Genomic DNA, 57,671 nt, shown 5'->3' on the forward strand with positions numbered 1-57,671 from the left:
AGTAGGCAAATGTATAAAGTTGAAGGGTACGATTTTGAGTCAAAAGAGACTGCGGATAAAGCAAAGCTGGAAGCAGATGGAGTAAAATATATCAAAGAAAATACAAGAATGGACAATCCGGACATGATCTATAAACTTTATGATCAGATCATTCGGGAAGAGATGTTCGAGACACCGGTTGGATTATCGTTTCTGGCGGAACTTCAGGAGTATCTTTATGCCAATCCGGAAATCGAAAATGAAGTCATCCGTCCGATTCCGGTGCATGCACCGGAGATCAGGAAGATCAAAGCGGCTGAAAAGAAGATCGGAAAATACCGCAAAAAATTCCGCATAACGTTATTTTTTGCAATTGTACTGGGCGCTGTTGTGATCGGAATGTTTGGCATTACTTATTACAGTGGCAGCAGTGTTACGATTTTAAATTATGAGAATGCACTGATCGATAAATATGAAGACTGGGAAAAAGACCTGGATGAGAGAGAGCAGAAACTGAAAGAACGGGAAGCGGACCTGACAGAAAATACAGAAGATCTTCCAGAAACAGAATCCAGGTAAATAATTCACATTTTTTTCATAAGTGGCATGTATAGTAAGACACAACAAAACAGAACAGGGGCAGATGAATTATGGATAAATTAAAGATTCTTGTAGTAGATGATGAAAGCCGTATGAGAAAACTGGTACGTGATTTTTTGGTACGGCAGAATTATGAAGTGCTGGAAGCCGGAGACGGCGAGGAGGCACTGGATATTTTTTATGAAGATAAGGACATTGCTCTGATCATACTGGATGTTATGATGCCGAAAATGAACGGATGGGAAGTCTGCAAGGAAATTCGTGAGACTTCGAAAGTGCCGATCATTATGCTGACAGCCAAGAGTGATGAAAGTGATGAACTGATGGGATTTGATCTTGGAGTGGATGAGTACATTTCAAAACCTTTTTCACCGAAGATTCTTGTAGCAAGAGTGGAAGCAATCCTGCGAAGAGCCAATAAGATCGGAGCAGCTGCGGAGAATATTTCAATCGGTGGAATCGTTCTGGACAAGGCAGCACACATGGTGACGATTGATGGAGAACGGATAGAACTCAGCTTTAAGGAGTTTGAACTTTTGAGTTATTTTATGGAAAATGCAGGAATTGCACTTTCGCGTGAAAAGATACTGAATCATGTGTGGAATTATGATTATTTTGGAGATGCGCGCACAATTGATACGCATGTAAAGAAGCTTCGCAGCAAGATGGGCGCAAAAGGTGATTACATTAAAACCATCTGGGGCATGGGATACAAATTTGAAGTGGAGCAATAAAGATGCATAAGAGAAAGTCGTTATCTGTTCAATTAATTATAACTATGATCGGACTTGTGTTTGGAACCATTGCGTTATGCTGGTTTTTAAATAATACATTTCTGGAACGCTATTATATGCTGAATAAGCAGAAGGAACTCTCTGACGGGTATAAGACGATCAATGAGGCAGCAGATAATGGAGACCTTGAATCGGAAAAATTTGATGTGCCATTTGAAAAAATCTGTGCAAATGGAAATATTATCATTATTGTAATTGGGCAGGACAGGACGGTAATCCGGTCCTCTACGAACAATGCCCAGCTGTTTCAGATGCAGTTGAATGATATGATGTATGGTGTTGAACAGAGAAAGAGTGAGACATTAGAATCCAATGATGATTATGTAATTGAACGTCAGACAGATAACCGAATGGAATCGGAATACCTTGCGCTCTGGGGAAAACTCGATGATGGCAGTGTGATTTATATGAAAACGGCACTTGAGAGCATTCGTGAAAGTGCCCAGATTACAAATACATTTTTCAAATACATCGGACTCATCGCAGTTGCAATCAGTATTGCAGTAATTATTGTGGTATCCAAGAGTATTTCAAAACCAATCCTTGAGCTTTCCACACTTTCAAGAAAAATGTCGGATCTTGATTTTGAAGCAAAATATTATCCAGACAGACATACAACACGGGAGATTGATGCACTTGGTAGCAGTATGAATGAACTGTCGACCACGCTGGAGCAGACCATCTCAGAATTAAAGAGTGCCAACAATGAACTGCAGCAGGATATCGAGAAAAAAGAACAGATTGATGAAATGCGGAAAGAATTTTTGTCAAATGTTTCACATGAGCTGAAGACACCGCTTGCTCTGATTCAGGGATATGCAGAGGGACTTCAGGAATGCATCAATGACGATCCGGAAAGCAGAAATTTCTATTGCGATGTGATTATGGACGAAACGGACAAGATGAACAAGATGGTTAAAAAACTTCTCACCTTAAATCAGCTTGAGTTCGGCAATGAGGCGGTGGAGATGGATCGCTTTGATATTACCGAACTGATCCAGGGTGTGATGAATGCATCCTCTATACTTGCAGCACAGCAGGGGATCAGCATTAATTTTTATCAGGATGGACCGGTTTATGTGTGGGGAGACGAATTTAAAGTAGAAGAAGTGATTACCAACTATCTGAGCAACGCAATCAATCATGCAGAAGGAGAAAAGCGTATCGATATCCGTTATACCCGGTTGGAACAAAAGGTGCGTGTAAGCGTATTTAATACCGGAAAGCCAATTCCGGAAGAAGATATTGATAAAATCTGGATTAAATTTTACAAGGTGGATAAGGCAAGAACGCGTGAATATGGCGGCAGCGGCATAGGCCTTTCCATTGTAAAAGCGATTATGGATTCATTCCATCAGCAGTGTGGAGTAATTAATCATGAAGATGGAGTGGAATTTTGGATGGAACTGGAAAGTAATCATTAGGAATCGTAAATGAAGAAGTTGCGGTCAAAGGTAAAATGTGGTAACATATTAGGCAAGAAGTAACAGAAGAATAGTATCGAGGAACTTATATGAAAAGATGGAAAATGATACTGCTGACAGCAGCTGTTTCATCCACGTTTCTCCTGGGTGGCTGCGGTACAGCAATGTACGACTTGACGGATGATGAGCAGAATATTATTGCTCATTATGCAGCTCATGCACTTGCGAAGTATAATGTATATCAGAAAGATGGAATGACAGATGCTTCGCTGGACGATCCGAAAAAGGGCAAACGGACAGATGATTCGGAAAAAACAGAAGAGACGAAGAACGAGCAGACAACAGAAACACAGACAACAGAGCAGAATACTGACGGTCAGGGTGAAGCACAGAATTCCGGTGATACACAGGAACATGCAATTAGTCTGGCAGATGCAATCGGGCATGGCAATGATCTGAGTGTGACGTATGAGGGAGCTTCGATAGAACAGACTTACAAGAACGATGAGATTTCTTCTGTTGCAGCACCGAACGGGTCAGCATATGTGGTTATGAAGTTTCAGGTTACGAATAACGGACAGAATGATGTTTCCGTGGATACGCTCAGTTACGGACCTGCTTTTACAGCACAGATTGGAGATTCCAGTGTCAAGGCTGAATTGACGATTCTGACAAATGATTTTTCTACTTATCAGGGAACAATCGCCGCCGGACAGACCGTTGAAAATGTTCTTTTATTTAAGGTGCCGGACAGCATTACGCAGGTTCCGGATAATGTGACACTTTCTGTTGATGTGAATGGAAGCATATCCAAAGTCGGATTATAAATAAGTTTTATGATAGTATACAATAGGAAAAGCTATGGGAGGAGATAGTAATGGATACAAATATTCTTTTAGAGTCAGGTACAAATGAACTGGAAATACTGGAATTCACATTAGGGGATAACCATTATGGAATTAATGTTGCGAAGATCCGGGAGATTTTACAATATCAGCCGGTAACACCAGTGCCGAATGCAAATCCAAGCGTAGAAGGAATTTTTATGCCAAGGGATGTGATGATTACGGTTATTAATCTTAAGAAATGTCTGGGATTACCGGATACAGATGAAAAGGGACTTTTCATCATCACGAATTTTAATAAACTGAATGTTGCATTTCATGTGGATCAGGTAATCGGAATCCACAGAGTATCATGGGAAGCAATTATTAAGCCGGATTCGACAATCAATGGAGAGGATGACAGTGTGTCCACCGGTGTTATCAAAATGGATGATAAACTGGTGCTTATCCTTGACTTTGAATCAATTGTTGCTGGAATCAGTCCGGAGACAGGACTTCGGGTAAACGACATTGATGCTATGCAGGAACGGGCAAGATGTGATTCTCCAATTCTGATTGCAGAGGACTCACCGCTTTTGAGCAAACTTTTAACGGATTGCCTGAAGAAAGCAGGTTACACGAATCTGATTGTGACTACCAATGGTAAAGAGGCATGGGACAAGCTTTGTGAGCTGAAAAAAGAAGGAAATGTGACAGAAAGTGTGGATTGTATCATTACAGATATCGAGATGCCACAGATGGATGGACATCGTCTGACGAAACTGGTGAAGTCCGATGACGCTATGAAGAGCATTCCGCTTATTATTTTCTCATCTCTTGTCAATGAAGAAATGAAACGAAAAGGAGAACAGCTTGGGGCAGATGCACAGCTTACCAAACCAGAACTTGGACAGCTTGTAGAAGCAATCGATAAACTGATCCATCAGAACAGTAATAAATAGATACTGATGTAATGGATGAGGGATGTGATGGTGAGTTTCATCACATCCCTTTTGAAGATTAAATGATCATTTCATAATCCTATAAGGGAAGACGTTTTAGAAAAGCAGAATGGAGAATGACCATGAAAAACAAGGAAGAAGATTATCTTGACACATTGTTGAATATTGTGTCAGATGAGAAAGAGGAAGACAGTTCCAATGGAAAAAGTTCAGAGCGCCAGAGAACTCCGGAAAATGAATTTTTAAAAGAGTTTGAAGAAGAACTGAATTCGGATGAGGATTCTGATTATCTGCATGAATTTGAGATGGAACTTCAGGCGGATGAGAGAAGAAAGGCAAAACCGCGTTACACGGAGCCTGAACCGGAAGAAGAGCCAGAACAGCCGGAACCAGAGTCCGAAGTGGAAGAAGAAGCTCCTGCAGCATTGGAATCCGATACGGATGCACCGGACGCAGATACGCAGAATCTGATCGATGGTTTAAAAGCCAGAATGGAAAAAATTCCGGATACAAAGAACAGCGGCGAAGAACCGGATCTGGCCGGAAATGGAAGCGCGGATATTCTGGATATTCTTGCAGGGGATGGAAAGCTTTCGGATATTAAAGATATGTTGTCGGATGATGGAACCGGCAGTGCAGATTCCGGCAGCAGTGCAATTGATGATTTTGCCCAAAAAGAGATGGCAGCGTCTCCGGTGAATGAGGAGAAGCAGGAAGACACGGAGCCGGATGAGAAGAAGGATAAAAAGGGAAAGAGACCAAAGGGAGAGAAAAAAGAAGGCGGACTGTTTGCGAAGCTTGCACATATTTTATTCCACGAAGCAGATGAAGACGTGGAAAGTGTAACAATCAAAGAGCCGGAGCAGGTGGATGTCAAAGAACTTTCAGCTGAGAACCAGCAGATTCTGAGAGAATTAGAAGAATCGGAAAAGGCTTCTTCTAAGAAAAAGAAAGAGAAAAAAGAAAAGAAGCCAAAACAAAAGAAGGAAAAGAAACCAAAACCAAAGAAAGAGAAGAAACCAAAGCCGAAAAAAGAAAAGAAGCCGAAGGAGCCGGATCTTACTCCACCACTTCCGAAAGTTCCGGTAATTTTAATCTGGGTTATGGCCATTTCCCTCATGGTACTCGTTCTGGCGGGAACAAACCTTACTTCGTATCAGAATCATATATCAGAAGCAAAGCAACTCTATTTGGAAGGCAATTATGCACAGGCATATGCGCAGATGGATGGTTTGTCTCTGCATTCTGCAGACAAAGAGTTATATGCCCAGTTGGAAATACTTTCCACAGTTTCAAGCAAATATGATGCATATCAGTCGTTCCAGCAATATGAGAAATATGATATGGCACTGGATTCTTTGATTTGCGCTGAAGGAAGATATCATGTAAACTATAGTAAGGCAGAAGACGCTAACTGTGCAGAAGAGATGAATCAGATGGAATCACTGATCCAGACTGCTTTGCAGGAAAAATACCAGATGAGCACAGACGAAGCAGTACAGTTATATTCGCTCAGAGACAGGGATGAGTATACAAGAGAGGTACAATCAAAGATTAAAGCACTTGGCTTGGAGTAGGAGACAAAATATGATCGCAATTATTGACTACAACGCTGGAAATTTAAAGAGCGTGGAGAAGGCACTTGTGTCTATGGGACAGGAGTGCATGGTTACCAGAAATTTTAAAGAAATCCTTGCAGCAGACAAGGTCATTCTTCCGGGAGTTGGAGCATTCGGAGATGCCATGGAGCAGCTGAAGAAATATGAACTTGACAAAGTTATCCATGAGGTGACAGACAAAAAGACACCTTTTTTGGGAATTTGTCTTGGATTACAGCTGTTGTTTGAGGGCAGCGATGAGAGCAGTGGTGTGGAGGGACTTCACATTCTGGATGGCAAAATTCTTCGCATTCCGGATAAAGAAGGCCTTAAGATTCCTCATATCGGATGGAATTCGTTAACTCTGCAGAATAATGGAAGACTTTTTCATGGAATCCCAGATCAGTCATATGTGTATTTTGTACATTCTTATTATTTGAAAGCTACAGATGAAAGTATTGTGAAAGCGGTCACACAATACAGTACAACTATTCATGCATCGGTTGAGAAGGACAATGTGTTTGCCTGCCAGTTTCATCCGGAAAAGAGCAGTACAGTAGGACTTCAGATACTTAAGAACTTCACAGAAATCACGGGAGGTGCGAGATAATGTTTACAAAAAGAATCATCCCATGCTTGGATGTGAATGATGGCAGAGTAGTAAAGGGTGTGAACTTTGTGAATCTGCAGGATGCAGGTGATCCGGTGGAGATTGCTGCCGCATATGATAAGGCGGGAGCAGATGAAGTGGTTTTTCTGGATATTACTGCTTCTTCGGATAATCGTGGAACAGTCGTTGATATGGTACGCAAAGTTGCAGAAAATGTTTTCATCCCATTTACAGTTGGTGGAGGAATCCGGACGGTAGAAGATTTTAAAGTGCTTTTAAGAGAGGGCGCAGATAAAATTTCAATTAATTCATCGGCAATCAATACGCCACGTCTGATCAGTGATGCAGCTGACAAATTTGGAAGCCAGTGTGTGGTTGTCGCAATTGATGCGAGAAGAAGACCGGATGGAAGCGGCTGGAATGTTTTTAAAAACGGAGGAAGAATCGACACTGGTCTGGATGCGGTTGAATGGGCAATGAAGGCTAATCAGCTGGGGGCAGGAGAGATCCTTCTTACCAGTATGGATTGTGATGGAACCAAGGCTGGATATGATATCGCGCTTACACGTCAGATTGCGGAGAATGTATCGGTTCCGGTTATTGCGTCAGGCGGTGCTGGAACCAGGGAGCATTTTTATGATGCATTAACGGAAGGAAAAGCAGATGCAGCGCTTGCAGCATCTTTATTCCATTATAAAGAACTTGAAATTATGGATCTGAAAAACTACCTCGCAGACAGAGGTGTATCGGTCAGAAGATAGGAGTGGCAGTAAAATAATGGGAATGATCAATAATGACTGGCTTCCGGCAGTACAGGAAGAATTTAAAAAACCGTATTACAGACAGTTGTATCAGTTTGTAAATCAGGAGTACCAGACACATGTGATCTATCCGCCGGCTGATGATATATTCAATGCATTTCACTTTACTCCGCTTAGCAAAGTAAAAGTGCTGCTTCTGGGGCAGGATCCGTATCATAATGAACATCAGGCACATGGGCTGAGCTTTTCAGTGCTTCCGGAGCAGAAAGAGATTCCTCCTTCGCTTCAGAATATTTACAAGGAATTACATGATGATCTTGGGTGTTATATTCCGAATAATGGTTATCTGAAGAAATGGGCAGATCAGGGAGTGCTTTTATTGAACACAGTCCTTACAGTCCGGGCACATCAGGCAAATTCTCATCAGGGACATGGATGGGAACAGTTCACAGATGCGATCATACATGCTGTAAATGCACAGGATCGTCCGATTGTTTATCTGTTATGGGGCAGACCTGCACAGAGCAAGATCCCGATGCTTACGAATCCGAAACATCTGATCTTAAAGGCCCCGCATCCGAGTCCGTTGTCTGCATACAGGGGATTTTTTGGATGCAGACATTTCAGCAAAGCGAATGAGTTCCTTGTGGAACATGGTGAAACACCGATTGACTGGCAGATAGAAAATATCTGATACAGTTTCATCCTAAAGAATTACAGAAATATGTCGATACTATATGTAATAGAACCGTAAACATGGAAAGTTAAGAGAAGTCAAAGGAGTGACAGATATGGCAATTATTTCAGGATATGATTCTTCATCGATCAGCACTTTGTTTTCCAGTTTAAATACAGGAAATAAGACAACAGGAGCTGGAAGTTCAGATCTGCTTGGAATCAGCTATACAGATTATGCGTGCATTCGAAGTGGATCTTATTTCCAGCTGATGAAGGCATATTATGCAGATCCACAAAATAATACAGCTGGTATTGCAAATACTAAGACTACAACAGCAACATCGAAGGATTCAGCGAAGAAGCTTGCAGCGATTGAAAGCAGCACGGAGAGCCTGAATAAATCTGCGGAAGCGTTATATAAGAATTCGAGTCTGTTTCAGGAGAAAACAATCACCGACAAAGATGGAAATAAAACAAAAGGATATGATACAGAAGCTATTTATAAGGCTGTCAGCCAGTTTGTATCTGATTATAATTCCGTAGTTGAAACAGCTGGAAGTTCTGAATCATCAAAGATTACCAATGCAGCGTCTGCTATGGTGAATACGACAACGGAGAACAGAAAGCTTTTAAGCGCGATTGGTATTACGTTTGACAGCAGTAAATACACGATGAAGATTGACAAGGATGCGTTTGAAAAAGCAGATATGAATAAGATTAAGACCTTGTTTCAGGGAACAGGATCTTATGCATATTCGATTGAAGCGAAATCTTCTATGGTGAATATGTATGCAAAAAGTGAAGCATCCAAATCCAATACCTACGGAGCATCGGGGGGATATACCTACAATTATTCAACCGGTGAATTGTATAACACGACAACTTAAGATTTTAATTAAAAAGGGCGTGTGAAAAAACTTTCGTTTTTTCACACGCCCTTTTTGTGTAGTGCGCCGTAAGGCGAACATTTTTGTTCACAGTTTATCGAATAATCTGTGATATTAATTCTCGTCATCATCTGACATTGCATATACCTGGCGTTTTCTTGCCATTTCATCATTCTCAAGATATTCATCATAAGTAGAAATCTTATCGATCATAGATCCATCCGGAAGGAATTCGATAATGCGGTTTGCGGTAGTCTGTACAACCTGGTGGTCACGGCAGGCAAAAAGAATAACTCCGGAGAATTTCATCATACCGTTATTTAATGCTGTGATGGACTCCATATCCAGGTGGTCAGTAGGCTCGTCAAACATCAGAACGTTTGCACCCATGATCATCATGCGGGAGAGGAGAACGCGGACTTTTTCGCCTCCGGAAAGAACGCGCATTTTCTTGACACCATCTTCACCGGCAAAAAGCATACGGCCGAGGAAACCACGCACATAAGTTGCATCTTTGATTTCTGAGAACTGTGTGAGCCAGTCAACGATCAGTTCATCAGAATCGAAAATCTGTGTGTTATCCTTTGGAAAATATGCCTGACTGGTGGTTACCCCCCATTTGAAAGAGCCTTCATCCGGTTCCAGTTCACCGGCAAGGATTTTAAATAAAGTGGTTTTTGCAAGTTCGTTACCGCCGACAAATGCAATTTTGTCTTCACGGCCAACAATGAAGGAAATGTTGTCTAAAACTTTAACCCCGTCGATTGTTTTGGAGATTCCTTCTACCGTAAGAACTTCGTTACCGATCTCGCGGTTTGGACGGAAATCGATGTACGGATATTTACGACTGGAAGGACGGATCTCATCCAGCTGAATTTTTTCCAGAGCACGTTTACGGGAGGTTGCCTGTTTGGATTTGGAAGCGTTCGCAGAGAAACGTGAGATAAAGTCCTGTAATTCTTTGATCTTTTCCTCTTTCTTTTTGTTGGCTTCTTTCATCTGACGGATGATCAGCTGGCTGGATTCATACCAGAAATCATAGTTTCCGGCATAGAGCTGGATCTTACCATAGTCCATATCGGCAATATGAGTACATACTTTGTTCAGGAAGTAACGGTCATGGGATACAACGATGACTGTATTTTCAAAATTGATCAGGAATTCTTCCAGCCATGCAATTGCATCCAGATCCAGGTGGTTGGTCGGCTCATCGAGAAGAAGAATATCTGGATTGCCAAACAGAGCCTGTGCAAGGAGAACCTTGACTTTCAGTGCACCAGGAAGATCAGCCATCAGAGTGTAGTGATCTTCACTTGGAATTCCAAGTCCGTTTAACAGGGTAGCAGCATCGGATTCTGCATTCCATCCGTCCATTTCAGCGAATTCACCTTCCAGTTCACTGGCACGGATACCATCTTCATCTGAGAAATCCTCTTTCATATAAATGGCATCTTTCTCTTTCATGATCTCATAGAGACGTTTGTTACCCATGATAACAGTATCAAGTACGGTATATTCATCATACTTGAAATGATCCTGCTGCAGGAAGGATAAACGCTGTCCAGGTGTGATGACAATATCACCGCTTGTTGGTTCGAGCTGACCGGAGAGAATCTTTAAAAATGTGGATTTTCCGGCGCCGTTTGCACCAATCAGTCCATAACAGTTTCCTTCGGTAAATTTGATGTTGACCTCTTCGAAAAGAGCTTTTTTCCCGAGGCGGAGTGTAATATTATTTGCACTAATCATAACAATTACCTTTCTATATTATATTTATGTTCGTATCAATATGGAATCGCTTACTATTGTACCGTAAAATCTGTAATTTGCAAGAAAAAAATAAATATCATACAGGAAACCTTGTACTAAATTTTAAACAGAAATTCAGAGACTGGTCGCTTTACAGAAGAGTTGGAAAATGATAAAATAATGTCAATAAGCAAAATATGCTTAGGCGTATTGTGTTATTTATTTAAGGAGGAAAAATCATGGCAAGAAAAAAACAATCCATGGATGGTAATACCGCTGCCGCTCATGTAGCCTATGCCTACACAGAAGTTGCTGGTATTTATCCAATCACACCATCAAGCCCGATGGCTGACTCTGTAGATCAGTGGGCAGCTGCTGGACAGAAGAACATCTTTGGTAACACAGTCAGAGTTGTTGAGATGGAATCAGAAGCAGGTGCAGCAGGAACTGTTCACGGTTCTTTAGCAGCAGGTGCGCTGACAACAACATTTACAGCTTCTCAGGGATTACTTCTTATGATCCCTAATATGTATAAAATCGCAGGTGAGCAGTTACCTTGCGTATTTGACGTTTCAGCACGTACAGTTGCTACACAGTCATTAAATATCTTTGGTGACCACAGTGACGTATATGCTTGTCGTCAGACAGGTTTCGCTATGTTATGCGAGACAAACCCACAGGAAGTTATGGACTTAAGCCCGGTTGCTCATTTAGCAGCTCTTGAAGGAAAAGTTCCATTCATCAACTTCTTCGATGGATTCCGTACATCTCACGAGATTCAGAAGATCGAGAAATGGGATTATGAAGATCTGAAAGAGATGTGCCCAATGGATGCAGTAGAAGCATTCCGTGCACACGCACTGAATCCAGAGCATCCAGCAGCTCGTGGTTCTCATGAGAACGGTGATGTATTCTTCCAGCATCGTGAAGCATGTAACACAGCTTACAATGCTTTGCCAGCAGTTGTTGAGAAATACATGAAGAAAGTAAATGAGAAGTTAGGCACAAATTACGATCTGTTCAACTATTATGGAGCACCAGACGCTGATCGTGTAATCATCGCTATGGGTTCTATCAATGACGTTGCAGAAGAAGTAATTGATTACTTAACAGCTAAGGGTGAGAAAGTCGGATTAGTTAAAGTTCGTCTGTATCGTCCATGGTCTCCAGAAGCATTACTCAAAGTTATTCCTAAGACAGCTAAGAAGATCGCTGTATTAGACAGAACAAAAGAGCCAGGTGCTTTAGGTGAGCCATTATACCTTGACGTTGCTACAACACTTCGTGAAGCAGGAATGAACGATGTTGTTTTAGTTGGTGGACGTTATGGATTAGGTTCTAAAGATACTCCACCTTCATCTGTATTCGCTGTATATACAGAACTGGAGAAAGATGAGCCTAAGAAGAGATTTACACTTGGTATCACAGATGATGTAACATACTTAAGCTTACCAGAAGTTAAACCAGCTCCTATCACATCTGCACCTGGAACAAAAGAGTGCAAATTCTGGGGACTTGGTGGAGATGGTACTGTAGGTGCTAATAAGAACTCTACAAAGATCATCGGTGACCATACAGATAAATACATCCAGGCATATTTCCAGTATGACTCTAAGAAAACAGGTGGTGTTACAATTTCCCACTTACGTTTCGGTGATAACCCAATCAGAAGTCCATACTACATCAACCAGGCAGACTTCGTAGCTTGCCACAACCCTGCATATGTTATCCAGGGAATGAAGATGGTTCAGGATGTTAAACCAGGCGGAGTATTCATGATCAACTGCCAGTGGTCTGACGAAGAATTAGACAGCAAATTAAATGCTGAAGCTAAGAAATACATTGCAGATAACAATATCCAGCTTTACACAATCAACGCAATTGATAAAGCTATCGAAATTGGTATGGGTAAACGTACAAATACAATCCTTCAGTCTGCATTCTTCAAATTAGCTGATGTTATGCCAATCGATCAGGCTGTTGAATACATGAAAGCAGCAGCTAAGAAATCTTACAGCAAAAAAGGTGATGCAGTTGTAGAGATGAACTACAAAGCAATTGATGCCGGTGTAGATGCTGTACATAAAGTTGAAGTTCCAGAATCATGGAAGAATCCTGCTCCAGATGCTCCTGCAAAAGAGATTACAGGACGTCCAGAAGTTGTTAAGATGGTAAAAGATCTCTTAGAGCCAATCTCTAAGATGGATGGTGACAGCCTTCCAGTATCTGCATTCATGGGCAACCCTGATGGACAGTTCGAGACAGGTGCTTCTGCATACGAGAAACGTGGTACTGCAGTTATGGTTCCAGAGTGGAACGCAGATGCATGTATCCAGTGTAACAGCTGTGCATTCGTATGTTCACATGCTACAATTCGTCCATTCTTATTATCAGATGACGAAGTAAAGGCAGCTCCTTCAAATATCAAACTTGCTGACATGAAACCTAAGGCTGGCGAGTACAAATATACAATGAGTGTATCTCCACTTGACTGTATGGGATGTGGTGAGTGTATCACTGTATGTCCAAAAGCAGCTGACGGAGCAATCAAGATGGTTCCACAGGAATCACAGGCAGCAGAGCAGCCAGTATTTGACTACTTAGTAGCTAACGTTGGTAAGAAAGATATCGGCCTTTCTGATACAACACCTAAGGGATCTCAGTTCAATCAGCCATTACTTGAGTTCTCAGGATCATGTGCAGGATGTGCTGAAACATCTTACGCTAGATTAATTACACAGTTATTCGGTGAGCAGATGTACATCTCAAATGCAACAGGATGTTCTTCTATCTGGGGTAACCCTGCAGCTACTTCACCATACACAGTAAACAAAGACTCTAAGAAGGGTCCAGCTTGGTCTAACTCATTATTCGAGGATAATGCTGAGCACGGTTTAGGAATGTATGTTGGACAGAAATATGTTCGTGAGATGGCTATTGAATCTGCAAAAGCTTGTGCAGAATCTGACAAAGCAAGCGCTGAATTAAAAGCAGCATTTGCTAAATTCGAAGAGACTGTAAATGATACAAAAGCAAATACACCTGCAACAGCAGCTTTAGTTGCAGAACTTGAAAAAGCAGCAGCAGCTGGATGCCCAGACGCAAAAGCAGCTCTTGCTAAGAAAGATTATCTGTCTAAGAAATCTGTATGGATCTTCGGTGGCGACGGATGGGCATATGATATCGGATTCGGTGGATTAGACCATGTACTCGCATCTGGAGAGAACGTAAACGTTATGGTATTCGATACAGAGATGTATTCTAATACAGGTGGACAGGCTTCTAAAGCTTCTAACATCGGTGAGGTTTGCCAGTTCGCAGCTTCTGGTAAAGAAGTTGGAAAGAAATCTCTTGCTGAGATCGCTATGAGCTATGGTTATGTATATGTAGCACAGATCGCTCTTGGTGCTAACCCAGCTCAGGCTGTAAAAGTAATCGCTGAAGCAGAAGCTTACAACGGACCATCATTAATCATTGGTTACGCTCCATGCGAACTTCACGGTATCGCTAAGGGTGGTATGAACCATTGCCAGGATGAGATGAAGAAAGCAGTTAACGCTGGTTACTGGAATCTGTTCTCATTCAACCCAGAATTAAAAGCTGAAGGAAAGAACCCATTCACTCTGACAAGCAAACCAGGTGATGGATCTTACCAGGCATTCTTAAATAACGAGGCTCGTTATACTCGTCTGATTAAACCGTTCCCAGAAAGAGCTGAGAAACTGTTTAAAGAGTCTGAGGAAGCAGCAGTTGCCCGTTATGATCATCTGTTAAAACTTGTAGAACTCTACAAATAATTAACAAATAGAGAAGCGGCCGTATCAGGATATCTGATACGGCTGTTTTTTTGCATTCTACCACGTTTACAAATATTCGGTGAAATGATACAATAGACATATCTGTTCAGAAAAGATGTTTTTTGAATATACAGATTCCACAGGAGGAAGGTTATGGCTGGGCTGTTCACAAAACTAGATGCACAGGTATTTAGGAATAACCACCGGAAAAAAAAGCGTGAAAGGACGCATAAGACATTGGAGAATAATGATTTTTTATTAACTCAGATTGATGAATTCAGAGAGAAGGCGAAACAGCTTCAGGAACTTCTGCTTTCCAAAGAATCGAAAGTGAAAGAATTACAGACGATTGTTGCGGAGAGGGAAGACAAGGCTGAGGAACTTCAGCATATTCTGGACGAACGGCAGGAGAAAGCGGATGGTATTACTGCAGAAGTAAGCAAACAGATTAACCGCATGATTGAACAGGTGTCTGAGAAGATGGAAGAACTTCAGGCATCGATGAGTAAAGAATTAGAAGATGGACGGAAACTGAACGATGAACAGGCCGAACAGCTTCGAAACAGTTTCGATAAGGCGGACGAAAGTGCCAATAAACGTACCGAAGAACTGATCAAGGCGCTTGAAGGGGTGAACGAGCAGCTTGAAGCTTTGAAACCGGAGCTTTCAGATAAAATTCATACAGAGAATGTAAAATGCTATCGAAATATTCAGGATCTTTTTAAGGGATTTGAAGATCAGATTGAAAAGATCGAGACGGTAGATAAAAATGTAAAATACATAAAGGGAATCACAAAAGTTCTTACTGTGCTTACTGCAGTTGATCTGGTGGGTGTGGTTGCCCTTGTCCTTCATGCAGCAGGTATCCTGTAAAAGGATTTAGGAGAAGGAAGCGCATCATAACGCTTTAATCTTGAAATAAACAGGGATTTTTATCAATAACTAGTAAATAATTTCAATATAAAGGCGGAGATTTAAGATGGAAAAGAAGAAGATTTGGGTTGTTGGACATAAGCATCCAGATACAGACTCTATATGTGCTGCAATCACTTATGCCAACCTGAAGAACAAATTACAGGAACAGAACAAAGATGCTAAGGAGACAGTATGTTATGTTCCGAAAAGGGCAGGAAGCATTAATCCGGAGACAGCCTATGTGCTGAAACGTTTTCAGGTGGACGAGCCGGGATTGGTAACGGACGCTGGTACACAGCTGAAGGATATTTCGATTCGTAGAACAGAAGGGGTGGACAGTCATATTTCCATGAAAAAAGCATGGGAAATGATGAAGATACTGAAAGTTGTCACACTTCCGATTGTGAATGGCAGAAACAAATTAGAGGGACTGATCGTAACTGGCGATATTGCCAAATCATATATGGATGTGTACGATAATTCAATTCTTTCAACTGCGCGCACACAGTATAAAAATATCGTTGAAACACTTGGTGGTAAAGTGATAACCGGAAATGAACATGGCTATTTCGTGAATGGAAAAGTTGTTGTTGGAACCGGAACTGCGGAAGTTGTGGCAAACAGTGTGGAGAAGGATGATCTTGTGATCCTTGGAAACCGTGAAAAATCACAGTTGTTATCAATTAAAGCAGACTGCAGCTGCATGATTATTACGAATGGTTTCGAAGTGAGTCAGGAAGTAATTGCAGCAGCGGAACAGAGACAGGTTGTGATTATCAGTACTCCATATGATTCCTTTACAACTGCAAGACTCATCAATCAGAGTATGCCGATTAAATTTTTTATGACGAAAGAGGATATGATCACATTCCAGCTTGATGATTATGTATCGGAAGTAAGAGATGCAATGTCCAAGATCAGACATCGCGATTTCCCTGTGCTGGATGAGAAACAGAATTACGTTGGTATGATTTCAAGACGTAATCTTATGAGCACACAGAAGAAACAGCTGATTCTTGTAGACCATAATGAAAAATCACAGGCTCTGGATAATATTGATGAGGCAGAAATACTTGAGATCATTGATCATCACAGAATCGGAAGTCTTGAAACGATGGCACCGGTATTTTTCCGTAATCAGCCATTGGGATGCACTGCAACCATTATCTATCAGATGTATCAGGAAAAGGGAATTGCAATTGACAAAACGATTGCAGGACTGCTTTTGTCAGCAATTTTATCAGATACATTGATGTTCCGTTCGCCGACATGCACCGAGATTGACAAAGTAGTTGCAAAAGAGCTTGCAGCAATTGCAAAGGTTGAGATTGAAGAACTTGCACTGAAGATGTTTGAAGCAGGAAGCGATTTCAGCAATAAATCCGATGATGAGATTTTAAATCAGGATTTCAAGATCTTTAGTTCTGGAAGTACTGCATTTGGAGTTGCGCAGGTAAGTGCTATGAGCAGGGGTGAACTCGACAAAGTTCAGAAACGTTTAGAGCCAATCTTAGAGAAGAATCTGGGTGAGAAGAAGATTGATATGATCTTTGTAATGCTTACAGACATTCTGAATGAATCCACTTACATGATTTATAAAGGAAATGATGCGAGAAATGTAATGAGTAATGCATTCAACTGTGCTGCATCGGATGAGGGAGTAGAGTTAAAAGGTGTTGTATCCCGTAAGAAACAGGTAATACCAAATCTTATGAATGCGATTGCAGAGCGATAATCGTTATAAATGCAAGAAAAAGGAGTGTTGTCCCTGATGGACAGCACTCCTTTTTCCAGCTCTATAGGAAGTTTATGAAATTAAGTTTGAAGCTGTTCTCTTGGGTTGCTTCCAAAATTCTTTTTGTATGCACGGGAAAAAGTAGAATAGTTGCGGAAGCCGCATTCGTAACAGGCTTCCGTAATTGGCATTCCGCCGGCAATCAGGTCTTTTGCAAGTAACAGACGCTTGGTGGTCAGATAGTTGCCAATCGTATAACCGGTTTCTTCTTTAAACGTATGCATCAGATAATAACGGCTCAGGTAAAAATTCGATGCAAGATAATCAATGTTGATATCCTCTGTCAGATGCTCATTCAGATAATCGATGATTGCAAGAATTTTCTGATTGGACGAAGTATTGGTAATATATTCAACCCCGTTGTGCAGTGCTGCCCGGTTCAGATGGATCATAAATTCCAGAAACAGGATATTGTGATAAAGCTCATTGGCATATTCATCCTCTTGAAATGAATGTTCCAGATCACGGGTGATCACGCCTAACTTGCTGGTTGCAAATGTATGTACACGTAGTACATGTGACTGGTTTTTGTGTGCACTTTTGAAGCAGAGCGCCAGATCATTATCTTTTTCCTGATAATCTTCCAGATAATTTCTGGAAATATAAAAGATAATGCGCTCATATGGCGTAGTATCATGAATGATAGGGCGATGAACTTCTCCGGCATTGACGAATACAATATCATTTGGACGAAGATCATAGGTACGTCCTTCAATGCAGTATGAGATATTTCCACTGAGACAGATTAAAATTTTATGGAAATCATGAAAGTGAAAATCTATTTCAGGCATATCAGAATCGATCAGATGAAAAATTTTAAAATTATCGGTCAGATAACCGGTTTTTTCATATTTATGCATAAACCCTCCGGATAAAATTTGTAATCTGATAACATGATAAAACAAAATGACACGATTTGCAATGTATTTAGCACTTACGAGGTATTTTGCACAAATAGTGCCGGTTATAATATAAAAGATAGAATGGCTAAATCAAAAGTGAAAGATAAATGATGACAACGGAAAGGAACAGGTGAATATATGAAATTTACAAAGATGCACGGATGCGGAAATGATTATGTATATGTGAATTTATTTGAAGAAACAGTGAAAGATCCAGCAGCGGTTTCTAAATTTGTGAGTGACCGTCATTTTGGAATTGGATCTGATGGTCTGATTACGATCGGACCGTCAGAACTGGCAGATTTTCGAATGAGAATCTATAACGCAGACGGATCAGAGGCTGAAATGTGCGGAAATGGAATCCGGTGTGTTGCAAAATACGTATATGATCATAAGCTGACAGATAAAACAGAGATTACGGTAGAAACAGGAGCAGGCGTAAAAACCCTTGAGCTTACCGTGACCGATGACAAAGTGGAGAGTGTCCGAGTGGACATGGGAGAGCCGATTCTCGAACCGGAGAAGATTCCTGTAATTGCAGATAAAACGCCGGTAGTAGATGAACCGATCATTGTGGGTGGAAAAGAATGGAGAATGACCTGTGTATCAATGGGAAATCCGCATGCGGTGGTATTTGTAAAGAATCTGGCCGATTTTGAAATCGAAAAGACAGGTCCATTATTTGAAAAACATGAACGTTTTCCAAAACGTACGAACACCGAATTCTGTGAACTAATATCAAGAAACGAAGTATCGATGCGGGTATGGGAACGTGGATCGGATGAAACATGGGCGTGCGGAACTGGAACCTGTGCTACGGTCATGGCGTGTATTTTAAATGGTTACACAGAAGACAAAGTTCTGGTACACTTAAAGGGTGGAGATCTTGTGATCGAGTATGACAGAGCTGCAAATCATATTTTTATGACAGGACCTGCAACAGAAGTGTTCCATGGTGAAATTGAGAACAGTACTATGAAATGTGAATAGAATAGAGAAGAGGAAAAGATATGCAGATTGCAAAATTATTAGAAAATTTAGAATATGAGCTTGTGGCAGGAAGCCTGAATACAGAAATTACAACACTTGTCTATGATTCAAGAAAAGTGGAAAAAGGATCGGTATTTGTGTGTATTTCGGGAACGGTTCGGGATGCGCATGATTTTATCCCGGATGTTGTGGAAAAAGGTGCAGCAGCAGTAATCGTTGAGAAAGATGTAACGGTTCCGGATGGTGTTACTGTTGTAAAAGTTGCTGACAGCCGTCTGGCATTGGCATGTATGTCTGCAGCATATTTTGATTATCCGTCAAAAAAGTTAAAAACAATCGGAATTACTGGAACAAAAGGTAAAACAACAACAACTTATATGGTGAAATCGATTCTGGAATCTGCGGGAATTAAGACTGGATTAATCGGTACAATCGAGACAATCATCGGGGATGAGCATATCCCATCAGCAAATACAACTCCGGAGTCCTATGTTGTTCAGGATTATTTTCACCGGATGGTTGAGGCCGGCATGGATGCGGTTGTTATGGAAGTCTCATCACAGGCGTTGATGCTGCACCGCGTATCCGGTTTTGCATTTGATATCGGTGTGTTTACCAATCTTGAGCCAGATCACATCGGAGAAAATGAACATAAAGACTTTGCTGATTATATGCATTGTAAAAGTCTGTTATTCCGTCAGTGCAGACTTGGAATATTTAACGGGGACAGCGAGCATCTTCAGGGCATCTTAGAGGGGCATACCTGTGAGGTGCAGACATTCGGATATCAGAAGGAGAATGATCTGCGTGCGGAACATGTGGAACTGAAGAAGGAACATGGTGCACTTGGCGTTCGCTATCATGTAAGCGGTCTTATGAATTTTGATGTGGAAGTAAATGTACCGGGAAGTTTCAGTGTATATAATTCCCTGACAGCAATTGCAATCTGCAATCATTTTGGAGTATCGGTCGATAAAATTAAAGAAGCACTGTTTCATGTCAGTGTAAAAGGCCGGATTGAAATTGTTCCGGTAACCAGACGTTATACGTTAATGATCGATTATGCGCATAATGCAATGTCTTTAGAGAGTCTTCTTACAACATTAAAGGAATATGAACCGGGAAGACTGGTATGTTTGTTTGGATGTGGAGGAAATCGTGCCAAATCAAGAAGATATGAGATGGGTGAAGTATCTTCAAAACTGGCGGATCTGACTGTTGTAACGTCGGATAATCCAAGAAATGAAGACCCGATGGCAATTATCGAGGATATTCTGGTGGGAGTACACAAGGCCGATGGAAAATACGTAACAATCCCGGATCGCAAAGAAGCAATTGCTTATTGCATGAAAAATGCACAGGATGGAGATATTATTGTGCTTGCTGGAAAAGGACATGAAGATTACCAGGAAATTAAGGGCGTAAAACATCATATGGATGAACGGGAACTGATTGCAGACATTATAAAAGAGAATCCGGATTTAAAACTTTAAATATAAATGGAATCGATAAGGGGAGAGACTCTATGGCAATTTTTAAAGGTGCAGGAGTGGCAATGATTACTCCGTTTCATGAAGATAAAAGTGTGAATTATGAAGAACTCGGCAGGATGCTGGAAGCACAGGTACAAGGTCATACGGATGCGATTATTGTATGCGGAACAACCGGAGAGCCTGTAACGATGTCGATGGAAGAACGGACAGAAGTGATCCGTTTTACCGTAGAAAAGATTGCACACAGAATACCGGTTATTGCGGGAACCGGAGCAAATTGTACACAGACGGCAGTAGAACTTTCGATGAAAGCACAAGAGCTGGGCGTAGATGGTCTGCTGGTTGTAACGCCGTTTTACAACAAGGCAACACAGGAAGGACTGATCGAGCATTACAAGACGATCGCACAAAGTGTAAAACTTCCGATTATTATGTATAATGTACCATCCAGAACCGGATGTAATATTCTTCCGGAAACAGCTGCCCGCCTGGCAGATGAGGTAGAAAACATTGTCGGAATCAAGGAAGCAAGTGGCGATATTTCCCAGATTGCAAAGCTTGCTGCCTGCGTGAAAGGAAAGCTTGATATTTATTCCGGAAATGATGATCAGGTAATTCCGATCCTTTCACTGGGAGGAATCGGAGTGATTTCGGTTCTTTCTAATGTTGTTCCGCAGGACGCACATGATATGGTTATGGAATATCTAAATGGAAATACCAAAAAAGCGCTTGAACTGCAGCTGAAATATCTCGATCTGATTCATGCACTGTTTTGCGAAGTGAATCCGATTCCGGTTAAATGGGCAGCAAACATGATGGGATATCAGGCCGGCGGTCTGCGGCTTCCTCTGACAGAGCTGTCTGCAGCACATAAAGAACTGCTGGAACGTGAAATGAAAAAAGCAGGAGTTCTTTCATAAAGAAATGAAAATATACAATAGGAGAACAATATGGGAAAACAGAATTGGAAACCAGGTAATATGTTAAATCCTGTTCCGGCAGTAATGGTCAGCGTGGCAGATAAAGCTGGAAAAAGAAATATTATTACAATTGCCTGGGCTGGGACGGTATGTACGAATCCACCAATGGTGTCCATATCCGTAAGACCGGAACGCTATTCCTATCATATGATAGAGGAAACCGGAGAATTCGTGATTAATCTTACAACAAAGGAGCTTGTGAAAGCCTGCGATTATTGTGGCGTGACAAGTGGAAGAGATGTGGATAAATTTGAAAAAATGAATCTCACACCACTTACCATGCAGAATGTCAATGCCCCGGGAATTGCGGAAAGTCCGGTAAACATTGCATGCAAGGTAGTGGAAACCAGACCGCTTGGAAGTCATACCATGTTTTTAGCAGAGGTTGTGGGCGTTACAATCGATGATGCTCATATGGATGAGACCGGAAGATTTCATATCAATGAGACCGGACTGGTTATGTATTCGCATGGAGAATATTTTCTTATGGGTGAGAAATTAGGAAAATTTGGATACAGTATCCAGAAAAATAAATAAGATGTGAAAACAGATCAGCCGGGAGAGTTTCCCGGCTGATTTTATTTGAGAAGATGATCCATAAGATATGCGTAGATATCTTCGTTTTCTTTTTTCCAGTTATTGCAGATAGCCTCCGCCTGATCTTTGTTTTTTACAGACAAGGTAAGATCTACGACGGTGTTGCCCTCGGATTTTACCTGACATCGAACCGCATAATCGTGATTCGGTGTGCGGTAATAATCTGCGAGAATTGCATTTTCCTTGCGAAGCACCATCTTGTTTTTTTCAAAATATTTATAGATGTCAGCCTCGATTGCATCGGTAATCTTGTCTTTAAAAAAGCCAAGTGTTTCACGACCGGCAGCAGTAATCGTATACTGGGTGTTGGAATGTGTGGATTCAGCAAGAATCAGATCGGCATCAACGAGGTCTCCGATGACCTGCTGGACGCGGAAGTAATCGGTGTATTCCAGTTCAAGGAAGAAATTGGAAATCTGTGTATTGGTTAGTGGAAACCCTGCTTTATCCAGCATATTTAAAATGGTTAGTTTATAGATTGTAAATGGTTCTGCCATGATAAAAGCCTCCTTTTATGTTTGATCATGAAGGACAGTAAAATTTTCCCTGCCAGGTATCACGTTCCAGAAAACGTTTCTGAATGGTGTTTAAAACACGTTTTTTATCGGTGCTCCATAATGGCGCTACAAGAAGCTTCCTTGGACCATCGCCTGTGATGCGGTGGATAACAATTTGCTCCGGGAGCCGTTCAATACAGTCAACGATCAGATCACAATATTCGTCTAATGTAAATAGAGGAAATGGTTCTGCAGCATACTGATCGGAGAGAGCGGTTCCTTTTAAAATATGCAAAAGCTGCAATTTTATTCCCTGGATATCAGAGTGAGCGATATATTCGACAGACTGCAGCATCATATCTTTCGTTTCACCGGGAAGTCCGAGAATCAGATGGGCGATCACCGACAGGCCGCGTTTGCGAAGAGATTGTCTGGCCCATTCAAACTGTTCGAAGGTAGTATGCGTGTTCAGCTTCTGAAGTGTCTGATTATGGATCGTTTGAAGTCCAAGTTCAATCCAGACCGGTTTGATCTGATTCAGTTCGCTCAAAAGATCCAGGATCTCATTGGAGAGACAGTCGCTTCTTGTTCCGATCGACAAAGCAACGACCTGTGGATCGGAAATTGCCGCTGTGAAGATTTTCCTTAAATAAGAAACTGGTGCATAAGTATTCGTATATGCCTGAAAATAAGCGATAAATTTGTGGCAGTTTGTTTTGGATTGGATGCGTTCACGGGCTTCCAGTAATTGTTCTGGAATGGTGAGCGTTTTTGAAGCTGCAAAATCTCCGGATCCTCCGAGACTGCAAAAAGAACAACCAGTAGTAGCATATCTGCCATCGCGATTGGGGCATGTCATGCCTCCATCAAGAGAGAGACGATATACCTTTTCTCCATATGTCTGTTTCAGATAATAATTTAGAGAATAATACCGCTTGTCACCCCACAGGGGAGAAGCGGTATGTGGTTTTTGTGCATTCATAAATTAATGGATGTGTGATTTAACAGCCTGGCTGACAACTTCTGCAACGCGTGGATCAAATGCTTCCGGCATAATGAAATCATCATTCAGTTCTTCATCAGATACGAGGTGGGCGAGTGCTTCTGCAGCAGCAAGCTTCATCTCTTCTGTAATCTGTGTAGCACGGCCTTCCAGAGCACCTTTGAAAATTCCAGGGAAAGCAATTACATTATTGACCTGATTTGGGAAATCACTGCGTCCGGTACCAACCACTCTTGCACCCGCAGCTTTTGCCACATCCGGCATGATTTCAGGAACCGGATTAGCCATTGCAAAAAGGATGGAATCCTTATTCATGGATGAAACCATTTCCGGAGTAACGATGTTCGGAGCGGAAACACCAACAAAAATATCTGCACCCTTTAATGCGTCTGCAAGTGTTCCTTTTTTATTGGAAAGATTGGTTACTTCCGTCATCTTTTTCTGCATCCAGTTAAGACCAGGATAGTCTTTTCCGATGATTCCTTCACGATCACACATGGTTACATGCTGGAAACCATATGTCAGAAGAAGACGTGTGATCGCAACACCGGCAGAGCCTGCGCCGTTTACAACAACCTTGCAGTCTTCCTTTTTCTTTCCGGTTACGCGAAGTCCGTTAATGATTCCGGCAAGAACAACAATTGCAGTACCATGCTGATCGTCATGGAATACCGGAATATCGAGCATTTCTTTCAGGCGTTCTTCAATTTCAAAACATCGTGGAGCCGAAATATCTTCTAAGTTGATGCCGCCAAATCCAGGAGCTATATTTTTAACTGCGGCAATAATTTCTTCGGTATCCTGAGTATCAAGGCAGATCGGAACCGCATTTACGTTACCAAACTCCTTAAAAAGGACACATTTGCCTTCCATGACCGGCATTGCAGCATAAGGTCCGATATTTCCAAGTCCGAGAACGGCACTTCCGTCGGAAACAACGGCAACCGTATTGGCTTTCCAGGTATAGGTATAAGCAGCTTCTTTATTCTCTGCAATTACTTTACATGGTTCAGCGACACCAGGGGTGTAAGCGATTGCCAGATCTTCACGGCTGTTTACCTTTGATTTGGCAATTGTTTCAAGTTTTCCATTCCATTCTTTGTGACATTGTAAAGCTTTTTCTTTATTATCCATAGTGATTCTCCTGTCTGTATGATAAGTTCTATGATACCATTTCAAATGAGACAAATCAAGATTGTGGAAAAAGGTGTTTTCAATTTCAAAGAACTGGTGTATAATAGAAAACCATAAGAATCCGAATGTCAATTCAGACATAGTATCCCATATATTTTATCAGAATATCAAGTTAAGAGATGAAAGAATAAAACAGGATGATATATCATTTAACAGGAGATTGAAATGAGAGAAAAATATGAAAGTCTTTCACTGGTTGTCCTGAGAGACCTTGCGAAAGCGCGCGGAATGAAAGGCATATCAGGCATGAAGAAATCAGAACTGGTGGAACGCATGCTGGAAGAGGACGAGAAGGAACTTGGACATGGCAGAGAGAATGGAAGAGAGAATACAAACTCTGCAAAACATAAGAATTTCTATGCGGCAAAAGAAAACACAGACAATGTGGTAAGGGAAGAGAATGCTTCTCTGGACAGTGGACAGATGGCGAACGGAATACTGGAAGTAATGCCGGACGGATTTGGTTTTATCCGTTGTGAGAATTATCTTCCGGGAGAGAATGATGTTTACGTTGCACCATCGCAGATTCGCAGATTTAATCTGAAGACCGGGGACATCATTTGTGGTAATACACGTGTGAAGAATCAGGGCGAGAAGTTTTCTGCTCTTTTATATGTGACAAGCGTAAATGGATATCCACCTTCAGAGGCGCAGAAACGTGCAAACTTTGAAGATCTGACACCGATTTTCCCAAATGTCAGACTGCGTCTTGAAAGACCGGGTGGAAGCGTGGCAATGCGCGTTGTGGATCTGATCTCTCCGGTTGGCAAAGGACAGCGAGGCATGATTGTTTCCCAGCCGAAGGCAGGTAAGACGACACTTTTAAAAGAAATTGCAAGATCAGTAAAACATAATAACCCGGAAATGCATCTGATCATCCTTCTGATCGATGAAAGACCGGAAGAAGTTACCGATATTAAGGAAGCTATTGAAGGAGAGAATGTTGAAGTAATCTATTCCACATTTGACGAACTCCCGGAGCATCATAAACGTGTTTCGGAAATGGTAATCGAGCGGGCGAAGAGACTGGTAGAGCACAAGAAAGATGTCATGATTCTTCTTGACAGTATTACCCGTCTTGCGAGAGCGTATAATCTGACGGTTCCACCAAGCGGAAGAACTTTATCCGGAGGACTTGATCCGGCAGCACTTCATATGCCAAAGCGTTTTTTTGGTGCAGCACGTAATATGCGAGAGGGTGGAAGCCTTACGATTCTTGCGACAGCACTTGTGGATACCGGAAGCAAGATGGACGATGTTGTGTTTGAGGAATTTAAAGGAACCGGCAATATGGAACTTGTACTTGACCGTAAGCTCTCCGAGAAGCGTATTTTCCCTGCAGTAGATATTGTAAAATCCGGAACAAGAAGAGAAGATCTTTTGCTGGATGAAGACGAAAGAGCAGCAGTGGATAATATGCGTAAGGCGTTTAACGGTATGCGGGCAGATGAAGCTGTGGAGAATATCTTAAATATGTTTGCTCACACGAGAAATAATGCCGAATTTATACAGATGGTACGCAAAAACAGAATCTTATAGAATTTTTCTATAAAGTATTGCAATCGTGATATCTGTATGCTACAATGAATAAGCTGTTTATCGGGATGTAAACGGACGAACGTGTCGTTCTTCGCAACAAGTATCATATGCGGATCGGGCATACGGGTATAGAAGAATGAAGCTGACAATAAAACGATAAGAACATAGAAGAGGTGAAAATCATGAGAGAAGGAATCCATCCAGATTATTATCAGGCAACTGTAACTTGCAACTGTGGTAACACATTTGTAACAGGATCTACAAAGGAAGATATCCACGTAGAAATCTGTTCTAAATGCCATCCATTCTATACTGGACAGCAGAAAGCTAACCAGGCTCGTGGACGTATCGAACAGTTCAACAAGAAATATGGTATGAAACAGAACTAATTTTTTTAGTAGTACAGATAAAGGTTGAGGTTGCGAAATCTCAACCTTTTTTAACGAAGAGGGAAATTTATATGAGGTATTCGGGAGTTGGCGGTCAGGCTGTCATGGAAGGCGTTATGATGAAGAATCAGGAAAAGTACGCCGTGGCTGTACGAAAGCCGGATCAGGAGATTACAATAAAAGTCTCCGAATATAAGGGAATTATCCAGAATAAGAAAATACGTAATCTCCCAATTGTAAGGGGAGTACTTAGTTTTATAGAGTCATTGTATCTTGGTATGAGCACACTGACATATTCTGCTTCTTTCTTTGAAGAGGAAGAAGAGGGAAAAGCTCCAAAAGAGAAAACGAAAAAGGATGAGAAAAAAGATGCTGCTGTCATGGGTGGAACAGTTGTATTTTCCATTGTATTAGCACTTGCAATCTTTTTTGTGCTTCCATATTATCTTTCGGGAATATTTGGCAGGATGATTGAGTCATCAGCAATATTAGCATTGATCGAAGGGATTATCCGTCTTGTGATTTTTATTGGTTATATTGCGCTCATTTCTCTGATGCCGGATATTAAACGGGTATTTATGTATCATGGTGCAGAACATAAATGTATTAACTGCATTGAACATGGCATGGAACTTAACGTTGAGAATGTAAGAAAAAGCTCCAAGCTGCATAAACGTTGCGGAACAAGTTTTCTGCTTATCGTTATGCTGATCAGTATCTTTTTCTTTATGTTTATCCAGGTGGATTCCAGGGTATTGAAACTGGTGCTCAGACTGGTGCTGATTCCTGTGATTGCGGGAGTGTCTTATGAATTTATCCGTCTGGCAGGAAGATATGATAACTGGTTTGTAAATGCACTTAGCCAGCCGGGACTCTGGATGCAGGGATTAACGACAAAAGAGCCGGACGATGAGATGATTGAAGTTGGAATTGCTTCGGTAGAGGCAGTATTTGACTGGAGAGCATGGCAGAAGGAAGCGTAATATGACTTATTGTGAGGCAGTGGCTGCAGGTGAAAAAATATTAAATAATGTAGGAATATCGGATCCCAGAATTGATTCATGGCTGCTTCTTGAGATGGCATGCAAGATTGACCGTAATTTTTATTACATGCATATGGATGAAGAGATGACATCCGAGCAGATCGAAGAATTCAAATCTCTGCTGAAAAAAAGAGGGGAACACATTCCGCTTCAGTATATTACCGGAGAACAGGAATTTATGGGACTTACTTTTCATGTGAATTCCCATGTGCTGATTCCAAGACAGGACACAGAGACACTGGTAGAAGAAGCATTAAAACTTGTAAAGCCGGGAATGAAGATTATGGATATGTGCACCGGTTCCGGCTGCATTCTGATCAGCATTTTGAAAAATGCGAAAGATACAAGCGGATGTGGATTTGATATTTCCAAACAGGCAATTAACGTGGCTAAGGAAAATGCAAAACTGAATGAAGTGGTTGCTGATTTTGAGAAGAGTGATCTGTTTGAACATGTGACGGAACGGTATGATATGATCGTGTCGAATCCGCCGTATATCAAAACGGATGAGATCGTAAAACTGATGCCTGAGGTATCTGAATTTGAGCCGGTTCAGGCATTGGATGGGAAAGAGGACGGATTGTTTTTCTACAGGAAGATCATCAAAGAATGCCGGGATTATCTGAACCCGGGAGGATACGTACTCTTTGAGATCGGATATGACCAGGGTGAGGATGTTTCCGAAATGATGAAATATGCAGGATTTTTAAATGTACATGTGGTAAAAGACTTAGCTCGTAATGACCGTGTCGTAATTGGAATGTTGTAGCACTGCTGCGCAGAATTTCAATGGATAAAACGACTAAGAAGCTGATCAAGAAAGAGGTAAGAGAATGTTTGATAAATTAGATGATACTTTACGTCACTATGAAGAATTGATGAATACATTAAGTGAGCCGGATGTTGCGAATGACGCAGCACGTTTCCGCAAGCTTATGAAAGAGCAGAGTGATCTTGCTCCAATCGTAGAAACCTATAAAGAATACAAACAGTGCAAGCAGAATATTGAAGATTCCCTTGCAATGTTAAAGGAAGAATCCGATGAGGAAATGAGAGAACTTGCCAAAGAAGAACTGAATGATTCGAAAGCACGTCTGGAAGAATTGGAGAACAAACTGAAGATCCTGTTACTTCCAAAAGACCCGAATGATGACAAGAACGTTATCGTTGAGATCCGTGCCGGTGCAGGTGGAGATGAGGCAGCGCTTTTTGCTGCTGAGATTTACCGCATGTATATCCATTATGCGGAGAGCCAGAAGTGGAAGATTGAAACTCTTGAGATGGAAGAGATCGGGATCGGTGGAATGAAGTCCGTAAACTTTATGCTTTCCGGACCGAGTGTGTATTCCAAGATGAAATACGAATCCGGGGTACATCGCGTACAGCGAGTACCGGAGACAGAATCTGCAGGACGTATCCATACTTCAACAATCACAGTTGCAGTTATGCCGGAGGCAGAAGATGTCGATGTTAAGATTGAGGATAAAGACATCCGAATCGATGTTATGAGAGCTTCCGGAAATGGTGGACAGTGTGTCAATACAACAGACTCTGCAGTTCGTCTGACCCATTATCCAACTGGTATTGTAATTTACAGCCAGACGGAGAAATCACAGATCCAGAATAAGGAAAAGGCATTCGCTTTACTGCGTACCAAGCTGTATGATCTGGAGTTACAGAAGAAACAGGATGCAGAGTCTGCAGCAAGAAGAAGTCAGATCGGTACCGGAGATCGTTCCGAGAAGATCCGTACCTATAACTTCCCGCAGGGACGTGTTACGGATCACCGTATCAACCTTACGCTGTATAAACTGGACAAGATCATGAATGGAGACATTCAGGAGATCATTGATGCATGTATTGCAGCCGACCAGGCGAAGAAACTTGCAAATATGCAGGATGAAGGCTAAAACCTACACGGTCTTTGACATAGTCAAAAGACCGTGTTTTTTGTTTGGATGTATGCATAGACCTATAGAAAGTATTTTAAAAACCTCAACTGTTGATTGACTATGTTTTTTATAAATAAAAAGAGTTAAAAAGAATATAATTATGGTATAATTAGACCATAAACAAGGAGGTGTATGTTATGCCACAAATAATTCCAATTAAAGACTTGAAGAATACATCGGAGATATCTGATATGTGCCATAGGGCAGAGGAACCAATTTATGTTACGAAAAATGGCTATGGCGATATGGTAATTATGAGCATGGAGATTTATGAGTCAACCATGAGACAGATTGCCATGTACAGAGACATAGAGATATCTGAAAAGCAGATAGAGGCAGGACAGGTAAAGGATGCCAGAACAGCGCTTAGAGAAACGAGGGCAAAGTATGGCTTATAAATTAAATGTCACAGAGCATGCCGATGAATTGCTTGATAATTTGGTGTATCATTTGATTTATCGCTTAAAGAATAAACAGGCAGCGAAGCATCTGTTAGATAGTATTGATGTAATCTATGACAGGCTGGAGGTCCATCCTTTTCAGTTTCCCGAATGCAGAGATGCATATTTTGCTAAGAAAGGATATCGTGAGGCAGTTGTGCCACAGATGAATTATATTATCATTTTTGATGTGAGGGCAGATGTAGTAAATGTAGTTGGTATTTTTCATCAGTTAGAGAATTATCCAAAATAAACTGTAATATGGTTGGGGAGCTCAGAGTCAGTCGAAAGGCTGGCTCTAATTTTTAATATTGGAAAATTGGGAGGAAGATAGTAAAATAAAGCAGAGATCAGAGAAAGATGACAAAAAGAATTGGAGAGAATATAGATGTTAGATTGTATTATCATTGGAACCGGGCCGGCGGGATTGTCGGCTGCCCTAAATTTAAAAACATATCAGAAGGATTTTGTATGGTTTGGTGCAAAAACACTGAGTGATAAAGTGGCAAAGGCAGAAAAAATTACGAATTATCCGGGATTTCCGGAAATCAGTGGGAAAGACCTTTTAAAAAGATTTGAAGAACATATAGAAGCCGCTGGATTAGAGATCACGGAGAAGACCGTGACAAATGTAATGCATGCCGGCGATTATTATATGGTGTTGGCAGACAATCAGATCTACCAGACAAAAACATTGATCCTTGCAACAGGAGTCATGACAGCAAAATTGTTAGAGGGAGAGCAGGAACTGCTTGGAAGAGGAGTCAGCTATTGTGCAACCTGTGATGGAAGGCTTTATGAAGGAAAGAAGATTGCAGTGCTATGTAATGCACCAAAATTCGAACATGAAGTGGAATTTCTTGCGGATCTTGCTTCCGAAGTATTATATTTCCCAACATTTGAAAGCAATATAGAAAAAGAAAATGTTACCATCTGTAAGGACATGCCAAAGGCAGTCTGTGGAGAAGAATATGTGGAGCAGATCCGTTTGACAAGCGGAAAAACAGTAGACGTGGATGGTATTTTCTGTCTGAGAAATGCAATTGCGCCTGCAACGCTTGTTCCGGGATTGGAGATTGCAGATGGTTATATTGTGACAGATCGTCAGATGGCAACGAATCTTCCGGGATGTTATGCGGCCGGAGACTGCACGGGAAGACCATATCAGTATACCAAAGCAGCAGGTGAGGGGAATGTTGCTGCACACAGTGTTGTTTCTTATCTTGCAGAATAAATACCTGTTTCATAAAGTTGCAATGCGGCAACCGGTTTGTTATGATATAGAAGCAAAAAATACAGAAATTTGAGAATTTCAGATGGAGGTAAGAGTATGATTGAATATCGCTGGGCAACTCTGGGCTGTGGTGTGATTGCAAACCAGCTGGCACAGGCAATGGAAGAGCAGGGAGGTAAACTGTACTCTGTTGCGAACCGGACACATGAGAAGGCAATCGCTTTTGCACAGAAATATGGAATTGAAAAGGTATATGATCGTATCGAAGATGTATTTGAGGATGAGAATGTAGACATTATATACATATCGACACCTCACAACACGCATATTGAATATTTGAGAAAAGCATTGAATGCGGGAAAACATGTATTGTGTGAGAAATCCATTACGCTGAATGCACAGGAACTGGAGGAGGCAGTGGCTCTTGCCAAAAAGAATCATGTGATTTTAGCTGAGGCAATGACAATTTATCATATGCCGGTTTATAAGAAGCTGGAAGAAATCATTTCATCGGGAGTACTTGGACCGTTGAAGCTGATCCAGATGAATTTTGGAAGCTATAAAGATTATGATATGACGAACCGCTTTTTCAGCAGAAACCTTGCAGGCGGAGCAATGTTAGATATTGGTGTATACGCACTTTCTTTTGTGCGGTGGTTTATGACATCCAAACCGGATCAGATAGTATCGCAGGTTAAGTATGCGCCGACCGGCGTGGATGAGCAGGCGGGAATTCTTCTTAAGAATAAAGAGGAGGAGATGGCAACTGTAATTCTTTCGCTGCATGCAAAACAGCCAAAGAGGGGAACCATTGCATTTGACAAAGGATATATAGAGATTTATGAGTATCCGAGAGGAGAGGAAGCGGTGATCACATATACCGCAGATGGACACAGGGAGACGATAAAAGAAGGCAGCACAGACCTTGCGCTTTCTTACGAAGTACTTGATATGGAAAAAGCTGTTTCCGGTAAAGAGGATTCCATGCATCTGGATTATACGGTAGATGTTATGGATATGATGACTCAGATCCGAAAAGACTGGGGAATGAAATATCCGGAAGAAGAGTAGGGTGACAGCTGTGGGTAACAAAAAAGGATCATTTATAAAACAGGCTGGTATTCTTGCAGCAGCAGGAATTATCAGCCGAATTATTGGAATTTTATACAGAAGTCCGCTTACTTCTGTCATTGGTGATGAGGGAAACGGATATTATCAGTCGGCATACAGTATTTATACGATTGTATTGCTGCTCTGTTCCTATAGTATTCCATCTGCACTATCGAAGATTATTGCAGAAAAGCTTGCGAAAAAAGAATACCGGAATGTGCAGAAAATATTTCGCTGTGCCTTATTATATGTGTTCGTGGTCGGCGGAATCGCGAGCATTTTCCTGTTGTTTGGAGCAGGACTGTTTCTGGAAGGACAGGCTGCGGTTGTATTAAAGGCATTTGCACCGACCGTTTTTATATCAGGTTTTGTCGGTGTGCTCCGCGGCTATTTTCAGGCACATGGTTCTATGCTTCAGACATCGATTTCACAGATTATAGAGCAGTTGTTAAATGCTGTTGTAAGTATTCTGGCTGCATATCTTTTGATCCGGGCAACTGGAAGTACAGATTCTACAGATAAGGCGATAAGCGGTGCAGTGGGAAGTACGATCGGTACCGGAAGCGGTGTACTGATTGCTTTTATTTTTATGCTTTGTGCATATATGCTCAATCGTGGTTACATAAAAAAACGTACGGCAAGAGATCAGTCGGGGAAAGTGGATTCTTATCGCCAGATATTTGGAATGCTGCTTTCGATGGTGACTCCGATCATTATCAGTACGTTTATTTATAATTTTAATGTATCATTTAACCTGGTTGTTTACACGAAAACCATGGTTCATTTTAAAGGATTTACGTCAGCTCAGGCTGCAACACAGTATGGTATTTTCTCGGGAAAATCTTTAGTAATCCTGAATATTCCAATCGCGATCGCGGTGGCGATGTCTTCAGCGATGATTCCTGCAATTGCGTCAAGCCGTGCAATCGGAGACGAACGTGCGACAAACCGGAGAATTGAAAATGCAATGTTTGTAACGCTTCTTATTGCAATTCCATGTGCGGTGGGACTTCTCGTATTGGCAAAACCGGTTATGCAGCTGCTTTTTCCACAGAAAGATTCGCTGGATCTTGCATCCAGACTTCTTATGATGACAGCAATTACAGTTATTTTTGATTCGCTGTCGGCACTTGGAAATGGAATCCTGCAGGGACTTGGCAAAGTGAAGATCCCGGTTCGCAATGCGGCCGTGGCGCTGACACTTCAAAGTGGTATTCTGGCACTTTTACTGGCATTTACAGAGCTGAATCTGTATGCGCTTGTAATTTGCCTGTTGATTTATTCATTTACCATGTTCTTTTTGAATACACTTTCTGTTCATAAGTATACAGGACTGAAAGAGAATGTTATGAAACTGTATGTATGGCCGGTTCTTGCGACACTTATCATGGGAGCTTTCGCTTTTGCAACATACCATGCTGTATATATGCTGCTTCCAAGAAATGTAATTGCTTTGATATGTGCGATTGCAGTGGCCGGGATTGTATATTTTATTTGTGTGATCAAATTAAAGATCCTGACCGAAGAGGAACTGGATCTGATCCCATTTGGCGGGAAGATTGTTACGGTTGCAGAAAAACTGCATTTGATGTAATTAATATAGAACAAATAGAAAAGGAATTAGGATATGGCTGGTAAAATTCGATTGATAGCAAGTGATCTGGATGGAACATTATTGCAGAATGGACAGATCACCTGTAATGAGGAATTATTTCCACTTCTGGATGAACTTAAGGAGCAGGATGTGTATTTTGTTCCTGCAAGTGGAAGACAATATGGAAGTCTTTTGAAGTTATTTCATAAACGTCATGATAAGATGCTTTATTTATGCGAGAACGGAGCGCTTGTTATGTATCAGGATCAGGTAATTTATAAGAATCAGTTTGAAGATTCTCTGGCGCTTGATATCTGTCATACCGTGTATGATAATCCATGTTGTGAAGTGCTGATTTCGGGAGAAAGAACCAGTTATCTGATCCCGAAGTCGGAGGATTATGTAAGATATGTGAGGGACGATGTCGGAAATGATGTTACAATCATACAAAAACCGGAAGAGATTATGGAACCGATCATCAAAGTTTCTTATTTTACAAAAGCTGAGGATCGTGATCCGGTTACTGCCGATTTTCAGGCAAAATTCAAGGATTCCTGCCAGATTGTGACCTCGGGTAACCGCTGGGTAGATTTTGCACCGAACGGAACCAGTAAAGGAAGTGCGATGGAACATATTGGAAATCTCTTAAATATTGCTCCGGATGAGATGGCGGCCTTTGGAGATAATGAAAATGACCGTACGATGCTTGGATATGTCGGACATCCTTATATTATGGAGAACTGTAATCCGACAATACGCGATATACCGGGAGAAAGCTGTTATCGCGTGGAACAGACCCTGAGAGATCTATTGAAGAACATGAATTAGAATTGGAGAATGGGAATGAACAGAAAACGGGTTGGAATGTTAATATTTATTGGGATACTGGCGGTTCTTTGTGTCGTAACAGCAATGACACCTGGAATAATTACAGATCCGGAAAATTACACATGCAGTTCTTATGCGACGATTGTAGCACTTCTGCCGCCGGTAATCGCAATCGGACTTGCCCTGATCACCAAAGAAGTATATACATCTCTGCTTGCGGGAATTATTACGGGAGGACTTTTGTACTCGAATTTTAACCTGGAGCTGATGATCAATACCATATTTTTCCAGGAAGATGGTGGAATGGTAAGCAAACTGGCGAATTCCTGGAATGTTGGTATTCTGGTGTTCCTTGTTATGCTTGGAATTCTGGTTTCTATGCTGAATAAAGCCGGTGGCTCAGCCGCGTTTGGAAAATGGGCATCTAAACATATAAAAACAAGGATCGGAGCACAGATATCGGTTATGATCCTTGGAGTTCTGATATTTGTGGATGACTATTTTAACTGCCTTACAGTAGGAAGTGTTATGCGTCCGGTCACAGACCGGCATAAAGTCTCCAGAGCAAAATTATCCTATATTATTGATGCAACGGCAGCACCGGTGTGTATTATTGCACCGATCAGTTCCTGGGCAGCTGCGGTTACTTCTTCCGTTCCGGAAGATGCAAAGATTAACGGATTTGCTGTTTTTCTTCAGACGATTCCGTATAATCTGTACGCAATATTGACTCTGGTCATGGTTGTTCTGGTGACGCTGCTTCGCGTGGACTTTGGACCGATGAAAAAGCATGAGATGAATGCAATTGCAGGAGATTTATTTACAACGCCGGGGCGGCCTTATGAGGGAAACGAAGAAGAGGTTGTCAATGAGAAAGCACACGTGCTGGATCTTGTTCTTCCGGTAGTTGTGCTGATCACAAGCTGTATTATCGCAATGATCTATACCGGTGGATTTTTTCAGGGAACTTCGTTTGTGGAAGCGTTTGCAGGTTCAGATGCTTCAGTCGGTCTTGTATTAGGCGGTGCAGTTACACTTGCATTTACGTTTGTTTATTATATGATGCGTGATGTGCTGTCATTTGAGGAATTTGCAAAATGTATTCCGGAAGGTTTCCAGTCGATGATCGCACCGATTCTGATTCTGACAATGGCATGGACGTTATCGGGAATGACCAATCTTCTTGGAGCAAAATATTTTGTAGCAGATCTTGTTGCACATTCAGCAGAGGCAATGCAGGGATTCCTTCCTATGATCATTTTCCTTGTTGCCGCTTTTCTGGCATTTGCAACAGGAACTTCATGGGGAACATTCAGTATATTGATCCCGATTGTGATCGGAGTTTTCCCGGAAGGACAAATGATGGTAATCTCAATCGCAGCATGTCTGGCCGGTGCAGTCTGTGGGGATCACTGTTCCCCGATTTCGGACACAACGATCATGGCTTCAGCGGGCGGACATTGTGAGCATGTAAATCATGTTGTGACACAGCTTCCGTATGTTATGGTTGTTGCCGGGGTATGTTTGTTTGGCTACATGTTGATCGGAATTTTCATGGCAGCCGGGTTACGGGCACTCACATGGCTGGTGCTTCCGGTCTGCATTGTAATCCTTGTGGGACTTCTTTTGGGAATACGATCAAAAACCGGAGGAAAGGAAGCAATTTGATGAAAGAAAATGACGGGCAGCATCTGGTGTATCATGAGTTTGCACCAGTGTATGATCAACATTCCCGAATACTGATACTTGGCAGTTTTCCGTCTGTAAAGTCCAGAGAACAGCAGTTTTATTATGGACATCCGCAAAACCGGTTCTGGAAACTGTTAGCAGGTCTTTTACAGATTCCGGTGCCGGAGAGCATAGAGGAGAAAAAGCAGATGCTTCTTACACACCACATTGCGCTTTGGGATGTGATTGCATCCTGTGAGATTACAGGATCATCGGATGCAAGTATTCGAAATGTTGTTCCGAACGATATTTCGAAAATTCTGCAGGAAGCTCCGATCGAGAAGATTATTGCAAACGGAACAAAAGCATACGAACTGTATCAGAAATATATTTATCCGTCTACCGGACAATGTTGTCAGAAGATGCCGTCAACGAGTCCTGCCAATGCAGCGTGGAACATGGGACGGCTGATGGAAAGCTGGCAGACGGTAATTCCGGCAAAATAGAAAAATTATGAGTAAAATTCACAAGGAGATCGAGATATGCGTATTGATTTTGGCAGTGTAGAAGAGAAAAAGATTGCAAATTTTAAAGGTGGCATGCAGACATTCCGGACAAGAATGTTTGATGACGGTTCTGCAAAAATTATGTATGGGACACTGGAACCGGGAGCATCCATCGGACTTCATACCCATGAAACAAACAGTGAGATCATCTACGTTCTTTCCGGAAAAGGCCGGATGATCTATGATGAAACAGAAGAACAGCTTCAGGCAGGGGAGGCGCATTATTGCCCGAAGGGACACACGCATAGTTTTATCAATGATGGAACCGAAGATCTTGTGTTTTTTGCAGTAGTTCCTGAATTGACTGAGGCTGCAGAAGAACCAAAAGAACAAAAAGATACACAATGCTTTGCTTATGTCGACGGATCTTATAATAAAGTGTCTGGTACATATGGATATGGCGGATTTGTGATGCATGATGGGAAAAAGGAGATTCTGCAGGGAAGCGGGACAGATCCTGAGATGGCATCCATGCATAATGTGGCCGGAGAGGTTCTGGGAAGTATGGCTGCGATTCAAAAGGCAGTGGAACTTGGGATTGCGGAAATTACGATTTTTTATGATTATATGGGAATTGAAAAATGGGCAAAAGGTGAATGGAAACGGAATAAAAAAGGCACGATTGCCTATTACGATTTCATTCAGTCTGTGAAAGACCAGATCCGGATCGAATTCAAAAAGGTAAAGGGACACTCCGGAGTAGAAGGAAATGAAGAGGCGGATAAGCTGGCAAAGCAGGCAGTCGGTCTGTAAAACACAGTTCTTTTGCTATGGTGCATAATTTAAGGTTGAAAAGAACAATCTATCCATGAAGAGATGAGAGTGAAAGGAATACTACATGAATTCATGGATCAGATCCCAAAAGGAAGAAAAAATATATATTGCCGTTATGAACGGGCAGGAATGGGCGGATACGAAAGAGTGCAGAAATAACCTTTGTGTCCGCCCTTTTTCGCCTTCTCTTCGCTATTGCAGAATGGAACGGAAGCGGGACCGGTTGCGGATACAGATGGAAACACCATCAAGAAAGAGTGAAACAAAGGAATTTTACTATAGTATCTGGATTGCAGGGAATCTGTTTGTGATTGTTGGAGAAGATGATTTCCTGGTTAAGAATATGACAGAGATCATGAAGAAAATGGATGAGAAAACGAAGCTGGAGGAGCAGGATGAAAAATGGGCAGCGGGATATCTTTCCAGCCTCCTGGAACAATGGTTTAAGAGCATTTTAAAAGATGATCTTGAATTTCTGCAGTCTGTCGAACTGGAGATTGCAAAGCTTGAGGAGGCAGTCCTGAAAGGAAAATGTCCGGAATTTAACGCCAGAATGCTTCCGGTCAAAAAGCAGATTGCCCGTTTTTACCGGTATTATAATCAATTGGTGGAATTAAGTCAGGAATTGACAGAACTTGGGGAATTTTCGGAAAAGGAAAGTAAGGAAAACTGGATGAATGGATTTAAGGAGCGCTGTAGTCTCCTCGCCGGACAGACACAGATCATCCGGGAATATATGATACAGGTTCAGGAAGTGTATCAGTCGGAGATTGAGATCCGGCAAAATGATGTCATGAAAGCACTTACCATGGTGACAACCATATGTTTTCCACTGACACTGGTGGCAGGCTGGTATGGAATGAATTTTAAATATATGCCGGAAATCTACAGCAGGTATGGGTATCCGGCAGTGATCTTTATCTGTGTGATTATTATTATCATTTCGCTGATTATTTTCAAAAAAAAGAACTTCTGGTAGGAAAATCGGATATAATGTATTATACTATAACATTATGACGTCAAAGTGCGAAAGTATAAAGAGGAGTAGGGTGATATATGAGTTCATTTAATGTAGAATTAAAAAAAGTCGTAGATGACAGTTATGAAATTGAGATCGGCTATGAACTTTCCAACCAGCTTGTTGAGGATCTGGAAAAGGGACTGGTCGGCAAGATCAAAAGATTTGCCGTGATCACAGACAGTAATGTCCGCGATCTGTATGCAAAACCAATCTGCGAGAAGCTGATCCATTCCGGATTTCTGGTAGATATGTTTGTTTTCCCGGCCGGCGAAAAAAGCAAGACGCGTGAAACAAAGGCAAAACTTGAAGATGCAATGTTAGAAAAGGGCTATCGCAGAGATTGCTGTGTCATTGCAATCGGAGGAGGTGTTGTTTCTGATATCGCAGGATTTTTAGCAGGAACTTATGGAAGAGGAGTGCCGTTCATTAATTATGCGACAACACTTCTTGCAGCCGCAGATGCATCAATTGGAGGAAAGACAGCGGTAGACACGCCGCTTGCAACCAATCTGATCGGATTATTCAATCAGCCAAAGAAGGTGTACATTGATATTGCATGCTGGAAAACACTTCCGGATCGTCAGATGAGAAGCGGAATGGCAGAAACCATCAAACATGCATGTATGGCAAGTATGGATATGTTTGAGTTCATTGAGGAAAACCTTGATGATATTATGAATTTTAAAAAGTTTGCATGTGAATATATTACCGAGAATAACTGTAATATTAAATATCAGGTCGTAATGAAGGATGAGAAGGAAAGCGGACTGCGCGAGATCTTAAATCTGGGACATACGGTTGGACGTGCTATTGAAACAGTCAGTGAATACAAGCTGTTACATGGGGAGGCACTGGCAATTGGAATGGCTGCCGAGGTGTTATTGTCTGCACGTCTTGGTTATATGTCAGAAGAAGAGGCACAAAGAGTGATCGACCTTTATAAAAAGACAGGACTTCCGACAGAGATTCCGGATTATATCGATCGTGAGGAGCTTGTACATAAGCTTTATACAGACAAGAAAGTCAGAGATGGAAAACTCCGTTTTGTTTTGCAGAAAGGAATCGGGGATATTGTAGAATATACACCGGGTGTCTATGCAAGACCGATCGAGGAAGATCTGGCAAGAGAAATCATCATGGAGTTGTAAAGGATGCAGATTTATATGGCCCCTTTAGAGGGAATTACCGGTTTTGTGTTCCGGAATGCTTTTCATAAATATTATGGCGGTGTGGATAAATATTTCACACCGTTTATTACACCACATACCAAAAAGAATATGGATGCAAGAGAACGAAGAGACATTCTTCCGGAAAATAATCGTGGGATTACCCTTGTCCCACAGGTTCTCACCTGTCAGGTGGAGGAAATGATCTCCATCAGCAGGGAATTGAAGGAACTGGGTTATACACAGATCAATCTGAATCTTGGCTGTCCGTCGGGAACGGTTGCAGCAAAGGGAAAAGGATCAGGCTTTTTGGATGATCCGATAAAACTGGATCGTTTTTTTGAAGTATACTTTGAAAATTCTGACATGCCGCTTTCCATCAAGACACGAGTCGGAGTGGAAGAAACGGATGAGTTTGAACAGCTGCTTGCAGTCTATAAAAAGTATCCATTTTGTGAGGTGATCATACATCCGCGGCTCGGAAAGGAATTTTATCGGGGAACGGTACATCGTGATCTTTTTTCGAGAGCAGTAAAAGTATTGCCACAGCCGGTGTGCTATAACGGGGATATTTTTACAACCGTGGATTTTCAAACTGTTTCAGGAGAAAATCCGGAATGTGAAAGATACATGCTTGGACGTGGACTTTTATGGAATCCACAGCTGGCAGAAGGGATTGTGAGCGGGAGGATGACAGAATTTGATCTTGTTCGTTTTGAACAGTTTCATGATGAGATTGTGAGTGGATACCGGGAATATATATCGGGAGACCGTAATGTCCTGTTTCGCATGAAGGAACTCTGGGGATATTGGAAAGATTTGTTCCCGGCTGATAAAAAGCATTTTAAAAAGATACGAAAAGCATCTACACTCATGGAATACGGACAGGAAGTGAGAATGCTTTTCGAAGAAACGAAAGCTTAGGAATCAATAAGGATCAGCCCCTGTGTGAACTCATTTTGGGGAAGCGAGGCGCCGTTTGCGATCATAAGCTGCCGGTAAAGATCTGCCGCGAACAGGTCTTTTTTGAAAAAAGAATATGCATCGGAAGTAAGAATCGTGGAAGCGTCTGCAACTTTGGTAATGAGAGGAACAGATGCTTCTTTTTTCATATCTGAAAGCAGGGCACCCGCAGACTTCCGAAAACCAAGGATTCGAAGATATGGAATCCAGTCCATGCTTTTTCCAAAATCATAATCGCTGTTTCGAATATCAAGAAGGATATGAATAAGAGCACGGCTGATCCTGGAATAGGTGATTTCTTTTGTCTTTAATAAAGAAGTAAATTGTCCGACAGTCTGATACTGCCCGAGCTGATTGTCAATCCGGTTGGACAGGTCGTGGCTGCAGTCGGCAAAGCAGTCATAGTCTTTTTCAGAAAGTGAAAAAAGACGGTAGGCAAGCATCTGTGAGGGAGAATTTTCATCCAGAAACGGAAAATTCTTTTGGTATGCATCCAGAATATGGATGGTTGTTTCCGGCATGGAAGCAGATAATTCCTGGGCACAATGACCTGCAAAGAGCGCTTTTCGTATTGCAGTGGCAGAAGCAAGCGCGGAATGGATATCGGGTGCGTGGTATCCGTCTCCCTTTCTTGGAATCAGAACCGGAGTGATTGCCTTTGCGGCAGAAGCTGTCTGCTGTAATGCTTTTAAATATTCCAGCGCAAGAATGTTATTTGGGGATGCTAAAAGAAGTGTAATTTCTGGAAGTTTCCGAGATAAAGCAGGGTCTTTTTTTACAGCGGATGACAGAGCCTGGCTTCTTGCAGCAGGAAAGGAGAGCCCTTTTTTCAGATTCTGTGACAGGAAATTCTGATATGCAGCATCTTCCTGTGACAAAAGTGAGGAAATGGATAAAAGAAGATCCAGATCATCGCATTCAGCACCAAAACAAAGGTGTGTAACATTTCCCATCTTCTGGAATAAACGGACACCTGCCTGGGCAAAATATTCAGCAGAGGCGGTTGCCCATACGCATGGAAGTTCGATTACAAGATCTGCTCCGGCAGACAGTGCCATTTTTGTGCGGGCATATTTATCGGTGAGAGCAGGGACTCCGCGCTGCAGAAAATCGCCGCTCATGGCAACTACAATATAATCAGCTCCGGTTTTTTGCTTTATCTGTTCAAGCTGATAGTAATGTCCGTTATGAAATGGATTATATTCTGCGATGACACCTGCAATCTTCATACTTTCCTCCTGGTATTCACAAATTTATAATTATGATAACATGATGCCGGAATCACGGCAATTGTATACGGAAAAAATGTGTATAATACAGGAAAAAATCAAGGAATATATTTAATAGGGAATATTTGTAAAATTAGCTTGTGTACCCCCAAAAATAGGAATATAATAGGAGCGGTGGAAAAAATAAATAGATGAGGAGAAATAATCATGAATGTATTAGTAATTAACTGTGGAAGTTCTTCCTTAAAATATCAGCTGATCAATTCTGATACAGAAACTGTAATTGCGAAAGGACTCTGCGAGAGAATCGGTATTGACGGAAGACTCACATACCAGAAAGCAGGTCTTGATAAAGAGGTTACTGAGGCAGCAATGCCAACACATAAACAGGCAATCCAGCTGGTTTTAGATGCACTTGTAAATGAGAAAACAGGAGCAATCAAATCTCTTTCTGAGATTGATGCAGTCGGACACCGTGTTGTACATGGCGGAGAGAAATTTGCTTCATCCACATTACTTACAGATGAAGTATTAAAAGTTGTTGAAGAATGCAATGATCTTGCACCACTTCACAATCCTGCAAATCTGATCGGAATCCGTGCATGCCAGGAATTAATGCCAAATGTACCTATGGTCGGTGTGTTTGATACTGCATTCCATCAGACAATGCCGGATGTTGCATATATGTATGGTCTTCCATATGAATATTATGAGAAGTACAAAATACGTAGATATGGATTCCATGGAACAAGCCACAGCTTTGTATCCAAACGAGTTGCTGAACTTGTTGGCAGACCATATGAAGATATGAAGATTATTGTTTGCCATCTTGGAAACGGAGCCAGTGTATGTGCGGTTGACCATGGCAAATCTGTAGATACATCTATGGGACTTACTCCATTAGAGGGACTTATCATGGGAACACGTTCCGGAGATATTGATCCTTCAATCATAGAATTTATTGCCCAGAAAGAGAATCTTTCTCTTGCAGAGGTTATGAACGTATTAAATAAGAAGTCCGGTATTGCAGGAATGTCTGAAGTATCCAGCGACTTCCGTGATCTGCTCGCTGCTTCAAGAGAAGGTAACGAGAAGGCAAGACTTGCAATTGATGCATTTGCTTATCGTGTTGCAAAATATATCGGAGCATATACAGCTGCAATGAATGGTGTGGATGCAATCGCATTTACAGCAGGACTTGGTGAGAACAATGCAATGGTTCGTGGAAAAATCTTAAGCCATTTCGGATATCTTGGAGTAAAAGTTGATGACGCAAGAAACGAAAAGGCTGCCGGAGTTGAGTCTGTAATTTCTGCAGATGATTCAAAAGTAATCTGTCTTGCAGTTCCTACAAACGAAGAACTTGCAATTTGCAGAGAGACGGTTGCTCTTGTAAAATAATGAAAAATTTTGTTGACAAACAATAATGCCATATGTATAATTGTTTAGGTGTGAATAGGAGAATGCCATGAAGATTGATGTTTCTGACATTTTAAAATCGATTAATAAAGAGACGAAAGAGGAAGTTACGTATGATTTTGACTCCTTCCAGTCGCGTTTAGGAGATTTCCCTATCCGCAGTAAATCACCGGTAATTCTGAGAATCGCAAACCAGGAGAATAAGAAGCTTCTTATTCAGGGTACTGTGGATCTCGTTGCAGATATTCCGTGTGGCAGATGTCTGGAGAATGTTCCGACATCGATCCATTTTGACATTGATAAAGAGCTGATCATACAGGACGGTTCTGTTGTTGATGAAGATATGGAAGAAATTGACTACCTGATTGGGTTTGAACTGGATGTAGATAAACTTGTCTACGCCGAAATTTTGGTGAACTGGCCGATGAGAGTTCTGTGCAAGGACGATTGTAAAGGAATTTGCAAAGTCTGCGGGATGAACTTGAATAAGGGAGCCTGCAATTGCCAGAGAACAGAACTTGATCCAAGAATGGCAGCAATCCAAGATATTTTTAACAAGTTTAAGGAGGTGTAAACAAATGTCCATTTGTCCAAAGAATAAATCTTCCAAAGGAAGAAGAGATAAAAGAAGAGCAAACTGGAAAATGACTGCTCCAGCATTAGTAAAATGCAGCAAATGTGGTGCTTTAATGATGCCTCACAGAGTTTGCAAGAACTGTGGATCTTACAACAAAAAAGAGATCATTCCTCAGGATTAATTTGTAGGAATGCAGTGATATCAAGGGCTGAGCGATTTCGCTCAGCCCTTTGATTTTGCAAAAAAATAAGGAGACATAACGGATATGAGAAAGAACAGATTCAGACTTTTCTGGCTTCTGATTGCAGCACTTCTCTTATTCAGCGGATGTGATGTATCAACTTATACAGATCAGAAAAGTACTGCATCACAGGAAACAGTTCCGGAATCTGCAACCACACCTTATGTTACGGTGAATAATAATGTGCCGTATTTTTCAGAGGATGATCTTACTACGGACGCATTTGAAGATTACAGCGAATTAGACGCTCTTGGAAGATGCCAGGTGGCATATGCAAATATATGTAAAGAAATCATGCCGACAGAAGAAAGAGGCGAGATTGGAATGATACGTCCAAGCGGATGGCATACCGTAAAGTATGACATCATAGATGGAAAGTATCTTTATAACAGATGTCATCTGATCGGCTATCAGCTGGCGGGAGAGAATGCGAATGAAAAGAATCTGATTACGGGAACCAGATATCTGAATGTAGTGGGAATGCTTCCTTTTGAAAATATGGTTGCTGATTATGTAAATGAAACGGACAATCATGTGTTATATCGGGTTACACCTGTATTTGAAGGGGACAATCTGGTGGCAAGCGGAGTACGTATAGAAGCGGAATCGGTGGAGGACAAAGGAGCAGGAATTCTGTTCCACGTTTATTGTTATAACGTGCAGCCGGGCATTACAATTGATTATGCAACTGGAGACAGCTGGCTGGCAGAGGACAGTGAAGACAATGATAAAACAGAAGTACAATCGAATGTACCTTCTGGACAACAGAATGCCATAACAGATAAGGATAACAGCAGTACTGACGGGAACGATGATAGCAGCGTTATGGTACATGTGACGGATACGGGGACGAAATATCATTCTGCCGGATGCAGTTATCTGTCGAAAAGCGATCATGAAATTACATTGGAAGAGGCAAAAGAACAGGGGCTTAAGCCTTGTTCGAAATGTAATCCCCCACAATAAATGTAGGATTTATAAAAAAGAATTGACGATAGGATTATGGATGCGTTATAGTGGTAGGGTTAAGGAATGGAGGTATACATATGGGTGATTTTTTTAATCCGGATAATGCATTTTCAAAAGTTATGACAAAAATAGTGGATGTCGTATGGCTTAGTATTTTATTTGTAATCAGTTCAATTCCGATTTTTACGATCGGAGCTTCGATGTGTGGACTTTATTATTCCGTGAATAAATCCGTTCGTCATAACAGAGGGTATGTGTCAAGTGAATTCTGGCACGGATTTAAGAGCAACTTTAAGGTTGCCACACCAATCTGGCTGCTCAGCCTCCTTGGATATTTGATTATGGCAGTAGATTTATATCTTACCAATCATATGATGACAGGATCTGCACATTCAGTACTTACGATCGTGTTTATTGTGATTATCGTATTTCTGATTTCATGGAATCTGTACACATTTCCATATATCAGCAGATTTGAAAATACAAGAAAAGAAAGTATGAACAATGCGGGAAGAATTGCGATTGCGGAGCTTCCGTGGACCGTTCTGATTCTGGTCCTCTGGGTTGCATCCGTTTTTGTCTGCTATATTTTCACACCGGCCATTTTCTTTATTCCGGCGCTGTTTACATATATTGAGAACCATATTCTTGAGAGACGATTCTTAAAGTATATGTCAGAAGAAGATATTGAAGCAGAAAAAGAACGTAACCAGGAGAGTTTTAATTAGAAAATATCCATATATTTTTTCTGTTGATTTATAGAATTAGTTATAGTATATTTTCTAATAGATATATGAAGGAGGCTGGGGAGACATGCAGGATATTACAAAAGTCGCAGTCGATGCGATGGGCGGAGATAATGCACCAGCAGAGGTAGTAAAAGGTGCAGTCGATGCAGTTTCTACCCGCAATGATATTAAGGTTTTCCTGATCGGACAGGAAGATGCCGTGAAGGAAGAACTTGCAAAATATACTTATCCGGAGAATCAGATAGAGGTTGTCCATGCTCCGGAAGTAATTGAGATGGCAGAACCGCCGGTTATGGCGATCCGCAAGAAGAAGCAGTCCTCTATTGTTGTCGGAATGAACATGGTGAAGCAGAAGGAAGCAGACGCTTTTGTATCTGCTGGAAGTTCCGGTGCAATATTGGTGGGCGGACAGGTGATCGTTGGAAGAATTAAAGGCATTGAAAGACCACCACTGGCACCATTGATTCCGACAGAGAAGGGAGTATCACTGCTGATTGACTGTGGAGCAAATGTAGATGCAAGAGCGTCCCACCTTGTACAGTTTGCCAGGATGGGTTCCATATATATGGAGAGTGTGCTTGGAATCAAGAACCCGCGTGTGGCAATCGTAAATATCGGTGCAGAAGAGGAAAAAGGAAATGCACTTGTAAAGGAAACATTTCCGTTGTTAAAAGAATGCAGGGACATTAATTTTGTTGGAAGTATTGAGGCAAGAGAGATTCCTCATGGCGGAGCAGATGTAATCGTCTGTGAGGCATTTACGGGGAATGTGATATTAAAACTTTACGAAGGTCTCAGTGCTACACTGATCGGTGTGATTAAGCAGGGACTTATGAGCACACTAAAGAGTAAGATCGGTGCGGCTCTGGCTTTACCATCTTTGAAGAAGACTCTGAAAGCGTTTGACGCGAGCCAGTATGGTGGAGCTCCATTGCTTGGACTGAACGGTCTTGTAGTGAAGACACATGGAAGTTCCAAGGCGACAGAGATTACAAATTCAATTTTCCAGTGTGTCACATTTAAAAATGAGGATATCAATGGCAAAATTAAAGATAGAATTACAGACCAGCCGATTGAGCAGGATTAGAAAGGAATTGAACTATGGAATTTGAAAAATTAAAAGCGATTATCGTTGAGGTATTAAACGTGGATGAAAACGAAGTTTCAATGGAGTCTACATTCATTGATGACCTTGGAGCAGATTCTCTTGATGTTTTCCAGATCATTATGGGAATCGAAGAGGAATTTGATATCGAGATTCCAAATGAGGAAGCTGAGAAGATCGTTACCGTTGGAGATGCTGTTGAAGCAATCAAAAAAGCAGTAAACAATTAATCAATCTGGTACAAAAGAATGAATTATATGTCTGGATAAAGCCCTTTATCGAAAGGGCTTTTTCTGGATTTTAGCAGATCATTTATGAAAGAAATATGAGGAGAAATATATGTCAGCAAAATTAAAAGAATTTCAGGAGATGATAGGATATACTTTCCAGAATGAAGGACTTTTGCGACAGGCACTGACGCACAGTTCTTATGCCAATGAAAAACATATGAAAAAACTGTCTGATAATGAACGCCTTGAATTCCTGGGAGATGCAGTACTTGAAATTATATCCAGTGAATTCCTGTATCATAATTATTCAGACCTTCCAGAGGGAAAACTGACAACACTTCGTGCAAGTATTGTATGTGAGCCTACGCTTGCGTTATGTACGGAGCCGCTTGATCTTGGAAGTTATCTTTACCTTGGGAAGGGAGAGAATCTTACTGGCGGAAGACGAAGAAAATCCATTCTTTCCGATGCTTTGGAAGCAATTATCGGTGCTATTTATTTAGATGGTGGTTTTGCTAATGCAAAAGAGTTTGTGACGAAGTATATTCTCACAGATATTGAGCATAAAAAGCTCTTTTATGATAGCAAGACTATCCTGCAGGAAGTGATACAGGAAGAACATGAAAAACTGGTTTATGAGTTGATTGGCGAATCCGGACCGGATCATGATAAGAGCTTTACGGTAGAGGTGCGTATTGACGATAAGAAGATCAGTACGGGAACCGGTCACACCAAGAAAGCAGCAGAACAGGAGGCGGCATATCGCGCACTTCTTCTTCTGAAACCAGATATAAGGGAGTAAACTATGTATTTAAAAAGTCTGGAGATTCATGGCTTTAAGTCATTTGCCAATAAAATTGTATTCGAATTCCATAATGGAATCACCGGTATTGTCGGACCGAATGGCAGTGGTAAGAGTAATGTCGGTGATGCAGTCCGCTGGGTTCTGGGTGAACAGAGTGCAAAACAGCTCAGGGGAGCATCCATGCAGGATGTTATTTTCGCAGGAACAGAGAATCGAAAACCGCTCAGTTATGCCTATGTTGCAATCACGCTGGATAATTCGGATCATAAACTGGCAATTGATTTTGAAGAGGTCACGATCGCAAGACGCGTTTATCGTTCCGGGGAGAGTGAATATCTGATCAATGGAAGCCCATGCAGGTTGAAGGATGTATCGGAACTGTTTTATGATACGGGTATCGGTAAAGAGGGATACTCGATCATCGGACAGGGACAGATTGACCGCATCTTAAGTGGAAAGCCGGAGGAGAGACGTGAGTTATTTGATGAGGCAGCAGGTATCGTCAAATACAAAAAGAGAAAAAATACCGCGCAGAAAAAGCTGGAAGATGAAAGGGACAACCTGACACGTGTAAACGATATTCTTTCGGAACTGGAACGACAGGTTGGACCACTTGAAAGGCAGTCCGAAAAAGCAAAGACTTATCTGAAAAAGAAAGAGGAACTGAAACATTATGATGTCAACATGTTCCTCCTTGAAACAGACCGGATTGAATCGGAGCAGAAAGAAGCCGAAGAAAAATTCCAGATCGCAGATTCAGAACTGGAAGAAACAAAAGAAAGTTTTGAGAATGTCAAACGTGATTACGAAGAGATGGAACATGCAATCACGGAAATGGATGATCAGATTACCGATCTGCGTGAGAGACTGAATCAGGCAACTCTGATGAAAGGAAAACTGGAAGGACAGATCAATGTTCTGAATGAACAGATACATACAGCCGAAACCACGGATGAGCATCTGAAAGGAAGACTGGACGCCATTGATGCAGAAAAAGCAGAACGCGTACAGGCAAAGGATAATTATGTTCAGAAAAAGGAAGAACTGGATCTGAAAATAACGGATATCCTTGCAAAACGCGATGAAGTACAGGAAAAGCTCCTTTTAGTGCAGCAGGAAATCGAAACCTGCAATACGGGAATTGAAAAAGGAAAAAATGAGATCATTGAGCTTTTGAATAATAAAGCATCGATCAAAGCGCGTAAACAGCGTTTTGACACAATGACAGAACAGATCAATATCCGGAAGGCACAGCTGAATCAGAGACTTCTGGCAAGAAAAACGGAAGAGGCAGATCTTCAGAATGTACTTACCGGGTATTTAAAAGAACTGGAAGCTGCGAATCAGAGGCTGGAAGCATATCAGCAGAAAGAAAAAGAGCTTTCCGATAAGATAAAGAACTGGAAAGTCCGGTTGTCACAGACAGGACGTGAACTGGAAGAGACGCAGACCGGTTTTCACAAGCAGCAGTCAAGGCTGGATTCTTTGAAGAATATTGCAGAACGATATGATGGATATGGCAACAGTATCCGCAGAGTTATGGAACAAAAGAGTTCTAATCCGGGAATTCATGGTGTTGTTTCAGACCTGATCCAGACAGATAAAAGATACGAGATCGCCATTGAAACAGCGCTTGGCGGAAGCATCCAGAACATTGTGACGGAGGATGAAAACACAGCAAAGAAAATGATTGCCTATCTGAAAGAAAACCGTTATGGAAGGGCAACCTTTTTACCGCTTACCAGTGTACAGGGACGAGCAAATCCAAAACTGGAAGAGCATCTTGGCGAGGCCGGAGTGATCGGAATTGCGGACAGACTTGTAAAGTGTGAAGAGAAATATAAAGGGATCGCATCCCATCTGCTGGGAAGAATCCTTGTTGTGGACAATATTGATCATGCAACGTCTCTGGCAAGAAAAAACAGATATTCTTTAAATATCGTTACTTTGGAAGGGGAGCATTTAAGCCCAGGTGGTTCCATGACCGGTGGTGCGTTCCGTAATTCTAATAATCTTCTTGCGAGAAAACGAGAGATCGAGGAACTGGAGCATATTGTTTCAGAACTTTCCGGGAAGATGAAGGATCTGAAAAACCGTCAGGAAGAAATCCGGACGGCTGCAAGTCTTGCAGAGGATGATCTTGCGGAAATCAAAGAAGAACTTCAGAAACAGTATATTTTGCAGAATACGGCACAGATGAATTTTGACCGTGCCAAAGAACAGAGAAGTCAGAGTGAAAATGTATTTCATGGACTTCAGTCTGAGGTTGCAGAGATAGATCATCAGCTGGAAGAAATTGAGGCGAATAAAGCGAAGATCGATCAGGAGATTACCGATTCCAGATTGCGGGAAAAGGAGATCGAAGAAGAGAATACAGAATTCCAGAGCAGACTGGATGGATTATCTTCCAGGGAAAATACATTATCGCAGGAAGTTTCAACCATTCGTCTGGAAGAAGCGAATGTACGGCAGAGTCTTGATTTTGCAATGGAGAATATCCGGCGTTTAGATGCAGAAATCAGAAAATTTGATCAGGAACGTACCGAACTTGTGGAAAATGCACAGAATGCCAAAAATGATGTGCAGAAGAAACTGGATGATATTGAAGAAATCAAAAAGACGATCCAGGCTTCGGACAAAGCGCATGAAGAACTGGAAAAGACTCTTTCTGAGAGCCTTGTGAAAAAACAGGAGATGTCAGAAGCGCACAAAGGATTTTTCCAGAAACGTGAAGAAATTTCACGAAAAATGAATGATCTGGATAAGGAGATTTATCGTCTGAATTCACAGAGAGAAAAGCTGAAGGAAGCAGACGAAAAGCAGATCAATTACATGTGGGAAGAATATGAACTGACACCACATGCAGCAGCAGAACTTCGGGACGAGAATTATCAGGATCTTTCTGAAATTAAGAAAATGATATCAGAAATCCGGGATGAGATCCGCAAACTTGGTGATGTCAATGTGAATGCAATCGAAGAATTTAAAGAAGTGTCCGAACGATATACATTCCTAAAGACGCAGCATGATGATCTGATTGAGGCAGAGAAAACACTGATGGGAATCATTGAAGAGCTGGATACTGGAATGCGGAAGCAGTTCGCAGAAAAGTTCAAAGAAATCCAGACGGAATTTGATAAAACATTTAAGATGCTTTTCGGTGGTGGACATGGATCATTGGAACTTGTAGAAGAGGAAGATATTCTGGAATGCGGAATACGTATTATCGCACAGCCACCGGGAAAGAAGCTTCAGAATATGATGCAGTTGTCCGGTGGAGAGAAAGCACTTACTGCGATTGCACTGCTATTTGCAATCCAGGCACTGAAACCATCGCCGTTTTGTCTGCTCGATGAGATTGAGGCGGCACTTGATGATTCCAATGTCGGAAGATTTGCCAATTATCTGAATAAACTGACGGAGAATACGCAGTTTATTGTCATTACCCATCGACGTGGTACTATGGCGGCAGCAGACCGTCTGTATGGTATCACCATGCAGGAAAAAGGTGTTTCAACGTTAGTCTCTGTTAATCTGATCGAGAATGATCTGACGGAATAAAATAAATAAAAGGAACGGATAAGTATGAGTGAAGAAAAGAAAAAGGGCTTTTTTGGCAGACTTGTAGAAGGTCTGACAAAGACAAGAGACAATATTGTTTCCGGAATTGATTCTATTTTTAGTGGATTTTCCAATATTGATGATGATTTTTACGAGGAACTGGAAGAAATTCTGATCATGGGAGACCTCGGAGTGCATGCAACGGAGCAGATTCTTGATACACTGCGCCAGAAAGTAAAAGAACAGCATATCAAAGAACCTCATGAATGCAAGGAACTGCTGATTGAGAGCATCAAAGAGCAGATGCAGGTAGAAGAGACAGCATACCGTTTTGAAAATGAAAGATCTGTTGTTCTGGTTATCGGAGTGAACGGAGTTGGAAAGACAACAACCGTTGGAAAACTTGCCGGAAAGCTTAAAAGCCAGGGGAAAAAGGTTGTAATTGCAGGAGCGGATACATTCCGTGCAGCAGCCGGAGATCAGCTGAAAGAGTGGGCAAACCGTTCGGGTGTTGATATGATCGGTGGAACCGAGGGTGCTGATCCGGGCTCGGTTGTATATGATGCTACAGCAGCTGCAAAGGCAAGAAATGCAGATGTTCTTATTGTAGATACGGCGGGAAGACTTCATAACAAGAAGAATCTGATGAATGAGCTTGGAAAGATCAACCGGATTCTGGAAAAAGAATATCCGGATGTATATCGTGAAACACTGGTTGTTCTGGATGCAACAACAGGTCAGAATGCATTGGTACAGGCAAAGGAATTTTCGGAAGTTGCAGAGATAACAGGAATTGTTCTGACCAAAATGGATGGAACAGCAAAAGGTGGTATTGCGGTAGCAATTCAGTCAGAACTTTCTGTTCCGGTAAAATATATCGGAGTGGGTGAGACGATTGATGATCTCCAGAAATTTGATCCGGATGAGTTTGTAAATGCTTTATTTGACGTGAGAGAAGATTCGTAGTATGATCTTCATAATACAACTCTTTACCGGGGTAAAGAGATAAAGAATGAAAAGAGGGAGAATTATGTTGACATTGGATAAATTCGAGGAAGCCAGTGAAAAAGTCAAAGAGGTAACACTGGAAACCAAATTGATCTACAGTGATTTTTTGAGCGAACAGACTGGAAATAAGGTATATCTGAAGCCTGAAAATATGCAGTTTACTGGCGCTTATAAGGTGCGTGGAGCATATTATAAGATCAGCACATTGTCGGATGAAGAACGCGCAAAGGGACTGATTACAGCTTCGGCAGGCAATCATGCACAGGGTGTTGCATATGCGGCAAAATGTTATGGATGTAAGGCAGTCATTGTAATGCCGACAACAACACCGCTTATTAAGGTAAATCGTACAAAGAGTTATGGTGCTGAGGTGATTCTTTATGGAGATGTATACGATGAAGCCTGTGCACATGCATTAGAACTCGCAGAGAAAAAAGGATACACATTTATCCATCCATTCGATGATCCGGTTGTTGCAACCGGACAGGGAACCATTGCAATGGAGATTTTTAAAGAACTTCCACTTGTTGAATATATCCTTGTACCAATCGGAGGAGGCGGACTTGCAACTGGTGTTTCCACACTTGCAAAACTCTTAAATCCAAAGATTAAAGTCATCGGTGTGGAGCCGGCTGGTGCAAACTGTATGCAGGCGTCGTTTGCAGCGGGAAAAGTTACAACACTTCCAAGTGTTAATACGATTGCGGACGGTACAGCAGTAAAGACACCGGGAAGCAAAATTTTCCCATATATCCAGAAAAACCTTGATGAGATTATTACAGTTGACGATGATGAACTGATCGTTGCGTTCCTTGACATGGTTGAGAACCATAAGATGATCGTTGAGAACTCCGGTCTTCTTACTGTTGCAGCACTCAAACATCTCGACGTGAAGGACAAACGTGTTGTATCCATCTTAAGTGGTGGTAACATGGATGTGATTACCATGTCATCTGTGGTACAGCAGGGACTTATTTTCAGAGATCGTATTTTCACTGTGTCCGTATTACTTCCGGACAAGCCGGGTGAACTTTCAAAAGTTGCGGATACGATCGCAAAAGAACAGGGAAATGTAATCAAGCTTGAGCATAACCAGTTCGTTTCAACAAACAGAAATGTGGCAGTGGAACTGCGTATTACATTGGAGTCTTTTGGAACGGATCATAAAAAACAGATTCTGAAAGCACTTGAAAAAGCCGGATACAAACCAAAGCTTGTACGTACAAATTTATAAAAAATGCAGGTGTCAAGAAAAAATACTTGACACCTGTTTTTCTTTGTGATAATCTATGCAAGGTGACTGACATGGAAGAGAAAGTAGAACAGACATATTTATATGATTTTTATGGCGAACTGCTGAACGAACATCAGCGCCAGATATATGAGGATTTTGTTTTGAACGATCTTTCCCTTGGAGAGATTGCATCGGAAGAAGGAATCAGCAGACAGGGTGTCAGCGATATGATCCGGCGGTGCACAAAGAAACTCGAAGAATATGAGGCGAAGCTTCACCTTGTGAAGAAGTTCCTTTCGGTGAAGAAAGATATTGCCCAGATTCATGATCTGACAGGAGAATTTTACAAAACAAAGAATCCGGATATTATGAATGAGATAGAAACGATTTCAAATCAGATACTAGAGGAGCTCTAATATGGCATTTGACAGTTTATCAGAAAAACTGCAGAACGTATTCCGGAATCTCCGCAGCAAGGGAAGACTTACTGAGGATGATGTCAAAGCAGCACTGAAGGAAGTTAAGATGGCTTTACTGGAAGCTGATGTTAACTTTAAAGTTGTGAAACAGTTCACAAAGAGTGTGCAGGAGCGTGCGATTGGTCAGGATGTCATGAACGGTCTGAACCCGGGACAGATGGTGATTAAGATCGTAAATGAAGAAATGGTCAAGCTCATGGGCTCTGAGACAACGGAACTTGCGTTTCGTCCGGGAAAAGAACTGACCGTGATCATGATGGTTGGTCTTCAGGGTGCTGGTAAGACAACTACTACAGCCAAAATAGCCGGAAAGCTGAAATTAAAAGGCAAGAAAACACTGCTTGCCGCGTGTGATGTTTATCGTCCTGCTGCGATTGAACAGTTGCAGATCAACGGAGAGAAACAGGGCGTGGAAGTGTTCACAATGGGTGATAAAAATAAACCGGTGAACATTGCAAAAGCTGCTGTCGAACATGCACGTAAGAATGAATTTAATGTGCTTATCATCGATACCGCCGGAAGACTTCATGTGGATGAAGATATGATGGCGGAACTCGAAGAGATAAAAGAACAGGTTGATGTATTCCAGACAGTACTTGTTGTTGATGCAATGACAGGACAGGATGCAGTCAACGTTGCCGGAACTTTCGATGAGAAGATTGGAATTGACGGCGTAATACTTACGAAACTGGATGGTGATACCAGAGGTGGTGCGGCACTTTCTATCCGCGCTGTAACCGGAAAACCAATCCTTTATGTAGGTATGGGAGAGAAACTCTCAGATCTTGAGCAGTTTTATCCAGATCGAATGGCGTCCCGTATCCTTGGTATGGGCGATGTGCTTTCGATGATTGAGAAAGCACAGGAGAATATTGACGAAGAGAAAGCCAAAGAACTCGAACAGAAGATGCGCAAAAACGAATTTGATTTTGATATGTATCTTGAATCTATGAGTCAGATGCGCAAAATGGGAGGTTTTTCTTCATTGCTCGGAATGCTTCCGGGAATGGGGCTTGGCAATGGCAAGATGCCGGATATCGATACCGATGAGGCGGAGAAATCCCTTGCCAGAACAGAGGCAATCATCCATTCGATGACGAAGAAGGAGAGAACAAATCCTTCACTGCTTAATCCAAGTAGAAAACAGCGTATTGCAAAAGGCGCTGGTGTGGATATTTCAGAAGTCAACCGTCTGGTCAAACAGTTTGAACAGATGAAGAAGATGATGAAGAAAATGCCTGGTATGATGGGCGGTAAACGTGGTAAAAGAGGAATGTTCAAAGGACTTCCTTTTTAAATAAAATTTAGCAAACCTATGAGGAGGTGACAGTAATGGCAGTTAAGATCAGATTAAGAAGAATGGGACAGAAAAAGGCTCCTTTCTATAGAATCGTAGTAGCAGATTCCAGATCCCCAAGAGATGGAAGATGTATCGAAGAGATCGGAACTTATGATCCAACAAAAGATCCTAGCGAATATCATGTAAATGAGGAATTAGCTAAAAAATGGTTAGCAAACGGCGCTCAGCCTACAGAAACCGTTAGCAGAATTTTCAAGAAAGCTGGTATCGAGAAATAGGATTCGTGAGGTGGACGTAATGAAAGAATTGGTAGAAGTAATTGCAAAATCACTAGTCGATTACCCGGATGAGGTAGTTGTTACTCAGACCGAGAATGAGAAAGCAATTGTTTTGGAATTACGTGTTGCACAGTCTGATATGGGCAAAGTGATCGGTAAACAGGGAAGAATTGCGAAAGCAATTCGTGCTGTTGTAAAAGCCGCAGCCTCAAAAGAAGACAAAAAGGTTATTGTAGAGATTCTGCAGTAATCTTCTAAGCCGTCTCGTTTTCGGGACGGCTTTTTTCTTAGTTTATAAAAAAAGAATTTTCTTATAAATGAAGAAAGCTTTGCATGGATGCAGCTCGAAAGTAAATAAGGGAACAGGAGAAAAGTATGGAAAATTTATTGCAGGTTGGTGTGATCACTACCACACATGGAATTCGCGGTGAAGTGAAAGTGTTTCCAACGACAGATGATCCAAAGCGATTCCTTGATTTGAAAAATGTAATACTGGATGATGGAAAAACAACGCTTGATCTTGAAATTCAGAATGTGAAATTCTTTAAGAATCTGGTCATTCTGAAATTTAAAGGGATAGATAATATAAATGATATTGAAAAATATAAAAAAGCAGGACTGTATGTAACAAGAGAAGATGCGGTAGAACTTGAAGAAGATGAGTATTTTATTGCAGATCTGATCGGAATGGATGTTATCTCGGACGAAGGAGAGCAGCTGGGCACGATATCTGATGTTTTACAGACTGGTGCAAACGATGTATATGTGATCAGCAGCAAGGGACAAAAAGACCTGCTTCTTCCAGCAATCCACGAATGTATTCTGGATGTAAATGTGGAAGAACACACAATGAAAGTGCATTTGATGCCGGGATTAAGAGATTAACAGAGGGATGATCATGAATTTTCATATTTTAACGCTTTTTCCGGAAATGGTGATGCAGGGGCTTATGACAAGCATAACCGGAAGGGCGGCAGAACAGAATTATATAGGGATAGAAGCTGTCAATATCAGGGATTTCAGTCAGAATAAGCACAAAAAGGTGGATGATTATCCTTATGGTGGCGGAGCTGGAATGCTGATGCAGGCACAGCCGGTGTTTGATGCCTGCCAGAGTGTGTTTGATCGGATACCGGAGAATCACAGGAAGAGAGTAATCTATGTCACTCCG

General features: G+C 41.6%; 57 protein-coding genes and 1 pseudogene (2 of these 58 cut by a window edge). 52 read left to right on the plus strand and 6 right to left on the minus strand.

Translation table 11 applies throughout. The features are described 5' to 3' along the window. The 11 genes from FYJ75_RS00350 to FYJ75_RS00400 form a co-directional block, all read left to right on the plus strand. Positions 1 to 5 carry the final stretch of a fructose-1,6-bisphosphatase gene (locus FYJ75_RS00350; RefSeq protein WP_154427690.1) on the plus strand. 1,951 nt of this gene lie to the left of the window's left edge, so the window shows 5 of its 1,956 coding nt (coding positions 1,952–1,956); the start codon falls outside the window, past its left edge; it ends in the stop codon at positions 3 to 5. Between the two features lie 4 nt (positions 6 to 9). Beyond that, positions 10 to 558, plus strand: a complete 549-nt coding sequence (locus FYJ75_RS00355; RefSeq protein ID WP_154427692.1) for a hypothetical protein — start codon at positions 10 to 12, stop codon at positions 556 to 558. A gap of 71 nt (positions 559 to 629) precedes the next feature. Next, positions 630 to 1,313 (plus strand): response regulator transcription factor, encoded by a 684-nt coding sequence (locus FYJ75_RS00360; RefSeq protein ID WP_154427694.1) that lies wholly within the window; start codon positions 630 to 632, stop codon positions 1,311 to 1,313. Positions 1,314 to 1,315: 2 nt separating this feature from the next. Continuing rightward, positions 1,316 to 2,797, plus strand: a complete 1,482-nt coding sequence (locus FYJ75_RS00365) for a sensor histidine kinase (protein ID WP_154427696.1) — start codon at positions 1,316 to 1,318, stop codon at positions 2,795 to 2,797. An 89-nt stretch (positions 2,798 to 2,886) separates the two neighbouring features. Continuing rightward, entirely contained in the window at positions 2,887 to 3,624 is a 738-nt protein-coding gene (locus tag FYJ75_RS00370) for a DUF5067 domain-containing protein (protein ID WP_154427698.1), read from the plus strand. 50 nt (positions 3,625 to 3,674) lie between these two features. Then, positions 3,675 to 4,583, plus strand: a complete 909-nt coding sequence (locus tag FYJ75_RS00375) for a chemotaxis protein (RefSeq protein WP_154427700.1) — start codon at positions 3,675 to 3,677, stop codon at positions 4,581 to 4,583. Between the two features lie 122 nt (positions 4,584 to 4,705). Then, positions 4,706 to 6,160, plus strand: coding sequence for a hypothetical protein (locus FYJ75_RS00380; RefSeq protein WP_154427702.1), 1,455 nt, complete (start codon positions 4,706 to 4,708; stop codon positions 6,158 to 6,160). A 10-nt stretch (positions 6,161 to 6,170) separates the two neighbouring features. Then, positions 6,171 to 6,791 (plus strand): imidazole glycerol phosphate synthase subunit HisH, encoded by a 621-nt coding sequence (hisH, locus tag FYJ75_RS00385; RefSeq protein WP_154427704.1) that lies wholly within the window; start codon positions 6,171 to 6,173, stop codon positions 6,789 to 6,791. Further along, positions 6,791 to 7,552, plus strand: a complete 762-nt coding sequence (gene hisF / locus FYJ75_RS00390) for an imidazole glycerol phosphate synthase subunit HisF (RefSeq protein ID WP_154427706.1) — start codon at positions 6,791 to 6,793, stop codon at positions 7,550 to 7,552. Before hisH ends, hisF begins: the two co-directional genes overlap by 1 nt. A 16-nt stretch (positions 7,553 to 7,568) precedes the next feature. Next, positions 7,569 to 8,246, plus strand: coding sequence for a uracil-DNA glycosylase (locus tag FYJ75_RS00395; protein WP_154427708.1), 678 nt, complete (start codon positions 7,569 to 7,571; stop codon positions 8,244 to 8,246). Between the two features lie 97 nt (positions 8,247 to 8,343). Beyond that, positions 8,344 to 9,117 carry a hypothetical protein gene (locus FYJ75_RS00400; RefSeq protein ID WP_235906968.1) on the plus strand — a complete coding sequence of 258 codons (774 nt, stop codon included), beginning with the start codon at positions 8,344 to 8,346 and terminating at the stop codon, positions 9,115 to 9,117. Positions 9,118 to 9,231: 114 nt separating this feature from the next. Here the strand turns inward: FYJ75_RS00400 and FYJ75_RS00405 are convergent, their stop codons facing one another. Further along, the gene (locus FYJ75_RS00405; RefSeq protein WP_154427710.1) at positions 9,232 to 10,866 is read right to left on the minus strand and encodes an ABC-F family ATP-binding cassette domain-containing protein; all 1,635 of its coding nucleotides are present in this window, start codon (positions 10,864 to 10,866) and stop codon (positions 9,232 to 9,234) included. 239 nt (positions 10,867 to 11,105) lie between these two features. On the opposite strand from FYJ75_RS00405, the gene nifJ reads away from it, so the two are divergent. The 3 genes from nifJ to FYJ75_RS00420 all read left to right on the plus strand — a co-directional run bounded on the left by nifJ (position 11,106) and on the right by FYJ75_RS00420 (position 17,313). Then, complete coding sequence (nifJ, locus tag FYJ75_RS00410) at positions 11,106 to 14,663, plus strand: pyruvate:ferredoxin (flavodoxin) oxidoreductase (protein WP_154427712.1); 3,558 nt, start codon at positions 11,106 to 11,108, stop codon at positions 14,661 to 14,663. Between the two features lie 153 nt (positions 14,664 to 14,816). Next, positions 14,817 to 15,536 (plus strand): hypothetical protein, encoded by a 720-nt coding sequence (locus FYJ75_RS00415; protein WP_154427714.1) that lies wholly within the window; start codon positions 14,817 to 14,819, stop codon positions 15,534 to 15,536. 106 nt (positions 15,537 to 15,642) lie between these two features. Next, the gene (locus FYJ75_RS00420; protein WP_154427716.1) at positions 15,643 to 17,313 is read left to right on the plus strand and encodes a putative manganese-dependent inorganic diphosphatase; all 1,671 of its coding nucleotides are present in this window, start codon (positions 15,643 to 15,645) and stop codon (positions 17,311 to 17,313) included. Between the two features lie 80 nt (positions 17,314 to 17,393). Here FYJ75_RS00420 and FYJ75_RS00425 read toward each other — a convergent pair whose 3' ends face one another. Next, positions 17,394 to 18,233, minus strand: coding sequence for a helix-turn-helix domain-containing protein (locus tag FYJ75_RS00425; protein WP_154427718.1), 840 nt, complete (start codon positions 18,231 to 18,233; stop codon positions 17,394 to 17,396). A gap of 180 nt (positions 18,234 to 18,413) precedes the next feature. On the opposite strand from FYJ75_RS00425, the gene dapF reads away from it, so the two are divergent. From dapF to FYJ75_RS00445, 4 genes are read left to right on the plus strand one after another with little or no spacing between them, the layout of a single operon-like run. Beyond that, positions 18,414 to 19,265 carry a diaminopimelate epimerase gene (gene dapF, locus FYJ75_RS00430; protein WP_154427720.1) on the plus strand — a complete coding sequence of 284 codons (852 nt, stop codon included), beginning with the start codon at positions 18,414 to 18,416 and terminating at the stop codon, positions 19,263 to 19,265. A 20-nt stretch (positions 19,266 to 19,285) separates the two neighbouring features. Continuing rightward, positions 19,286 to 20,758 (plus strand): UDP-N-acetylmuramoyl-L-alanyl-D-glutamate--2,6-diaminopimelate ligase, encoded by a 1,473-nt coding sequence (locus FYJ75_RS00435; RefSeq protein ID WP_154427722.1) that lies wholly within the window; start codon positions 19,286 to 19,288, stop codon positions 20,756 to 20,758. A gap of 32 nt (positions 20,759 to 20,790) precedes the next feature. Next, a complete protein-coding gene (dapA, locus tag FYJ75_RS00440; RefSeq protein ID WP_154427724.1) occupies positions 20,791 to 21,678 on the plus strand; it encodes a 4-hydroxy-tetrahydrodipicolinate synthase in 888 nt (295 codons plus the stop codon). A gap of 30 nt (positions 21,679 to 21,708) precedes the next feature. After that, a complete protein-coding gene (locus FYJ75_RS00445; protein WP_154427726.1) occupies positions 21,709 to 22,275 on the plus strand; it encodes a flavin reductase family protein in 567 nt (188 codons plus the stop codon). A 41-nt stretch (positions 22,276 to 22,316) separates the two neighbouring features. Here the strand turns inward: FYJ75_RS00445 and FYJ75_RS00450 are convergent, their stop codons facing one another. Genes FYJ75_RS00450 through FYJ75_RS00460 form a run of 3 tightly spaced genes read right to left on the minus strand, consistent with a single transcriptional unit; the run spans position 22,317 to position 24,969 of the window. Beyond that, on the minus strand, positions 22,317 to 22,832 hold the full coding sequence (locus FYJ75_RS00450) for a DUF4364 family protein (RefSeq protein ID WP_154427728.1): 516 nt from the start codon (positions 22,830 to 22,832) through the stop codon (positions 22,317 to 22,319). 25 nt (positions 22,833 to 22,857) lie between these two features. After that, positions 22,858 to 23,814, minus strand: a complete 957-nt coding sequence (locus FYJ75_RS00455; protein WP_154427730.1) for a TIGR01212 family radical SAM protein — start codon at positions 23,812 to 23,814, stop codon at positions 22,858 to 22,860. A 3-nt stretch (positions 23,815 to 23,817) separates the two neighbouring features. Continuing rightward, on the minus strand, positions 23,818 to 24,969 hold the full coding sequence (locus tag FYJ75_RS00460; protein ID WP_154427732.1) for an NAD(P)-dependent malic enzyme: 1,152 nt from the start codon (positions 24,967 to 24,969) through the stop codon (positions 23,818 to 23,820). A 225-nt stretch (positions 24,970 to 25,194) separates the two neighbouring features. On the opposite strand from FYJ75_RS00460, the gene rho reads away from it, so the two are divergent. The 17 genes from rho (at position 25,195) to FYJ75_RS00545 (ending at position 41,277) form a co-directional block, all read left to right on the plus strand. After that, positions 25,195 to 26,568 (plus strand): transcription termination factor Rho, encoded by a 1,374-nt coding sequence (rho, locus tag FYJ75_RS00465; RefSeq protein WP_154427734.1) that lies wholly within the window; start codon positions 25,195 to 25,197, stop codon positions 26,566 to 26,568. A 182-nt stretch (positions 26,569 to 26,750) separates the two neighbouring features. Next, positions 26,751 to 26,957: a 50S ribosomal protein L31 gene (gene rpmE / locus FYJ75_RS00470; protein WP_154427736.1), complete on the plus strand. Its 207-nt coding sequence runs from the start codon at positions 26,751 to 26,753 to the stop codon at positions 26,955 to 26,957. A gap of 71 nt (positions 26,958 to 27,028) precedes the next feature. After that, positions 27,029 to 27,940: a DUF1385 domain-containing protein gene (locus FYJ75_RS00475; protein WP_154427738.1), complete on the plus strand. Its 912-nt coding sequence runs from the start codon at positions 27,029 to 27,031 to the stop codon at positions 27,938 to 27,940. Between the two features lies 1 nt (position 27,941). Further along, a complete protein-coding gene (gene prmC / locus FYJ75_RS00480; RefSeq protein WP_154427740.1) occupies positions 27,942 to 28,769 on the plus strand; it encodes a peptide chain release factor N(5)-glutamine methyltransferase in 828 nt (275 codons plus the stop codon). 64 nt (positions 28,770 to 28,833) lie between these two features. Next, positions 28,834 to 29,910, plus strand: a complete 1,077-nt coding sequence (gene prfA / locus FYJ75_RS00485) for a peptide chain release factor 1 (protein WP_154427742.1) — start codon at positions 28,834 to 28,836, stop codon at positions 29,908 to 29,910. 179 nt (positions 29,911 to 30,089) lie between these two features. Beyond that, positions 30,090 to 30,350 carry a type II toxin-antitoxin system Phd/YefM family antitoxin gene (locus tag FYJ75_RS00490; protein WP_154427744.1) on the plus strand — a complete coding sequence of 87 codons (261 nt, stop codon included), beginning with the start codon at positions 30,090 to 30,092 and terminating at the stop codon, positions 30,348 to 30,350. Next, entirely contained in the window at positions 30,340 to 30,645 is a 306-nt protein-coding gene (locus tag FYJ75_RS00495; protein ID WP_154427746.1) for a type II toxin-antitoxin system RelE/ParE family toxin, read from the plus strand. Before FYJ75_RS00490 ends, FYJ75_RS00495 begins: the two co-directional genes overlap by 11 nt. 135 nt (positions 30,646 to 30,780) lie before the next feature. Further along, positions 30,781 to 31,626: an NAD(P)/FAD-dependent oxidoreductase gene (locus FYJ75_RS00500; RefSeq protein WP_154427748.1), complete on the plus strand. Its 846-nt coding sequence runs from the start codon at positions 30,781 to 30,783 to the stop codon at positions 31,624 to 31,626. A gap of 96 nt (positions 31,627 to 31,722) precedes the next feature. Continuing rightward, on the plus strand, positions 31,723 to 32,697 hold the full coding sequence (locus tag FYJ75_RS00505; protein ID WP_154427750.1) for a Gfo/Idh/MocA family protein: 975 nt from the start codon (positions 31,723 to 31,725) through the stop codon (positions 32,695 to 32,697). Between the two features lie 10 nt (positions 32,698 to 32,707). Then, positions 32,708 to 34,330, plus strand: coding sequence for a putative polysaccharide biosynthesis protein (locus FYJ75_RS00510; RefSeq protein ID WP_328596799.1), 1,623 nt, complete (start codon positions 32,708 to 32,710; stop codon positions 34,328 to 34,330). A 33-nt stretch (positions 34,331 to 34,363) separates the two neighbouring features. Next, a complete protein-coding gene (locus FYJ75_RS00515; protein WP_154427752.1) occupies positions 34,364 to 35,158 on the plus strand; it encodes an HAD family hydrolase in 795 nt (264 codons plus the stop codon). A gap of 15 nt (positions 35,159 to 35,173) precedes the next feature. Continuing rightward, positions 35,174 to 36,826, plus strand: coding sequence for a Na+/H+ antiporter NhaC family protein (locus FYJ75_RS00520; protein WP_154427754.1), 1,653 nt, complete (start codon positions 35,174 to 35,176; stop codon positions 36,824 to 36,826). Beyond that, on the plus strand, positions 36,826 to 37,332 hold the full coding sequence (locus tag FYJ75_RS00525) for a DNA-deoxyinosine glycosylase (protein ID WP_154427756.1): 507 nt from the start codon (positions 36,826 to 36,828) through the stop codon (positions 37,330 to 37,332). The genes FYJ75_RS00520 and FYJ75_RS00525 overlap by 1 nt, the downstream gene beginning before the upstream one ends. Positions 37,333 to 37,368: 36 nt before the next feature. Further along, positions 37,369 to 38,145: a cupin domain-containing protein gene (locus FYJ75_RS00530; RefSeq protein ID WP_154427758.1), complete on the plus strand. Its 777-nt coding sequence runs from the start codon at positions 37,369 to 37,371 to the stop codon at positions 38,143 to 38,145. A gap of 85 nt (positions 38,146 to 38,230) precedes the next feature. After that, positions 38,231 to 39,145 (plus strand): CorA family divalent cation transporter, encoded by a 915-nt coding sequence (locus FYJ75_RS00535; RefSeq protein ID WP_154427760.1) that lies wholly within the window; start codon positions 38,231 to 38,233, stop codon positions 39,143 to 39,145. A gap of 77 nt (positions 39,146 to 39,222) precedes the next feature. Further along, positions 39,223 to 40,335, plus strand: a complete 1,113-nt coding sequence (gene aroB / locus FYJ75_RS00540) for a 3-dehydroquinate synthase (RefSeq protein WP_154427762.1) — start codon at positions 39,223 to 39,225, stop codon at positions 40,333 to 40,335. A gap of 3 nt (positions 40,336 to 40,338) precedes the next feature. After that, positions 40,339 to 41,277, plus strand: a complete 939-nt coding sequence (locus FYJ75_RS00545) for a tRNA dihydrouridine synthase (protein WP_154427764.1) — start codon at positions 40,339 to 40,341, stop codon at positions 41,275 to 41,277. Here FYJ75_RS00545 and FYJ75_RS00550 read toward each other — a convergent pair. After that, positions 41,274 to 42,545: a nucleotidyltransferase gene (locus tag FYJ75_RS00550; RefSeq protein WP_154427766.1), complete on the minus strand. Its 1,272-nt coding sequence runs from the start codon at positions 42,543 to 42,545 to the stop codon at positions 41,274 to 41,276. The genes FYJ75_RS00545 and FYJ75_RS00550 overlap by 4 nt on opposite strands. Positions 42,546 to 42,752: 207 nt before the next feature. Here FYJ75_RS00550 and FYJ75_RS00555 point away from each other — a divergent pair, with 207 nt between their 5' ends. From FYJ75_RS00555 to trmD, 17 genes and pseudogenes are all read left to right on the plus strand, one after another. Further along, entirely contained in the window at positions 42,753 to 43,946 is a 1,194-nt protein-coding gene (locus FYJ75_RS00555) for an acetate kinase (RefSeq protein WP_154427768.1), read from the plus strand. Positions 43,947 to 44,013: 67 nt separating this feature from the next. Then, entirely contained in the window at positions 44,014 to 44,538 is a 525-nt protein-coding gene (locus FYJ75_RS00560) for a YceD family protein (protein WP_154427770.1), read from the plus strand. A gap of 4 nt (positions 44,539 to 44,542) precedes the next feature. Further along, positions 44,543 to 44,722 carry a 50S ribosomal protein L32 gene (gene rpmF / locus FYJ75_RS00565; protein ID WP_154427772.1) on the plus strand — a complete coding sequence of 60 codons (180 nt, stop codon included), beginning with the start codon at positions 44,543 to 44,545 and terminating at the stop codon, positions 44,720 to 44,722. A gap of 84 nt (positions 44,723 to 44,806) precedes the next feature. Continuing rightward, positions 44,807 to 45,748 carry a DNA/RNA non-specific endonuclease gene (locus FYJ75_RS00570; RefSeq protein ID WP_154427774.1) on the plus strand — a complete coding sequence of 314 codons (942 nt, stop codon included), beginning with the start codon at positions 44,807 to 44,809 and terminating at the stop codon, positions 45,746 to 45,748. A gap of 80 nt (positions 45,749 to 45,828) precedes the next feature. After that, on the plus strand, positions 45,829 to 46,479 hold the full coding sequence (locus tag FYJ75_RS00575; protein WP_154427776.1) for a YesL family protein: 651 nt from the start codon (positions 45,829 to 45,831) through the stop codon (positions 46,477 to 46,479). Between the two features lie 85 nt (positions 46,480 to 46,564). Then, on the plus strand, positions 46,565 to 47,587 hold the full coding sequence (gene plsX / locus FYJ75_RS00580) for a phosphate acyltransferase PlsX (RefSeq protein WP_154427778.1): 1,023 nt from the start codon (positions 46,565 to 46,567) through the stop codon (positions 47,585 to 47,587). 14 nt (positions 47,588 to 47,601) lie between these two features. Next, the gene (acpP, locus tag FYJ75_RS00585; protein ID WP_154427780.1) at positions 47,602 to 47,835 is read left to right on the plus strand and encodes an acyl carrier protein; all 234 of its coding nucleotides are present in this window, start codon (positions 47,602 to 47,604) and stop codon (positions 47,833 to 47,835) included. Between the two features lie 109 nt (positions 47,836 to 47,944). Continuing rightward, positions 47,945 to 48,637 (plus strand): ribonuclease III, encoded by a 693-nt coding sequence (rnc, locus tag FYJ75_RS00590; protein WP_154427782.1) that lies wholly within the window; start codon positions 47,945 to 47,947, stop codon positions 48,635 to 48,637. A 3-nt stretch (positions 48,638 to 48,640) separates the two neighbouring features. Next, on the plus strand, positions 48,641 to 52,201 hold the full coding sequence (smc, locus tag FYJ75_RS00595; protein WP_154427784.1) for a chromosome segregation protein SMC: 3,561 nt from the start codon (positions 48,641 to 48,643) through the stop codon (positions 52,199 to 52,201). A gap of 24 nt (positions 52,202 to 52,225) precedes the next feature. Beyond that, the gene (gene ftsY, locus FYJ75_RS00600) at positions 52,226 to 53,167 is read left to right on the plus strand and encodes a signal recognition particle-docking protein FtsY (protein ID WP_154427785.1); all 942 of its coding nucleotides are present in this window, start codon (positions 52,226 to 52,228) and stop codon (positions 53,165 to 53,167) included. A gap of 64 nt (positions 53,168 to 53,231) precedes the next feature. Further along, positions 53,232 to 54,443 carry a threonine ammonia-lyase gene (gene ilvA, locus FYJ75_RS00605; RefSeq protein ID WP_154427786.1) on the plus strand — a complete coding sequence of 404 codons (1,212 nt, stop codon included), beginning with the start codon at positions 53,232 to 53,234 and terminating at the stop codon, positions 54,441 to 54,443. A gap of 71 nt (positions 54,444 to 54,514) precedes the next feature. Next, complete coding sequence (gene ylxM, locus FYJ75_RS00610) at positions 54,515 to 54,859, plus strand: YlxM family DNA-binding protein (protein WP_154427787.1); 345 nt, start codon at positions 54,515 to 54,517, stop codon at positions 54,857 to 54,859. Between the two features lies 1 nt (position 54,860). Further along, the gene (gene ffh / locus FYJ75_RS00615; protein WP_154427788.1) at positions 54,861 to 56,219 is read left to right on the plus strand and encodes a signal recognition particle protein; all 1,359 of its coding nucleotides are present in this window, start codon (positions 54,861 to 54,863) and stop codon (positions 56,217 to 56,219) included. Between the two features lie 35 nt (positions 56,220 to 56,254). Next, positions 56,255 to 56,500 (plus strand): 30S ribosomal protein S16, encoded by a 246-nt coding sequence (rpsP, locus tag FYJ75_RS00620; RefSeq protein WP_154427790.1) that lies wholly within the window; start codon positions 56,255 to 56,257, stop codon positions 56,498 to 56,500. Positions 56,501 to 56,519: 19 nt separating this feature from the next. Continuing rightward, positions 56,520 to 56,750 (plus strand): KH domain-containing protein, encoded by a 231-nt coding sequence (locus FYJ75_RS00625; protein WP_154427792.1) that lies wholly within the window; start codon positions 56,520 to 56,522, stop codon positions 56,748 to 56,750. A 125-nt stretch (positions 56,751 to 56,875) separates the two neighbouring features. Next, positions 56,876 to 57,385 (plus strand): ribosome maturation factor RimM, encoded by a 510-nt coding sequence (rimM, locus tag FYJ75_RS00630; RefSeq protein ID WP_154427794.1) that lies wholly within the window; start codon positions 56,876 to 56,878, stop codon positions 57,383 to 57,385. A 13-nt stretch (positions 57,386 to 57,398) separates the two neighbouring features. Continuing rightward, positions 57,399 to 57,671, plus strand: a pseudogene (trmD, locus tag FYJ75_RS14985) (tRNA (guanosine(37)-N1)-methyltransferase TrmD); its annotated part runs 417 nt beyond the window's last position; the annotation flags it as partial.

The sequence above is a fragment of the Roseburia porci genome, assembly GCF_009695765.1.
Taxonomy (GTDB): domain Bacteria; phylum Bacillota; class Clostridia; order Lachnospirales; family Lachnospiraceae; genus Roseburia; species Roseburia porci.

Excerpts from the sequence above, each read along its gene's own strand:
- FYJ75_RS00355 (WP_154427692.1), top strand. The coding sequence starts at position 10 with ATGTATAAAGTTGAAGGGTACGATTTTGAGTCAAAAGAGACTGCGGAT.
- FYJ75_RS00360 (WP_154427694.1), top strand. The coding sequence starts at position 630 with ATGGATAAATTAAAGATTCTTGTAGTAGATGATGAAAGCCGTATGAGA.
- FYJ75_RS00365 (WP_154427696.1), top strand. The coding sequence starts at position 1,316 with ATGCATAAGAGAAAGTCGTTATCTGTTCAATTAATTATAACTATGATC.
- FYJ75_RS00370 (WP_154427698.1), top strand. The coding sequence starts at position 2,887 with ATGAAAAGATGGAAAATGATACTGCTGACAGCAGCTGTTTCATCCACG.
- FYJ75_RS00375 (WP_154427700.1), top strand. The coding sequence starts at position 3,675 with ATGGATACAAATATTCTTTTAGAGTCAGGTACAAATGAACTGGAAATA.
- FYJ75_RS00380 (WP_154427702.1), top strand. The coding sequence starts at position 4,706 with ATGAAAAACAAGGAAGAAGATTATCTTGACACATTGTTGAATATTGTG.
- hisH (WP_154427704.1), top strand. The coding sequence starts at position 6,171 with ATGATCGCAATTATTGACTACAACGCTGGAAATTTAAAGAGCGTGGAG.
- hisF (WP_154427706.1), top strand. The coding sequence starts at position 6,791 with ATGTTTACAAAAAGAATCATCCCATGCTTGGATGTGAATGATGGCAGA.
- FYJ75_RS00395 (WP_154427708.1), top strand. The coding sequence starts at position 7,569 with ATGGGAATGATCAATAATGACTGGCTTCCGGCAGTACAGGAAGAATTT.
- FYJ75_RS00400 (WP_235906968.1), top strand. The coding sequence starts at position 8,344 with ATGGCAATTATTTCAGGATATGATTCTTCATCGATCAGCACTTTGTTT.
- FYJ75_RS00405 (WP_154427710.1), bottom strand. The coding sequence starts at position 10,866 with ATGATTAGTGCAAATAATATTACACTCCGCCTCGGGAAAAAAGCTCTT.
- nifJ (WP_154427712.1), top strand. The coding sequence starts at position 11,106 with ATGGCAAGAAAAAAACAATCCATGGATGGTAATACCGCTGCCGCTCAT.
- FYJ75_RS00415 (WP_154427714.1), top strand. The coding sequence starts at position 14,817 with ATGGCTGGGCTGTTCACAAAACTAGATGCACAGGTATTTAGGAATAAC.
- FYJ75_RS00420 (WP_154427716.1), top strand. The coding sequence starts at position 15,643 with ATGGAAAAGAAGAAGATTTGGGTTGTTGGACATAAGCATCCAGATACA.
- FYJ75_RS00425 (WP_154427718.1), bottom strand. The coding sequence starts at position 18,233 with ATGCATAAATATGAAAAAACCGGTTATCTGACCGATAATTTTAAAATT.
- dapF (WP_154427720.1), top strand. The coding sequence starts at position 18,414 with ATGAAATTTACAAAGATGCACGGATGCGGAAATGATTATGTATATGTG.
- FYJ75_RS00435 (WP_154427722.1), top strand. The coding sequence starts at position 19,286 with ATGCAGATTGCAAAATTATTAGAAAATTTAGAATATGAGCTTGTGGCA.
- dapA (WP_154427724.1), top strand. The coding sequence starts at position 20,791 with ATGGCAATTTTTAAAGGTGCAGGAGTGGCAATGATTACTCCGTTTCAT.
- FYJ75_RS00445 (WP_154427726.1), top strand. The coding sequence starts at position 21,709 with ATGGGAAAACAGAATTGGAAACCAGGTAATATGTTAAATCCTGTTCCG.
- FYJ75_RS00450 (WP_154427728.1), bottom strand. The coding sequence starts at position 22,832 with ATGGCAGAACCATTTACAATCTATAAACTAACCATTTTAAATATGCTG.
- FYJ75_RS00455 (WP_154427730.1), bottom strand. The coding sequence starts at position 23,814 with ATGAATGCACAAAAACCACATACCGCTTCTCCCCTGTGGGGTGACAAG.
- FYJ75_RS00460 (WP_154427732.1), bottom strand. The coding sequence starts at position 24,969 with ATGGATAATAAAGAAAAAGCTTTACAATGTCACAAAGAATGGAATGGA.
- rho (WP_154427734.1), top strand. The coding sequence starts at position 25,195 with ATGAGAGAAAAATATGAAAGTCTTTCACTGGTTGTCCTGAGAGACCTT.
- rpmE (WP_154427736.1), top strand. The coding sequence starts at position 26,751 with ATGAGAGAAGGAATCCATCCAGATTATTATCAGGCAACTGTAACTTGC.
- FYJ75_RS00475 (WP_154427738.1), top strand. The coding sequence starts at position 27,029 with ATGAGGTATTCGGGAGTTGGCGGTCAGGCTGTCATGGAAGGCGTTATG.
- prmC (WP_154427740.1), top strand. The coding sequence starts at position 27,942 with ATGACTTATTGTGAGGCAGTGGCTGCAGGTGAAAAAATATTAAATAAT.
- prfA (WP_154427742.1), top strand. The coding sequence starts at position 28,834 with ATGTTTGATAAATTAGATGATACTTTACGTCACTATGAAGAATTGATG.
- FYJ75_RS00490 (WP_154427744.1), top strand. The coding sequence starts at position 30,090 with ATGCCACAAATAATTCCAATTAAAGACTTGAAGAATACATCGGAGATA.
- FYJ75_RS00495 (WP_154427746.1), top strand. The coding sequence starts at position 30,340 with ATGGCTTATAAATTAAATGTCACAGAGCATGCCGATGAATTGCTTGAT.
- FYJ75_RS00500 (WP_154427748.1), top strand. The coding sequence starts at position 30,781 with ATGTTAGATTGTATTATCATTGGAACCGGGCCGGCGGGATTGTCGGCT.
- FYJ75_RS00505 (WP_154427750.1), top strand. The coding sequence starts at position 31,723 with ATGATTGAATATCGCTGGGCAACTCTGGGCTGTGGTGTGATTGCAAAC.
- FYJ75_RS00515 (WP_154427752.1), top strand. The coding sequence starts at position 34,364 with ATGGCTGGTAAAATTCGATTGATAGCAAGTGATCTGGATGGAACATTA.
- FYJ75_RS00520 (WP_154427754.1), top strand. The coding sequence starts at position 35,174 with ATGAACAGAAAACGGGTTGGAATGTTAATATTTATTGGGATACTGGCG.
- FYJ75_RS00525 (WP_154427756.1), top strand. The coding sequence starts at position 36,826 with ATGAAAGAAAATGACGGGCAGCATCTGGTGTATCATGAGTTTGCACCA.
- FYJ75_RS00530 (WP_154427758.1), top strand. The coding sequence starts at position 37,369 with ATGCGTATTGATTTTGGCAGTGTAGAAGAGAAAAAGATTGCAAATTTT.
- FYJ75_RS00535 (WP_154427760.1), top strand. The coding sequence starts at position 38,231 with ATGAATTCATGGATCAGATCCCAAAAGGAAGAAAAAATATATATTGCC.
- aroB (WP_154427762.1), top strand. The coding sequence starts at position 39,223 with ATGAGTTCATTTAATGTAGAATTAAAAAAAGTCGTAGATGACAGTTAT.
- FYJ75_RS00545 (WP_154427764.1), top strand. The coding sequence starts at position 40,339 with ATGCAGATTTATATGGCCCCTTTAGAGGGAATTACCGGTTTTGTGTTC.
- FYJ75_RS00550 (WP_154427766.1), bottom strand. The coding sequence starts at position 42,545 with ATGAAGATTGCAGGTGTCATCGCAGAATATAATCCATTTCATAACGGA.
- FYJ75_RS00555 (WP_154427768.1), top strand. The coding sequence starts at position 42,753 with ATGAATGTATTAGTAATTAACTGTGGAAGTTCTTCCTTAAAATATCAG.
- FYJ75_RS00560 (WP_154427770.1), top strand. The coding sequence starts at position 44,014 with ATGAAGATTGATGTTTCTGACATTTTAAAATCGATTAATAAAGAGACG.
- rpmF (WP_154427772.1), top strand. The coding sequence starts at position 44,543 with ATGTCCATTTGTCCAAAGAATAAATCTTCCAAAGGAAGAAGAGATAAA.
- FYJ75_RS00570 (WP_154427774.1), top strand. The coding sequence starts at position 44,807 with ATGAGAAAGAACAGATTCAGACTTTTCTGGCTTCTGATTGCAGCACTT.
- FYJ75_RS00575 (WP_154427776.1), top strand. The coding sequence starts at position 45,829 with ATGGGTGATTTTTTTAATCCGGATAATGCATTTTCAAAAGTTATGACA.
- plsX (WP_154427778.1), top strand. The coding sequence starts at position 46,565 with ATGCAGGATATTACAAAAGTCGCAGTCGATGCGATGGGCGGAGATAAT.
- acpP (WP_154427780.1), top strand. The coding sequence starts at position 47,602 with ATGGAATTTGAAAAATTAAAAGCGATTATCGTTGAGGTATTAAACGTG.
- rnc (WP_154427782.1), top strand. The coding sequence starts at position 47,945 with ATGTCAGCAAAATTAAAAGAATTTCAGGAGATGATAGGATATACTTTC.
- smc (WP_154427784.1), top strand. The coding sequence starts at position 48,641 with ATGTATTTAAAAAGTCTGGAGATTCATGGCTTTAAGTCATTTGCCAAT.
- ftsY (WP_154427785.1), top strand. The coding sequence starts at position 52,226 with ATGAGTGAAGAAAAGAAAAAGGGCTTTTTTGGCAGACTTGTAGAAGGT.
- ilvA (WP_154427786.1), top strand. The coding sequence starts at position 53,232 with ATGTTGACATTGGATAAATTCGAGGAAGCCAGTGAAAAAGTCAAAGAG.
- ylxM (WP_154427787.1), top strand. The coding sequence starts at position 54,515 with ATGGAAGAGAAAGTAGAACAGACATATTTATATGATTTTTATGGCGAA.
- ffh (WP_154427788.1), top strand. The coding sequence starts at position 54,861 with ATGGCATTTGACAGTTTATCAGAAAAACTGCAGAACGTATTCCGGAAT.
- rpsP (WP_154427790.1), top strand. The coding sequence starts at position 56,255 with ATGGCAGTTAAGATCAGATTAAGAAGAATGGGACAGAAAAAGGCTCCT.
- FYJ75_RS00625 (WP_154427792.1), top strand. The coding sequence starts at position 56,520 with ATGAAAGAATTGGTAGAAGTAATTGCAAAATCACTAGTCGATTACCCG.
- rimM (WP_154427794.1), top strand. The coding sequence starts at position 56,876 with ATGGAAAATTTATTGCAGGTTGGTGTGATCACTACCACACATGGAATT.